At 37.7% G+C, this 57,671-nt stretch carries 51 protein-coding genes and 1 riboswitch (2 of these 52 only partly in view); of the genes, 29 read left to right on the top strand and 22 right to left on the bottom strand.

All coding sequences use genetic code 11. The annotated features are described in order from the left end of the window. Positions 1 to 925 carry the 5' portion of a UDP-N-acetylmuramoyl-tripeptide--D-alanyl-D-alanine ligase gene (locus ACKWCD_RS18865; protein WP_413985523.1) on the bottom strand. 353 nt of this gene lie to the left of the window's left edge, so only the first 925 of its 1,278 coding nucleotides appear in the window; the start codon lies at positions 923 to 925; its stop codon lies off the left edge, out of view. 66 nt (positions 926 to 991) lie between these two features. Continuing rightward, the gene (gene gldJ, locus ACKWCD_RS18860) at positions 992 to 2,659 is read right to left on the bottom strand and encodes a gliding motility lipoprotein GldJ (RefSeq protein ID WP_413985522.1); all 1,668 of its coding nucleotides are present in this window, start codon (positions 2,657 to 2,659) and stop codon (positions 992 to 994) included. Positions 2,660 to 3,106: 447 nt separating this feature from the next. On the opposite strand from gldJ, the gene porV reads away from it, so the two are divergent. The 7 genes from porV (at position 3,107) to ACKWCD_RS18825 (ending at position 9,747) form a co-directional block, all read left to right on the top strand. After that, complete coding sequence (gene porV / locus ACKWCD_RS18855; RefSeq protein WP_413985521.1) at positions 3,107 to 4,258, top strand: type IX secretion system outer membrane channel protein PorV; 1,152 nt, start codon at positions 3,107 to 3,109, stop codon at positions 4,256 to 4,258. Between the two features lie 84 nt (positions 4,259 to 4,342). Continuing rightward, positions 4,343 to 4,828 carry a cytidine deaminase gene (gene cdd / locus ACKWCD_RS18850; RefSeq protein WP_413985520.1) on the top strand — a complete coding sequence of 162 codons (486 nt, stop codon included), beginning with the start codon at positions 4,343 to 4,345 and terminating at the stop codon, positions 4,826 to 4,828. 151 nt (positions 4,829 to 4,979) lie between these two features. After that, the gene (gene pdhA / locus ACKWCD_RS18845) at positions 4,980 to 5,975 is read left to right on the top strand and encodes a pyruvate dehydrogenase (acetyl-transferring) E1 component subunit alpha (RefSeq protein ID WP_138659167.1); all 996 of its coding nucleotides are present in this window, start codon (positions 4,980 to 4,982) and stop codon (positions 5,973 to 5,975) included. 7 nt (positions 5,976 to 5,982) lie between these two features. Beyond that, positions 5,983 to 7,629 (top strand): pyruvate dehydrogenase complex dihydrolipoamide acetyltransferase, encoded by a 1,647-nt coding sequence (locus ACKWCD_RS18840; RefSeq protein WP_413985519.1) that lies wholly within the window; start codon positions 5,983 to 5,985, stop codon positions 7,627 to 7,629. Positions 7,630 to 7,712: 83 nt separating this feature from the next. Then, positions 7,713 to 8,774 (top strand): M28 family metallopeptidase, encoded by a 1,062-nt coding sequence (locus tag ACKWCD_RS18835; RefSeq protein ID WP_413985518.1) that lies wholly within the window; start codon positions 7,713 to 7,715, stop codon positions 8,772 to 8,774. Then, positions 8,775 to 9,452 (top strand): SDR family NAD(P)-dependent oxidoreductase, encoded by a 678-nt coding sequence (locus tag ACKWCD_RS18830; protein ID WP_413985517.1) that lies wholly within the window; start codon positions 8,775 to 8,777, stop codon positions 9,450 to 9,452. Between the two features lie 4 nt (positions 9,453 to 9,456). After that, positions 9,457 to 9,747 carry a hypothetical protein gene (locus ACKWCD_RS18825; protein WP_413985516.1) on the top strand — a complete coding sequence of 97 codons (291 nt, stop codon included), beginning with the start codon at positions 9,457 to 9,459 and terminating at the stop codon, positions 9,745 to 9,747. A gap of 1 nt (position 9,748) precedes the next feature. Here ACKWCD_RS18825 and ACKWCD_RS18820 read toward each other — a convergent pair whose 3' ends face one another. After that, complete coding sequence (locus tag ACKWCD_RS18820) at positions 9,749 to 10,375, bottom strand: peptidylprolyl isomerase (protein ID WP_413985515.1); 627 nt, start codon at positions 10,373 to 10,375, stop codon at positions 9,749 to 9,751. Positions 10,376 to 10,462: 87 nt separating this feature from the next. Between ACKWCD_RS18820 and ACKWCD_RS18815 the strand changes: the two genes are divergently transcribed. Genes ACKWCD_RS18815 through ACKWCD_RS18800 form a run of 4 tightly spaced genes read left to right on the top strand, consistent with a single transcriptional unit; the run spans position 10,463 to position 14,305 of the window. Continuing rightward, the gene (locus ACKWCD_RS18815) at positions 10,463 to 11,113 is read left to right on the top strand and encodes an HAD family hydrolase (protein ID WP_413985514.1); all 651 of its coding nucleotides are present in this window, start codon (positions 10,463 to 10,465) and stop codon (positions 11,111 to 11,113) included. 22 nt (positions 11,114 to 11,135) lie between these two features. After that, on the top strand, positions 11,136 to 11,738 hold the full coding sequence (locus tag ACKWCD_RS18810; RefSeq protein ID WP_413985513.1) for a SprT-like domain-containing protein: 603 nt from the start codon (positions 11,136 to 11,138) through the stop codon (positions 11,736 to 11,738). 15 nt (positions 11,739 to 11,753) lie between these two features. Beyond that, complete coding sequence (locus tag ACKWCD_RS18805; RefSeq protein ID WP_413985512.1) at positions 11,754 to 12,833, top strand: mannose-1-phosphate guanylyltransferase; 1,080 nt, start codon at positions 11,754 to 11,756, stop codon at positions 12,831 to 12,833. A gap of 2 nt (positions 12,834 to 12,835) precedes the next feature. Further along, a complete protein-coding gene (locus ACKWCD_RS18800; protein ID WP_413985511.1) occupies positions 12,836 to 14,305 on the top strand; it encodes a DUF389 domain-containing protein in 1,470 nt (489 codons plus the stop codon). Here the strand turns inward: ACKWCD_RS18800 and ACKWCD_RS18795 are convergent. Continuing rightward, positions 14,302 to 15,069, bottom strand: coding sequence for an ABC transporter ATP-binding protein (locus ACKWCD_RS18795; RefSeq protein ID WP_413985510.1), 768 nt, complete (start codon positions 15,067 to 15,069; stop codon positions 14,302 to 14,304). The two genes, ACKWCD_RS18800 and ACKWCD_RS18795, sit on opposite strands and share 4 nt — an antisense overlap. Next, complete coding sequence (locus ACKWCD_RS18790; protein ID WP_413985509.1) at positions 15,069 to 15,806, bottom strand: MlaE family ABC transporter permease; 738 nt, start codon at positions 15,804 to 15,806, stop codon at positions 15,069 to 15,071. Before ACKWCD_RS18790 ends, ACKWCD_RS18795 begins: the two co-directional genes overlap by 1 nt. 112 nt (positions 15,807 to 15,918) lie before the next feature. Here ACKWCD_RS18790 and pafA point away from each other — a divergent pair, with 112 nt between their 5' ends. Both pafA and murI read left to right on the top strand, forming a co-directional pair. Then, the gene (gene pafA, locus ACKWCD_RS18785; RefSeq protein ID WP_413985508.1) at positions 15,919 to 17,589 is read left to right on the top strand and encodes an alkaline phosphatase PafA; all 1,671 of its coding nucleotides are present in this window, start codon (positions 15,919 to 15,921) and stop codon (positions 17,587 to 17,589) included. A 10-nt stretch (positions 17,590 to 17,599) separates the two neighbouring features. Then, a complete protein-coding gene (gene murI / locus ACKWCD_RS18780) occupies positions 17,600 to 18,388 on the top strand; it encodes a glutamate racemase (RefSeq protein WP_413985507.1) in 789 nt (262 codons plus the stop codon). 15 nt (positions 18,389 to 18,403) lie between these two features. On the opposite strand, the gene ACKWCD_RS18775 is transcribed toward murI, so the two are convergent. Beyond that, on the bottom strand, positions 18,404 to 18,898 hold the full coding sequence (locus ACKWCD_RS18775; protein ID WP_413985506.1) for a dihydrofolate reductase: 495 nt from the start codon (positions 18,896 to 18,898) through the stop codon (positions 18,404 to 18,406). A 123-nt stretch (positions 18,899 to 19,021) separates the two neighbouring features. Here ACKWCD_RS18775 and ACKWCD_RS18770 point away from each other — a divergent pair, with 123 nt between their 5' ends. Both ACKWCD_RS18770 and ACKWCD_RS18765 read left to right on the top strand, forming a co-directional pair. Further along, positions 19,022 to 20,104 carry an aminotransferase class V-fold PLP-dependent enzyme gene (locus ACKWCD_RS18770; RefSeq protein WP_413985505.1) on the top strand — a complete coding sequence of 361 codons (1,083 nt, stop codon included), beginning with the start codon at positions 19,022 to 19,024 and terminating at the stop codon, positions 20,102 to 20,104. A 238-nt stretch (positions 20,105 to 20,342) separates the two neighbouring features. Next, positions 20,343 to 20,642: an isoamylase early set domain-containing protein gene (locus ACKWCD_RS18765; protein WP_413985504.1), complete on the top strand. Its 300-nt coding sequence runs from the start codon at positions 20,343 to 20,345 to the stop codon at positions 20,640 to 20,642. A gap of 67 nt (positions 20,643 to 20,709) precedes the next feature. Here the strand turns inward: ACKWCD_RS18765 and ACKWCD_RS18760 are convergent, their stop codons facing one another. The 8 genes from ACKWCD_RS18760 to ACKWCD_RS18725 all read right to left on the bottom strand — a co-directional run bounded on the left by ACKWCD_RS18760 (position 20,710) and on the right by ACKWCD_RS18725 (position 28,200). After that, positions 20,710 to 20,991, bottom strand: coding sequence for a DUF427 domain-containing protein (locus ACKWCD_RS18760; RefSeq protein ID WP_413985503.1), 282 nt, complete (start codon positions 20,989 to 20,991; stop codon positions 20,710 to 20,712). A gap of 66 nt (positions 20,992 to 21,057) precedes the next feature. After that, the gene (gene egtD / locus ACKWCD_RS18755; RefSeq protein ID WP_413985502.1) at positions 21,058 to 22,029 is read right to left on the bottom strand and encodes an L-histidine N(alpha)-methyltransferase; all 972 of its coding nucleotides are present in this window, start codon (positions 22,027 to 22,029) and stop codon (positions 21,058 to 21,060) included. Positions 22,030 to 22,077: 48 nt separating this feature from the next. Further along, on the bottom strand, positions 22,078 to 23,238 hold the full coding sequence (gene egtB / locus ACKWCD_RS18750) for an ergothioneine biosynthesis protein EgtB (RefSeq protein ID WP_413985501.1): 1,161 nt from the start codon (positions 23,236 to 23,238) through the stop codon (positions 22,078 to 22,080). 74 nt (positions 23,239 to 23,312) lie between these two features. After that, complete coding sequence (locus ACKWCD_RS18745; protein WP_413985500.1) at positions 23,313 to 24,137, bottom strand: thymidylate synthase; 825 nt, start codon at positions 24,135 to 24,137, stop codon at positions 23,313 to 23,315. 82 nt (positions 24,138 to 24,219) lie between these two features. Next, complete coding sequence (locus ACKWCD_RS18740) at positions 24,220 to 25,665, bottom strand: NupC/NupG family nucleoside CNT transporter (protein WP_413985499.1); 1,446 nt, start codon at positions 25,663 to 25,665, stop codon at positions 24,220 to 24,222. Positions 25,666 to 25,687: 22 nt separating this feature from the next. Further along, complete coding sequence (locus ACKWCD_RS18735) at positions 25,688 to 26,317, bottom strand: bifunctional nuclease family protein (RefSeq protein ID WP_413985498.1); 630 nt, start codon at positions 26,315 to 26,317, stop codon at positions 25,688 to 25,690. 90 nt (positions 26,318 to 26,407) lie between these two features. After that, complete coding sequence (locus tag ACKWCD_RS18730; protein ID WP_413985497.1) at positions 26,408 to 27,376, bottom strand: electron transfer flavoprotein subunit alpha/FixB family protein; 969 nt, start codon at positions 27,374 to 27,376, stop codon at positions 26,408 to 26,410. An 83-nt stretch (positions 27,377 to 27,459) separates the two neighbouring features. After that, positions 27,460 to 28,200: an electron transfer flavoprotein subunit beta/FixA family protein gene (locus ACKWCD_RS18725; RefSeq protein ID WP_413985496.1), complete on the bottom strand. Its 741-nt coding sequence runs from the start codon at positions 28,198 to 28,200 to the stop codon at positions 27,460 to 27,462. A 167-nt stretch (positions 28,201 to 28,367) separates the two neighbouring features. Here ACKWCD_RS18725 and ACKWCD_RS18720 point away from each other — a divergent pair, with 167 nt between their 5' ends. From ACKWCD_RS18720 to ACKWCD_RS18705, 4 genes are all read left to right on the top strand, one after another. Beyond that, positions 28,368 to 29,345 carry a pyruvate dehydrogenase complex E1 component subunit beta gene (locus tag ACKWCD_RS18720; RefSeq protein WP_413985495.1) on the top strand — a complete coding sequence of 326 codons (978 nt, stop codon included), beginning with the start codon at positions 28,368 to 28,370 and terminating at the stop codon, positions 29,343 to 29,345. 171 nt (positions 29,346 to 29,516) lie between these two features. After that, positions 29,517 to 32,018, top strand: a complete 2,502-nt coding sequence (locus ACKWCD_RS18715) for a DUF5686 family protein (protein ID WP_413985494.1) — start codon at positions 29,517 to 29,519, stop codon at positions 32,016 to 32,018. 169 nt (positions 32,019 to 32,187) lie between these two features. After that, a complete protein-coding gene (locus tag ACKWCD_RS18710) occupies positions 32,188 to 32,712 on the top strand; it encodes an inorganic diphosphatase (protein ID WP_413985493.1) in 525 nt (174 codons plus the stop codon). A 112-nt stretch (positions 32,713 to 32,824) separates the two neighbouring features. Then, complete coding sequence (locus ACKWCD_RS18705; RefSeq protein ID WP_413985492.1) at positions 32,825 to 35,206, top strand: sodium-translocating pyrophosphatase; 2,382 nt, start codon at positions 32,825 to 32,827, stop codon at positions 35,204 to 35,206. 105 nt (positions 35,207 to 35,311) lie between these two features. Here the strand turns inward: ACKWCD_RS18705 and ACKWCD_RS18700 are convergent, their stop codons facing one another. The 6 genes from ACKWCD_RS18700 to ACKWCD_RS18675 form a co-directional block, all read right to left on the bottom strand. Next, a complete protein-coding gene (locus tag ACKWCD_RS18700) occupies positions 35,312 to 35,488 on the bottom strand; it encodes a hypothetical protein (RefSeq protein ID WP_413985491.1) in 177 nt (58 codons plus the stop codon). A gap of 78 nt (positions 35,489 to 35,566) precedes the next feature. Then, positions 35,567 to 36,274, bottom strand: coding sequence for an energy transducer TonB (locus ACKWCD_RS18695; protein WP_413985536.1), 708 nt, complete (start codon positions 36,272 to 36,274; stop codon positions 35,567 to 35,569). Positions 36,275 to 36,521: 247 nt separating this feature from the next. Beyond that, positions 36,522 to 37,232, bottom strand: a complete 711-nt coding sequence (gene pepE / locus ACKWCD_RS18690; protein WP_413985535.1) for a dipeptidase PepE — start codon at positions 37,230 to 37,232, stop codon at positions 36,522 to 36,524. A 1-nt stretch (position 37,233) separates the two neighbouring features. Then, entirely contained in the window at positions 37,234 to 37,848 is a 615-nt protein-coding gene (locus tag ACKWCD_RS18685) for a deoxynucleoside kinase (RefSeq protein WP_413985490.1), read from the bottom strand. 139 nt (positions 37,849 to 37,987) lie between these two features. Next, a complete protein-coding gene (locus tag ACKWCD_RS18680; RefSeq protein ID WP_413985489.1) occupies positions 37,988 to 38,668 on the bottom strand; it encodes a response regulator transcription factor in 681 nt (226 codons plus the stop codon). Next, entirely contained in the window at positions 38,665 to 40,137 is a 1,473-nt protein-coding gene (locus ACKWCD_RS18675) for a sensor histidine kinase (protein ID WP_413985488.1), read from the bottom strand. The genes ACKWCD_RS18680 and ACKWCD_RS18675 overlap by 4 nt, the downstream gene beginning before the upstream one ends. Positions 40,138 to 40,261: 124 nt before the next feature. Here ACKWCD_RS18675 and ACKWCD_RS18670 point away from each other — a divergent pair, with 124 nt between their 5' ends. The 7 genes from ACKWCD_RS18670 to ACKWCD_RS18640 all read left to right on the top strand — a co-directional run bounded on the left by ACKWCD_RS18670 (position 40,262) and on the right by ACKWCD_RS18640 (position 53,890). Beyond that, entirely contained in the window at positions 40,262 to 41,098 is an 837-nt protein-coding gene (locus ACKWCD_RS18670; protein ID WP_413985487.1) for a GLPGLI family protein, read from the top strand. 48 nt (positions 41,099 to 41,146) lie between these two features. After that, the gene (locus ACKWCD_RS18665; RefSeq protein ID WP_413985486.1) at positions 41,147 to 43,831 is read left to right on the top strand and encodes a carboxypeptidase regulatory-like domain-containing protein; all 2,685 of its coding nucleotides are present in this window, start codon (positions 41,147 to 41,149) and stop codon (positions 43,829 to 43,831) included. A 204-nt stretch (positions 43,832 to 44,035) separates the two neighbouring features. Beyond that, positions 44,036 to 45,292, top strand: coding sequence for a methionine adenosyltransferase (metK, locus tag ACKWCD_RS18660; RefSeq protein WP_413985485.1), 1,257 nt, complete (start codon positions 44,036 to 44,038; stop codon positions 45,290 to 45,292). 105 nt (positions 45,293 to 45,397) lie between these two features. Continuing rightward, positions 45,398 to 47,341 carry a CocE/NonD family hydrolase gene (locus ACKWCD_RS18655; protein ID WP_413985484.1) on the top strand — a complete coding sequence of 648 codons (1,944 nt, stop codon included), beginning with the start codon at positions 45,398 to 45,400 and terminating at the stop codon, positions 47,339 to 47,341. A 94-nt stretch (positions 47,342 to 47,435) separates the two neighbouring features. Beyond that, a riboswitch (SAM riboswitch) is annotated at positions 47,436 to 47,555 on the top strand. Between the two features lie 207 nt (positions 47,556 to 47,762). Continuing rightward, the gene (locus tag ACKWCD_RS18650) at positions 47,763 to 49,055 is read left to right on the top strand and encodes an O-acetylhomoserine aminocarboxypropyltransferase/cysteine synthase family protein (RefSeq protein WP_413985483.1); all 1,293 of its coding nucleotides are present in this window, start codon (positions 47,763 to 47,765) and stop codon (positions 49,053 to 49,055) included. A gap of 106 nt (positions 49,056 to 49,161) precedes the next feature. Then, complete coding sequence (gene thrA, locus ACKWCD_RS18645) at positions 49,162 to 52,548, top strand: bifunctional aspartate kinase/homoserine dehydrogenase I (protein WP_413985482.1); 3,387 nt, start codon at positions 49,162 to 49,164, stop codon at positions 52,546 to 52,548. Between the two features lie 175 nt (positions 52,549 to 52,723). Beyond that, on the top strand, positions 52,724 to 53,890 hold the full coding sequence (locus tag ACKWCD_RS18640) for a trans-sulfuration enzyme family protein (protein WP_413985481.1): 1,167 nt from the start codon (positions 52,724 to 52,726) through the stop codon (positions 53,888 to 53,890). A gap of 6 nt (positions 53,891 to 53,896) precedes the next feature. Here ACKWCD_RS18640 and ACKWCD_RS18635 read toward each other — a convergent pair whose 3' ends face one another. Beyond that, positions 53,897 to 54,754: an AraC family transcriptional regulator gene (locus ACKWCD_RS18635; protein WP_413985480.1), complete on the bottom strand. Its 858-nt coding sequence runs from the start codon at positions 54,752 to 54,754 to the stop codon at positions 53,897 to 53,899. Between the two features lie 102 nt (positions 54,755 to 54,856). On the opposite strand from ACKWCD_RS18635, the gene ACKWCD_RS18630 reads away from it, so the two are divergent. Then, the gene (locus ACKWCD_RS18630) at positions 54,857 to 55,966 is read left to right on the top strand and encodes an alkene reductase (RefSeq protein ID WP_413985479.1); all 1,110 of its coding nucleotides are present in this window, start codon (positions 54,857 to 54,859) and stop codon (positions 55,964 to 55,966) included. A 5-nt stretch (positions 55,967 to 55,971) separates the two neighbouring features. After that, positions 55,972 to 56,349, top strand: coding sequence for a cupin domain-containing protein (locus tag ACKWCD_RS18625; RefSeq protein ID WP_413985478.1), 378 nt, complete (start codon positions 55,972 to 55,974; stop codon positions 56,347 to 56,349). A gap of 15 nt (positions 56,350 to 56,364) precedes the next feature. On the opposite strand, the gene ACKWCD_RS18620 is transcribed toward ACKWCD_RS18625, so the two are convergent. Then, a complete protein-coding gene (locus ACKWCD_RS18620; RefSeq protein ID WP_413985477.1) occupies positions 56,365 to 57,366 on the bottom strand; it encodes an aromatic ring-hydroxylating dioxygenase subunit alpha in 1,002 nt (333 codons plus the stop codon). 107 nt (positions 57,367 to 57,473) lie between these two features. On the opposite strand from ACKWCD_RS18620, the gene ACKWCD_RS18615 reads away from it, so the two are divergent. Continuing rightward, positions 57,474 to 57,671 carry the 5' portion of an RrF2 family transcriptional regulator gene (locus tag ACKWCD_RS18615; RefSeq protein ID WP_413985476.1) on the top strand. 213 nt of this gene lie beyond the right edge of the window, so the window shows 198 of its 411 coding nt (coding positions 1-198); the start codon lies at positions 57,474 to 57,476; its stop codon lies beyond the right edge, outside the window.

Raw genomic sequence — 57,671 nt, 5'->3', positions numbered from 1 at the left:
TGTGTCCATTTTTGTTTAAAATTTGAGAGCGATTATTTGCAGGGGCATATGATTCGATAGCTTCCTTTACAGCTTCCAAAGGAACTCCAAAGTATTTGCCCATAAGAACAGCCGCTGCACAGTTGGTAAAATTATAACTTCCGATGAGTTGCGAATTGATGGTAAGATCTTCAATTTTAATTTGCACAAAAGGATTTGCCTCCAAAAATTCAATCCTATAAAATTCATGATTGTCTTTACTGAAACCAATTTTTTTTATGTGCCTTCCAAGCTTTTCCAATTGAATAGGATCATCTGCATTTAGAAAAACATTTTGGTTGTTGGATAAGAGATAATCATACAATTCACTTTTGCCTTTTATAACTCCTAGCTCACCACCGAAGCCTTCTAGGTGAGCCTTACCAAAATTTGTAATGTATCCAAAATCAGGTTGTGCAATTCCGCATAAAAATTCAATTTCTTTTTGGTGATTAGCGCCCATTTCTACAATTGCAATTTCAGTTTCGGGCTTTATGGATAGGAGCGTCAAGGGAACACCAATATGATTATTCAAATTACCAACGGTGGCGATAGTTTTATATTTTTTTGAAAGTACGCAATTGATTAATTCTTTGGTTGTGGTTTTGCCATTACTCCCCGTCAAGCTAATCACTTTTGCAGAACTTTCATTTCTGTGATGTTTCGCCAATTCTTGAAGTGTTTTTAGAACATCACCAACTAGTAAATAAGAATTAGAATCCGCATATTTTTTTTCATCGATTACTGCGTATTTCGCTCCTTTTTTTAGTGCATCAAAAGCAAACTTATTTCCATTGAAGTTATCACCTTTCAAAGCGAAGAAGATACAGTCTTTGGTTATTTTACGAGTGTCTGTACATACGTTTGGGAACTCTAAAAAAATGGAGTACAATTTGGCTATATTCATAAAACAAAAGTATAAAAAAAGCCCTGACATAAATATCAGGGCTTTCTATCTTTCTCCAGCAATTCCTTACTTTGCTTTTTTACCTCTTGGTGTTTTGTTCTTTGTTTTTGACTTAGAACCAACTCTTGACATGGCACATCTAAAACCAATATAATCTGTTGCCATATATTGCGGTAAGTATCTTCTTTGAGCGGGGTCTAACCAGTATGCTCTATCTCTCCATGAACCTCCCTTGAAAACACGAACCTCATCGTTTATCAAAGTTGTTCTGTTGTTAGACTGGTCATACTGACGTGTTATTTTTCCTGCCGAATCACGCTCAACTTTATGCTTAGGTGAATCGTACATTTTTCTTTGATTTTCCTCGTCTTCTTCATCACTGAATCTATCAAAGAATCTTGATGAACCTGGATCACCATCTCTATATGCTCTATTATCACTAGAGTCAAAATTAGTTCTTAAATAAGTTTCTTCTTCATCAACAGGAACCATCTTGATTTCACCAGGAAGGTTAACGGCTACCACCTTACCATTTGGCAACGTGTCATAAACAACTGAGTCTCTTAGGATATTTACTTTACCATCTTCACCAATTGCGGTTTTCATATAAATGTTACCTCTATAATAGTTGAAATCACTTACCTCATCATCAACAATAGGACGATATACATCAGATACCCATTCAGCTACGTTACCTGCCATATCGTACAGGCCTAAATCATTTGGCTTGTAAGACATAACTTCTGCTGTAATATCAGCACCATCATCAGACCATCCTGCGATTCCACCATAATCACCTTTTCCTTGCTTAAAGTTGGCTAACTGATCACCTCTACCGACACGTTGTCCGTTTCTGGTATAGTCACCTTCCCATGGATATTTTTTTCTACCTCTGTAGTTGTTATACTCACGTGTACCTTGATTCGCCTGAGCAGCATATTCCCATTCTGTTTCTGTTGGTAGTCTGTATTCAGGAGAGATAATTCCAGTACTTCTGTTTGCGAATGTGTTTACACTATCTTTTTTCTGCTTTCCTTGTAAAGAATCAATTTGACCATTATAAACAGATTCAGGTCTATTTAAATATGCTTCAGTACTAAAGGTGCCTTCAACTTCGCCTGATGCAGCTTTGTATTTTGCTTCTGAAGATAGGTAACCCTCTTTCTCTAATAATACTTCATTAACTCTATCAGTTCTCCATTCTGCAAACTGAGTAGCTTGAATCCAATTAACACCAACTACAGGGTATTCAGCATAGGCTGGATGACGCAAATAGTTATTTGTCATAGTTTCGTTAAAGCCTAAACGGTTTCTCCAAACTAAAGTATCAGGTAAAGCACCTTTATAGATATTTGTGTATTTCGGATTTTCTGGAGGATAAACGCTCTTCAAGTAATCTAAATATTCAAGATACATAACATTCGTAACCTCTGTCTCATCCATATAAAAGGATTGAACATGCTGCGAAGTTGGAGTATTGTTCCAATCATGCATTACATCATCTTGTACTTTACCTTTAGTAAAAGTACCACCTTCTACAAACACAAGACCTGGAGCAGTTTCTTGCTCCTTGAAATCGGTGTTAAATTGGAAACCACCTTCTTTGTCATTAATTTTCCAACCTGTAGCTCTTGAAACGCTTTTTGAAGAGGAAGATTTTTTGCAGCTGGTTACTGTAAAACCTCCCGCTATTACTGCGAAAGAAAGTACAACTTTGATAAACTTTTTTTTCATAATTAGGACTTGAGATTCAAATAAGTAAACTGCTATTACAAGTAGTTTTTGATTTGGGTTTTGATTAAATTAAGTATCACTTTCGCCATTTAAAACGACGATTTAGACATAATATTTCATTGCTTTAATTTTTTTTTCAAAAGCTATGACACCACCTTCAGTTAAAAAGATAGTTATGGAAATTACATAACGGTAAAAATTCTCCATTAGTATGGTTCGTCTTCCGTTTTATTTTGCTGTTAAGGATTATGGCTTAAAGGCGACTAAGGGTATTTATTAGGTATTTAGGTTCCTCAATTTTGTTTTATTCGTTTTAAAAATCAGTAAAAATAATGGGGTTCTTACATAAGATATCTTTAAAATGCCCGTTTACGTGTCATACGACCTATTTATTCATAACAATTGGTTCTGTAAAAAAAATACCAATTAAACCTATTCTTGAAAGAAATGAAGAAATTTTCAATACTTGTTTTACTTGCTTTTGTATGTAAATTATCAGCCCAAGATAATGATAGAGTTATTACAACAGCAGTTCCCTTTTTAACCATTGCAGCTGATGCCCGTTCTGCCGGTATGGGCGATGTTGGAGTAGCAACTTCAGCAGATGCTTTTTCGCAACAATGGAATCCCGCAAAATTTGCTTTTGCCGAGAGAAAGATGGGCATAGGGGTTAGTTACACTCCTTATTTAGAAAGTATAATTACTGATATTTCTTTGTTAAACGCTACTTTTCACAATAAGATAGATGATAATAGTGCGTTTGGAATAGGTCTACGTTATTTTACCTTAGGTGAAATCGAATTGAGACAATTTGCTAATGACCCAGGCACAACGGCTAAACCAAACGAATTAGCTTTAGATGCGTCATACGCTCTAAAGTTGAGTCCAACGTTTTCAATGTCTGTAGGCGGACGTTTTATCCGTTCTAATTTAAGACTTCCGCAAGGTGATAACAATGTGGATTCTCAAGCGGCGAGTTCATTTGCTGTTGACGTTTCCGGATACTATAGATCTAGAGAGAAAGCCTACAACAGTTTTGATGGTCGATGGAGAGCTGGATTCAATTTTTCTAACCTTGGAGGAAAAATTCAATATGATGAAGGAGGTCAAGAGAATTTCTTACCAACTAATTTGGCTGCAGGTTTTGGCTTCGATTTTATTCTAGACCAAGATAACGTTATTGGTTTAACTACACAGTTCAATAAGCTTCTAGTACCAACACCTCAAGATTTTAACGGTGATGGGGTTTTAGATAGAGCAGATAATGATGAGTATCAGTCAATCGGATTTTTCGAAGGTATCGGGAAGTCTTTCGGCGATGCGCCTGATGGCTTTGGTGAAGAGTTAAAAGAGTTTACTTGGGCACTTGGTGCTGAGTATACCTATCAAGATTCCTTTATGATTCGTACGGGGTACTTCAATGAAAGTGAAGAGAAAGGTTCACGTAAATACGCCACTTTAGGTGCTGGTTTTGCGTTCAAATCTGCACAGATTGATTTGTCGTATTTGTTCTCCACTTCACAAGTTAGAAACCCTCTGGAAAATACATTGCGCTTTTCACTTACCTTTAATTTAGGTGAAGAGTATTTCAATGACTAAAAGAATAATTGATAACGTATTTAATAAAACCTGCTTTCGAGTGGGTTTTGTTATTTTTTGCATTTAGTTGTCTAAATTCGAACAATGGAAAAGAAAAACATCGCTTTCGAACTTGAGATTTATGAGTCAATCGATGAGCTTCATGAGGTTGACCTAAAGTTGATGATAGCGGCGGTTGAAGCGCGAAAAAATGCTTACGCCCCTTATTCTAATTTTCAGGTTGGAGCGGCTTTACTTTTAGAAAATGGAGAAGTGGTTATCGGTAACAATCAAGAGAATGCATCCTATCCATCAGGATTATGTGCAGAGCGGGTTGCCATCTTTCAAGCAGGCGCCAAGTATCCAAATGTTATAATTAAATCGATTGCGATATCTGCAACCTCAAAAAACTATGAAGTCGATAAACCAGCTGCCCCTTGTGGTAATTGTCGTCAGTCAATATCCGAATACGAAGTGAAGCAAAAACAACCCATTCAACTACTAATGATGGGTGCTGTTGGCGAAGTGTTGAAATGTAATTCTATTGGCGATATTCTTCCACTTGCTTTTACCAATTCCTTCTTGCAATAAAGTCAAAAATCGTATCGAAATCTACAATTTCGTAAACCTTTGTTACAGACGTAATTTTCAATAAAGCTTTTTCTTCAATTTTTTCCCACTATTGATTTAATATGTATTTTTGTTTTTCGTTTTCACCGAAATTCTACAAATACAATAGTTAATGGAAAAAATCACCAAAGAGGTCTACTTAAAGTGGTACGAAGACATGTTGTTTTGGCGAAAGTTTGAAGATAAACTTGCGGCAGTATACATTCAACAAAAAGTTAGAGGGTTCTTACACTTATATAATGGTCAGGAAGCAGTTTTGGCGGGAGCTTTACATGCGATGGACTTGACTAAAGACCGAATGATTACGGCTTATAGAAATCATGTGCAGCCAATAGGTATGGGAGTTGACCCAAAAGCTGTAATGGCTGAATTATATGGTAAGGTAACTGGAACCTCAAAAGGAATGGGAGGCTCTATGCATATCTTTTCAAAAGAACATCGTTTTCACGGTGGCCATGGTATTGTCGGTGGTCAAATTCCATTAGGTGCTGGAATGGCGTTTGGAGATAAATATGCAGGTAGAGATAATGTTACTCTTTGTTATATGGGTGATGGTGCTGTGCGGCAAGGTGCTTTTCACGAAGCCTTAAACCTTGCGATGCTTTGGCAATTGCCAGTAGTTTTTATTTGTGAGAATAACGGCTACGCGATGGGAACATCCGTAGAGCGGACTTCGTATTCAACTGATATCTGGAAATTAGGTCTAGGTTATGAAATGCCTTGTGGACCTGTAGACGGAATGAACCCTGTCACCGTTGCTGAAGAAATGAGCAAAGCAATTGAGCGAGCTCGAAGTGGTGGCGGTCCAACTTTTCTAGAAATGAAAACCTACCGTTATAGAGGTCACTCTATGTCAGATGCACAACATTATAGAACCAAAGCAGAAGTTGAAGAATACAAGAAAATTGACCCAATAACACAGGTTTTGGATATCATCAAAGAGAATGAGTATGCTACGGAAGATGAAATCAAAGCGATTGACAAAGGGGTGAAAGCAAGAGTTGCCGAGTGTGAGAAATTCGCTGAGGAATCAGATTATCCGCCAGTACAACAATTATACGATATGGTATACGAGCAAGAAGATTTTCCATTTGTAGAACATAAATAAGAGATAGATGGCGATAGTAGTAAATATGCCCCGTTTAAGTGATACCATGGAAGAAGGCACTGTTGCCGCTTGGTTGAAAAATGTGGGAGACAAAGTAGAAGAGGGAGATATTTTAGCTGAAATCGAAACGGATAAGGCTACTATGGAATTCGAATCCTTTAACGAAGGAACCTTATTACATATTGGTGTTGCCGAAGGTGATACTGCTCCAGTGGATGTATTATTGGCAATTATCGGTGAAGAAGGAGAAGATATCTCAGGATTATTAAATGGAAGTGCTGCTCCCGTAGAAGTAAAGGAAGAGCATGCTGCCCAAACGGAAGCGGTTTCAGAAGTCACTCCAGCTGCAAGTTCAGAGCCTACTGAAATTCCAGAAGGTGTTGAGGTGATTACCATGCCTCGCTTAAGTGATACCATGGAAGAAGGTACTGTTGCCGCTTGGTTGAAAAAAGTAGGTGATACTGTTGAAGAAGGAGATATTCTTGCTGAAATTGAAACTGACAAGGCGACGATGGAGTTTGAGTCTTTTTACTCGGGTACTCTATTGTACATAGGTATTCAAGAAGGAGAATCTTCTCCTGTAGATGAGGTTTTAGCCGTAATTGGTCCTGCTGGAACTGATGTTGATGCAGTTTTAAAGGGAGGTGCTTCTGGTGCTGCTACAAGTGCTCCATCCGAAGAAAAGAAAACAGGAAAACCGACTGAGACGAAAACGGAAGCTCCAGCAGCGACCGTTTCTGCGAATGACGGACAGCGCATATTTGCTTCTCCATTAGCTAAGAAAATAGCAAAAGAAAAAGGGGTAAACCTAGCTGACGTAAAAGGTTCAGGTGACCACGGAAGAATTGTAAAGAAGGATATTGAGAATTATCAGCCCGCTGTGCAAACTGCAACTCCGGTTGCCGCTACTCCAGAAGTATCTACTAGCAATGCTGTAGCTGCCTCACCAATCATAAACCTTCCTGTGGGTCAAGAAGGTACTGAGGAGGTGAAAAATTCTCAGATGCGTAAAGTGATTGCGAAACGACTTTCGGAATCTAAATTCACAGCACCACATTACTATCTGAATATCGAAGTTGATATGAGTGATGCTATCGCTTCTAGAAAGAAAATTAACAACCTACCAGAGACTAAGGTTTCCTTTAATGATATGGTAGTGAAGGCTTGTGCAATGGCGTTGAAAAAGCATCCGCAAGTAAATACAACTTGGGGCGACGCGGCAATGATTTATAACCAACACGTTCATATCGGTGTAGCAGTTGCGGTACCTGACGGATTGATGGTGCCTGTATTAAAGTTCGCTGACCAAATGTCATTGACACAAATAGGTGCGTCTGTTAAAGATTTGGCAGGCAAGGCCAGAAACAAAAAAATAGCTCCCACCGAAATGGAAGGAAGTACGTTTACAGTTTCTAACTTAGGTATGTTTGGTATTACCGATTTCACATCGATTATCAATCAGCCGAATTCAGCCATTTTATCTGTAGGAGCCATTGTTGAAAAACCGGTCGTTCGCAACGATGAAATCGTGGTTGGTAATACAATGAAAGTAACTTTGGCTTGTGACCACAGAACAGTAGATGGTGCAACTGGGGCTCAATTTTTATTAACACTCCGGTCATATCTAGAGAATCCTGTGACAATGTTAGCATAAGCTAGTTTATGGAAATAATAGTAAAAAGCATCCGTCATTTGGCGGATGCTTTTTTTATCTTTAAAATCTAAATAAAACACAAAATGAAAATAATACCGATTTTAATGATTTCCTTCTTCTTAGCAAACTGCGGCTCAACGAAGATGAAAGAAACGGATGCTTCAAATGTTCAAGCGGCTCCTGCAGCGGCTGAAGAAATTGTGAATGAGGCAGCACAGGCTGCTGATGCCCAAAAAGAGGAAATGTCTGCCGAAACAAAACTAATTGCTCCTGTTCCAGACTTTTCAAACGCTGAGGAAATTGGGGAAATCATGAATTTTCTAGCCTCTGATGAATTGCAAGGAAGAGATTCTGGTAGTGAAGGTATCGCCAAAGCGGCTGATTTCATCGAAGAGATATTTACTGCTAACGGAATCAAGCCGTATTTCGCAAATTTCAGAGATACGCTTTCAAACTTTAACCAACCGGCTTATAACATGGTGGGAATGCTCGAAGGCACCGACCCTGAGTTGAAAAAGGAATTTATCGTTTTAGGGGCGCACTATGACCATATCGGTAGAATACAAGCCAAAGATGGTGATGATATCGCGAATGGAGCAAACGACAATGCATCCGGTACGACTACAGTGTTAGAGTTAGCACGCTATTTTGGAAAAGTAAAAGCAAATAAGCGTAGCATACTATTTACGTTGTTTAGTGCTGAGGAGCAAGGTCTTCTAGGGTCTAAACATTTAGCCAAAAAACTAAAGGCTTCCGGACTCAATCTTTACGCCATGCTTAATTTCGAAATGGTTGGAGTTCCTTTGCAAGGCAAAGATTATTTGATGTATTTAACCGGATATAATCTATCAAATTTAGCTGAAATTAGTAATGCATATTCTGAACAAACCGTGGCTGGGTTTCTTCCCAAAGCGAAAGAATTCAATCTGTTCAATCGTTCTGATAATGCTCCTTTCCATGAGATTTATAATGTGCCTTCTCATACCTACAGCACATTTGATTTTACAAATTTTGACCATTACCACCAAGTAGGTGATGAAGCTGAAGTTATGGACTTTGGTCATATGGCGAATGTTGTGAATGTATTGATTCCTGTAATGGAAGGCATCATCAATTCCCCAGAACAAGAAATCAAATACAATTAAATGGCAAATATTATAATCACTGGTTCCAGCAGAGGTATTGGTTTTGAGCTTGCCAAACTTTTTGCAGATGAAGGGCATCAGGTTTTGGCTTTATCAAGAAATGACAAACCCATTTCCGATTTAAATCATAAGCATATTATTTCTTTTCCCTTTGACCTCTCTAAGGAATCAGATTTGGATAAATTGACGGACTTTCTTGACAGCTGGAAATCCGTGGATATTCTTATCAATAATGCGGGAAAACTATTAAATAAACCTTTTTTGGAAACTAGTGCTTCGGAATTTGAAGAAGTATACAAGGTAAATGTATTCGGAGTTTCAAGTGTCACTCAAGCCGTCTTACCAAAAATGCCTAGAGAAGGTCATGTAGTTACCATAAGTTCTATGGGAGGAGTACAAGGAAGTATGAAATTTCCCGGTCTTTCTGCATATAGCTCAAGTAAAGCTGCGGTAATAACATTAACTGAATTATGGGCAGAGGAGTTCAAAGAAACTGGTCCGTCTTTTAATGTACTGGCTTTAGGAGCCGTTCAGACTGAAATGCTTGAAGAAGCTTTCCCTGGGTATCAAGCGCCAACTACAGCTTTAGAAATGGCAGAGTATATAAAAAGGTTTGCCCTTACCGGAAATAAAATGTACAACGGAAAGTTGTTGCAAGTCTCAAGTAGTACACCATAGCAATATGAATCAGTTTCAAGAAGGACGACAATTTGTAAACCGCTGTACACCATGGCATCACTTGAAATGCGTTTATATTACAGGTATAGAGGTGTTTAAAGATGGTAAACAAGGAAAGGCCACACGTCATTGGTGGCGCATGTCGTATATCGGTAGGGCATGTGTTGACCAATACGGTAAATTCTTAGGAACTATTTACGAAGGGCTTTTTGCGGTGCCGCATTATATGGCCATGGGTATTGGAAATCTCGTTGGTCTATTCGCATACGTATTTAATAAGTCAAAAACTTATTAGTTTATTTCTCATTGATGAAATACACTTTTTGAATCACATCTAATTTTGGAAACTCTTCAAAATACTTTTTTCTATCGGTATATAATACATCTGTTTTTTGCGCCGAACTTCCACCGTAACCAGAATAAATTTCCGTAACTACATCCATCCCTTGAATTACTTTACCAAACGCCGGAAACCCTACCACATCATTATAATTCAGTGTGTCTAATCGTGAGTTGTCCTGTAGATTGATATACAAGTCAGTTGTTCTTGTTTCTTTACCGCCACGGGCAAAGCTTAAGGTACCTTTTTCGTTACCCAAAATTACTTTTTCATCAGGTATTTTAGACTTATTCCAAGCTTTGGTAGTGGTAGTATCACTATTACCAAATTGAGCAACAAACTCAGGAACAACTCTATAAAAAACACCGTTATCAAAATATTTGTACTTCACTAATTGATAGAAGCGGTCCGCTGCTTTGGGGCTCCATTTCCGCTTCACTTCGATATCAAAACTCCCTTTTGTGGTTTCAAAACGGGTAAAGTAAGATTCAGGTGCAATTTCTTTCGTCCATTTTGATTTGAATATAGCTGGGTTGCAACCAATCATTAAAGTTAGTAGTAAGGCAATGCTTAATTTTTTCATTTAGTATTCGGTAATTGACAATTAGTTTTCTAAAACTAAGAAGAGAATAGATATTCTCCTATTTTTATCATTAAATTAAAACGGACCATGAAACAATACAAATGCATAATCTTTGATTGTGATGGAGTTTTAGTAGATAGTGAAGTGCTCGGTAATCAAGTTCTGGTAGACTTGGCTAATGAATATGGAGCAAATATTAATCTCACATATGCACTAGAAAACTTTAAGGGAGGTTTTTTAAAAGACTGTATAAGACAAATTGAATCTATTGTTGGTACCACTATATTACCAAAAGATTTTGAGAGCGAATACCGCAAGCGCTCTTTTGAAGTTTTTAAAAATGATTTGCAACCGGTGAGTGGTGTCGAAGAAGTTTTGAAAGGATTGAATATTCCCTTTTGTGTTGCTTCTAGCGGTCCTCCAAAAAAAATAAGGTTGAACTTAAAGACTACCGAGTTGTTATCCTATTTTGATGAAAATATTTTTAGTTGCTACGATATTGGAAAGTGGAAACCCGACCCGGCCATTTTTCTTCACGCTGCCACGACAATGGGTTACACTCCAAAAGATTGTCTTGTTATTGAGGACACCCCTATTGGTGTAGAAGCTGCAAAGTCTGGTGGGTTTGATGTTTTTGGCTTTTCAGCTCATAATACAAACGAGAATTTTAAAAGTAAGGCAGACAAAATATTCTATTCAATGGATGAACTTTTACCAATGATTTCTGGGAATCGCTAAACTTGAACTACTTTTGTTTCCAATGGACAACATCCTAAAAAAATACTTGCCCGAAAGAGCCGTTTCATCCTGTTTGGAACTAATTCAGGACACACAAGTGCATTTAAAAATAGTAAATGAAAGAGTTACACGCCATGGAGATTACCGCAGACTGACTGATGGTAGGCATCAAATAACAGTTAATGCCACTTTGAACAAATACCGTTTTTTGATTACCCTAGTGCATGAAATTGCGCATTTGTTGGCTTTCGAGAAATACGGAAGACGCATCAAACCGCATGGCTTAGAATGGAAGCATACCTTTCAACATTTGATGCTTCCTTTTATTCGACCTGAGATTTTCCCTCCAAAACTATTGCCTTTGCTTGCAAGACATTTTAAAAACCCAAAGGCTAGTAGTAGTACTGATGCCCAATTGTCGGTAGCTTTGAAAAGTTATGATGAGGTGCAAAGCGATAAATCCTATGTTTTTGAATTACCTTTGGGAAGTGTTTTTCGTCTTTACAATGGCAAGTTATACAAGAAAGGAAATCGTCGCGTAAAGCGTTATGAATGTATTGAGGTAGCATCTGGAAAGGTTTACTTATTTCAACCCAATGCTGAAGTAGAACTTATTTCAAGTTGAATTAAATAGAAATGAATGAATAAGAATTATTATGCAGTTTTAATGGCTGGTGGTGTCGGATCTCGATTTTGGCCTATTAGCACATCGAGTTACCCCAAACAGTTTCACGATATGTTAGGAACAGGGGATACGCTTATTCAAAAGACATTCAAACGCTTGAATAAGTTTGTGCCAACAGAGAATATCTTAATCTTGACCAATGAACGCTACAATGACCTAGTTTTGGAACAATTGCCCCTCGTCAAACAAGAACAAGTAGTGTTGGAGCCGGCGATGCGTAATACGGCCCCATGTATTTTATATGCGGCAATGAAGATTAAAAAGATGAATCCTGATGGGGTGATGATTGTTGCGCCTAGTGATCATTGGATTGAAGATGAAGAGGCTTTTGCAAAAGATGTTACAACTTGCTTCGAAAAATGCGAAAAAGAAGAAGTGCTTTGTACTTTGGGAATCAAACCTTCCTTTCCTAATACGGGCTTTGGATATATAGAGTTTGAGAAAGACAGTGCCTCAGGACTCAAAAAAGTAAACCAATTTAGAGAAAAGCCAGATTATGAAACTGCAAAGGAATTCTTAGCGCAAGGTAATTTTCTATGGAATGCAGGTATCTTTATGTGGAGCGTAAAAACTATTGTAAGTGCATTCGAGAAGTATCAAAAGGTACAATACGATTTGTTTGATTCAGGAATGTCTTGCTATAACACGAATAAGGAATCCGCTTTTATTAAAGAGAACTATCCGAAGGCAGAAAACATTTCAATTGATTATGCTATTTTGGAAAATTCAAAGTCCATTTTTGTGCTTCCAGCTACTTTTGATTGGAATGACTTAGGAACTTGGGGTTCGCTCTATGATAAAATGAACGACGGTACGAATGTAAATGCAGTAGTGGGTGCACAAGTTCTTGCAGAAGATGCATCCGGAAATATGATCCGATCTCCCAAAGGCAAAGTCGTCGTCGTAGATGGATTAAATGATTATATTATTGTGGATAAGGAGGAAGTGCTTCTAATTTATCCCAAATCCAAAGAACAAGATATTAAACAAGTCCTGAATAAGGTAAAGGACACCTTTGGTGACGAATACGCATAAGCATGAGCGAAGATTTAAATCAAGACCAAGTTACCCCAACTGAAGAGCCTGTTGAAAGTAGGGAAGAAGTAAAAAAAGACTTTCAAGGCTTATTAGGAAGCACAAAAAAGTTTCTTTATGAACTGCTAGATATTCGACATAATACGGATAGAGAAGCGGCAAAAGAAGCTATTATTGCTGACATCCCTTTTAAGGGTCATACTTCCTGGATTTTAGTTTGCTCTATTTTTATTGCTTCTATTGGTTTGGCTACAAACTCTATTCCCGTGGTAATTGGTGCGATGTTAATTTCGCCTTTGATGGGTCCGATACTGGGTATTGGTATGTCTCTTGCTATCAATGATATTGATACATTGAGACGTTCTTTAAAGAATTTTGCAGTCATGATTGTACTCAGTGTCTTGACGGCGTTTTTATTTTTTCTTATGCCTTTTTTGCATGAAGAGACTTCTGAGCTAGTAGCACGAACAAAGCCAACTCTGCTTGATGTACTAATTGCATTTTTTGGGGGAATGGCACTAGTAATAGCTCGAACTAAAAAAGGAACTATTGCAAGTGTAATATTCGGAGTTGCTATTGCTACAGCTTTAATTCCACCTCTGTGTACTGTAGGTTTCGGATTAGCAATCGGCAATTGGGATTTTGCTTGGGGCGCCATGTACCTCTTTATTATTAATACAATTTTCATTGCACTGGCGACCTTCTTATTGATTAAGTTACTTCGATTTCCGATGGTGCGTTATGCGAATTCCCAACGAAGACGAAACATTGCAAGAATAGCATCAATAACAGCTTTATTGGTGATGATACCTGCGGGATGGACTTTTCGTCGTGTACTACAAGAAACGTTTTTTGAGAAACAAGCGAAAGAATTTATAGCAAAAGAAATTGATACCTATCAATTTGACGGACAAGTACGTTTTCTTGAGGATTTTACCGATATCGAATTCAATGATGGTGAGAATGCAACTATTGAGCTTGTATTTATGGGTAATGACGTAATACCCGATAATGTCATTACGAATTGGAACAGCAGAAAGAACGAATTCAATAGATTGGTAGATGCAGAACTGCAAGTCATTCAAGGTGCGAAAAATGAGGAAATCGACCAGTTAAAATATATTGATGAGCTCTATGAAAATCAAAAGAGCGAATTGCTAGGTAAGGATGAACAGATTAGAATTTTGGAGTCCGAATTGATACGATTAAGAAAGTATGCTTCTAGACAGATTCCTTTTCAAGAAATAAGCAGTGAAGCAAAGGCGAACTATGAAAACTTAGTTGAACTTGAATATGATAATGCAATTCTTACGGATTTCAAAAAAACAGATACGCTTACTATTTTTCAAGCAAAGTGGGAAAAGAAAGCTAAAAGAGCTCAAGTCCTTAAGGATACAAAAAAGCTGCACAATTGGCTTAAAATACGATTGAAAGATAGTACGATTCAATTAAAGGAAATTGTTCAGGATTAATTCCTTTCCTCAATATACATCTGTCTTACCTTCTTAAAAAGCTCTGAAGAATACACAAAATTGGTTACCGCTTCATTGTCGGTTTTAAAAATTTCGTGTTTGGTGCCCTCCCATTCTTTGAGTCCGTCTTTTAGGAAAAGTATTTTTTCGCCAATCTCCATTACAGAGTTCATATCATGGGTGTTGATGACGGTGGTAATATTATATTCCTCGGTAATCTCTTTGATAAGATTATCAATAACAATAGCAGTTCTAGGGTCTAACCCTGAATTGGGTTCATCACAGAATAGGTACTGCGGATTCATCACAATTGCTCTTGCAATAGCCACCCTTTTCTGCATACCACCGGAGATTTCTGATGGAAATTTATGATGTGCATCTACTAGGTTTACCCTATTCAAAACAATATTCACACGATCTTCCATTTCAGATTTGGCGAGTTTCGTAAACATTTCGAGAGGAAACATAACGTTGCCTGCTACAGTCAAGCCATCAAAAAGCGCGCTGCCTTGAAATACCATGCCCATATCTTCTTTAAGCGCACGTTGTTCTTGGCTTGAAAGTTCTGAAAAGTTTTGACCGTCATAACAGATTTTACCTTCAGTAGGCTCAAATAACCCTAACAAACATTTTAGGAAAACCGTTTTTCCTGAACCACTTTGTCCGATGATAAGATTCGTTTTTCCGGTATCAAAAGTGGTAGTTATTCCTTTTAAGATATGAGCATCATCGAAAGACTTGTGTACGTTTTCTACTTCAATCATCAGGTAAGTAATAGTTGGGTTAAAATATAATTCGTGATAATGATTACCACACTAGTCCAAACAAAAGAGGTTGTGCTTGCTTTTCCTACTTCTAGGGCTCCACCTTTCATATAAAACCCATGATAAGAAGGTATGGTTGCCAATAGAAATGCAAAGACAAAGGTCTTTATAAAGGAATAGGTAACATGAAACGGAATGAAATCTAAAGTAACCCCTTCTACAAAATCTGCGCTGGTGATGAAACCACCAAAAACTCCAGCGAACCATCCGCCAAAAATCCCAACGTACATGGCTACTGAAATGATAAATGGATATAGCATCATGGCTACAATTTTTGGAAAAACAAGATAATTTAAAGCATTTACCCCCATTACTTCGAGCGCATCAATCTGCTCTGTTACACGCATGGTACCAATACTAGAAGTGATGAATGACCCCACTTTTCCTGCCATAATCACGGAACAAAAAGTAGGAGCGAATTCTAGAATGATAGATTGACGTGTTGCAAAACCAATTAAATTTTTTGGAATTAAATCACTGGTCAAATTCATAGCAGTTTGGATAGAAACCACTGCTCCGATGAAAAAGGATATAAAGATGATAATACCTAAAGAGCCAAAGATGAGTTCATCAATTTCTTTAAGAATCAAATTTTTCATGATTCTCCATTTGGTAGGCTTTTTGAACAAATCGAAAATCATTATCGCATAGCCCCCAATATCACTTAAATACTTCATCAAAAGAAATTAGATATCTAGATGTAAAAATAAGAATAAAACATTCTGTTCGCCGAGATTTAGACTTTAAAAGGGTATTTTATTTACTTTTACGCAATCAATAAATAGCAAGATGCAAAAGAAAATTCAACTATTACTCGTAGTGTTAGGTTTCATAATTGTCGGAACACTAAATACCCACGGACAAAAGAAGCAAAAGGATAATGAAGCTGCTGATTTGAAGACTTCTCCTAAGCTAGTAGTAGGTATAGTTGTAGATCAAATGCGCTATGATTATCTCACCCGTTTCTGGAATCACTATGGCGAAGGTGGGTTTAAACGTTTGGTTAAAGATGGGTTCAATTGCAAGAACAATCATTTCAATTATGCGCCGACAAGTACTGGGCCAGGACATACTTCGGTGTACACCGGGTCGACCCCAGCAGCGCATGGCGTGATTGGTAATAATTGGTATGACAAGGATCAAGGTGAGAGTGTCTATTGTGCTTCTGATGATAACTATGCTTCTGTCGGTACTACTTCAGATGCAGGAAAGATGTCACCGCACCGAATGAATGTCACAACAATTACTGATGAGTTGCGATTGCATACACAGATGAGAGGAAAGACCATTGCGGTTGCCCTTAAAGATAGGGGAGCAGTCTTACCCGGAGGTCATACAGCAAATGCAGCCTATTGGTTTCAGGGTGCAGATGAAGGCAATTGGATTACAAGCTCATATTATATGAAACAACTTCCGAAATGGGTTAATGAATTCAATTCTTCTGATGCTGTTGAAAAGTATAAGATACCTTGGAATACAGCAAAACCCATCAATTCGTATATAGAAAGTGGAATCGATAATAATAGCTATGAAGGCTTATTCGAAACTGAAACAACACCAACCTTTCCGCATAGCACGCCAAATATCTTGAATAAGAAGAAAGATTTTGATATTCTAAAGTATACGCCCTACGGCAATACTATTACTACCAATTTTGCTCTTGCTGCCTTAGATGGCGAAAATTTAGGAATGGATTCTGAAACAGATTTTTTAGCAATAAGTTATTCAAGTACGGATTATATTGGGCATAAGTTCGGAGTAAATTCCAAAGAAATTCAAGATACTTATATTCGGTTAGATGCTGATTTACAACTTCTATTAAATACCTTGGATAGAAAGGTAGGAAAAGAAGAGTATATCATTTTTCTAACAGCAGACCATGGTGCCATAGATGTGCCAGCATATTTGAGTAGTCAAAAGATTCCCGCTGGTTATTTTGAGTACGATGAGATCAGCCCAAAGCTTGATGAGTTTCTAAAATATAAATTTGGAACTACCAACATCATAAAAAACTTTTCAAACTATCAGTTTTTCTTAGACCATAAGGTGATTAAGAACTTAGATATAGACCTTGCTCAGGCACAGGAAATCATTGCGAATGAATTGTTGAATTATAAGGGAATTGATAGAGCCTATACAGGGCGTCAAATGATACAGAATAATTATACAGATGGAATACCCTACATTCTCCAAAATGGATACAACCAAAAACGTTCAGGCGATGTTCTTATAGTTCTTAAGCCTGGGGTCATAAGTTACCCTAAAACCGGTTCTACACATGGTTCTCCCCAAATATATGATACACATGTTCCTTTATTGTTTTATGGAAAGGGTATTCCAAAAGGAAGTACTTCGGTACGCACGGAAATACCAGATATTGCCCCGACCATTTCATCACTTTTAGGGATTTCTTTTCCCAACGGAACTACAGGGAAGCCCATTACAGAAGTGTTGGACTAAGGTAATCTTCATGAGTAACAATCCTATAGGCATATTTGATTCGGGTGTTGGAGGAACTTCGATATGGAAGGAAATCAATGCACTACTTCCCTATGAGGATTCTATTTACTTGGCTGACAGTAAGAATGCTCCCTATGGCGAAAAGTCCGAAGAACATATTCTTCAGCTGAGTATCAAGAACACGGAGCTCCTACTTTCAAAGGGCTGTAAATTAATTGTAGTGGCATGCAATACCGCTACTACAAATGCCATAGCGCATTTGCGAAAGAACTATGAAGTTCCTTTTATAGGTATTGAGCCTGCGATAAAGCCGGCAGCGCTTAATTCGCAATCAAAAAAAGTTGGTGTTCTAGCTACAAAAGGAACACTATCAAGTAGTCTTTTTAATAGTACTTCAGAAATGCACGCCAGTGGAATAAAAGTATTAGAACAAGAAGGAACCGGACTTGTTCCGCTAATTGAGCAAGGAAAGGTTGAGAGCAAAGAGACAAAAGAACTTTTGGAAAAATTCTTAACTCCGATGCTAAATGCAGGTGTTGATTATTTGGTTTTGGGCTGTACGCATTACCCGTATCTGATTCCGGTTTTGGAGGAAATACTTCCGGAAAACATCAAAATTATCGATTCAGGAGAAGCAGTAGCACGACAAACAAAGTCCGTTTTGCGGAAAAATAGTTTGGGTAATTCCTCCAAAGAAAAAGGAAAGCATCAGTTTTTTACAAATACTAATGTTGCGGTATTAAAGAGTTTTTTAAAGGATGTTGATGAACATATTGTGGTAGAAAACATGGATTTTTAATTTGCCAACTGCCAACTACTTTCTTACATAGGTTAAATAGGTAAAATCATATTTGTGCTTTTCGTCACGTGGATGATACTCCTCTTCAATTAATTCCCAATCGTTCAAATCGATTTCCGGGAAAAACGTATCTGCCTCAAAGGCCCTGTGCACTCTGGTCAATTCAATTTTCGTTGCAAATTTTTCTGCTTGTCTGTAAATTTCACCACCTCCAATAATATAGGAAATCGCATCGTTTTCAACCAGTTTTAAGGCGGCTTCGATAGAATGAACTACAATGCAATCTTCAAAATCTACCCTATACTCTTTGTCTCGTGTAATGATGATATGGGTGCGTTTTGGTAAAGGCTTTGGAAAACTTTCAAAGGTTTTTCTTCCCATGATGATTTTATGACCTGTAGTCAGTTTTTTAAAACGTTTAAAATCGTCAGGAAGATGCCATAGCAAATCATTGTCTTTTCCTAAGGCATTGTTTTTCGAAGCTGCCGCTATTAGGGTAATGGTATTCACAGTGTTTAAGGTGTTTTGGTTTGTATTAGAGCAAAAAACAGACCAATTTGATTTGCTGGTAAGGCATCCTTTAATTGGCTAACTTTACTTCTCAAATATACCACAAAACACGATTGCTTTTCTATGGAAAAAATTCGCAGCCAATTTCCCATTCTAAAACAATATATCTATGCAAATACTCCGGTTTTTGGTCCCATGTATGAGGATTTAATGGATTGGAGACAAGAACGGGACCTTGATTTATTAATTCACGGTACAGAATTGCCACAAAAACGAGGGCCACTTCTCGAAAAGACACGCTCCAAAATCGCTGAGGTTTTTGCCTGTAAAAAAGAAAATGTTGCTTTGATTAATAACTTTTCTACGGGAATGAATTTTCTTTTAGAAGGTTTGGATTCTTCTTCGAAGGTATTGGTCTTAGACAAAGATTATGCATCAGTGAATTGGCCTTTTGAACGACGAGAATTTGAAATGCATTATGCGGTAATCGACGAAAATATAGAAGATACAATTGCTGAGATTATAGAAAAAGAACAAATAAATGTTTTAGCATTTGCCATGGTGCATTGGCAAAACGGAATAAAGATTGATTTGGAATTCATCAAGCAGTTAAAATCGAAATATCCTAATCTTCTTATTATTTCTGATGGAACCCAATTTATGGGAACGCAGGCTTTCAGTTTCCAGAATTCAGGAATCGATGTTTTAGCGACAAGTGGTTATAAGTGGTTGTTAGGGGGCTACGGTAATGGTTTTATGCTATTTAGTGAATATGCCAAAGAAAGAGTGGCTGTCAAATCAATTGGTGATAATACGGCCAGCGTTACCTTAAAAAGTGAAGGTGCCATTCCCTTTGCAAAATATTTTGAACCAGGTCATTTGTCCGGACACAGTTTTGGTAGTTTGCTCTTTTCACTAAACTTTCTTCAAAAAATTGGCTTTTCAGTAATTGGAAAACAAAATGAAATTTTGAGTAAGAAAGCCAAATCAGTTTTTGGTGCTATGAACTTGTTGGAAACCAAGGTGGTGAATCGAAAATCTTCTAGTACAATTTTTAATATCAAAGGAGATGACGTGCTTTTTCAACATCTTATGAATAACGGAGTTATGTGTGCCAAACGAGGTAGCGGAATTCGATTCGGATTCCATTTTTACAACACCGTGGAAGAGATTAATCAAATAGCCGAACTTATTGAAAAACGATAGGCTTCTTTATTCCAATTTATATGTAATTACACTTTAGATCTAATGTGAGAATCTTAAAAGTAGCACTACAGCATTTACTTACTTCAGAATTTAAACCTTCTTTTTTTATCAAGGAGGTGTTAATTGTTACCCAAATATTACGAAATTGATAAAACTGACTTTAATCATTGTAAATGAGCATTTTAATGCTTTAGATTTGCACTGAATTTAACCGTTTATTGATCTAAAATAAATTATCATGGGAATAGCAAAACAGTATTTAAAAACAAAGCCAGTATGTAAAGTAACTTTTACAGTACCAGCGGAAGAAGCAAAAAAGGTTGCAGTAGTTGGTGATTTCAACAACTGGAAAGCAAACAAAGCAAGCACTTTGAAAAAGTTGAAAAACGGAACTTTCAAAGGTACTTTTGATTTGCCAAAAGAGAATGCTTACGAGTTTAAGTATATAATTGATGGAAACTACGTAAACGAAGCAGAAGCTGATCGTTACCAATGGAACGATTACGCAGGTTCTGAAAATGCAGTTTTAGAATTATAGTCTGAACATTAAAAAAAATGAAGCCGGAATATGTAAATATTCCGGTTTTTTTCGTTCTAAAAAAGGACTATTTCTCCACAGTAACCCCTTTCCAAAAGGCGACTCTTCCTTTAATGCCTTTGGCGAGCTCACTTACTTCAGGGTAATACCATGCTGCATCAGTATTTTCTTTACCATCAACTATTAGAGAATAATAATGTGCTTGCCCTTTCCAAGGGCAAGTAGTGTGCGTTGATGAATCTTTAAAAAACTCTTTTTTAATACTGTCTGCTGGAAAGTAATGGTTGTTTTCTACAACAACGGTATCATCACTTTCTGCTATTACTGTGTTATTCCAAATTGCTTTCATAAATAAGTATTTTATTTTCATTCCCGCGCTTGTGCTGAACTCGTTTCAGTAAAGACGGAAATCTGGTTATGCTTTTTTAAATACGTAATTCTTATACTGATTTTTCGAATCGGTAAATTGGGTTTCTATTTGTAAGCCTGATTTTTCAGCTAGCCATTCCACCGTTTTGTCGTCATATTTTTGGGAAATTTCGGTATGAATAGTTTCCCAAGGTGCGAAATCAGCTATTAAATCTAGCTTTTCTATGGTAACGGATTGTTGCTCTTTGGAGACCAAATAGCTTTTAGCAGTTCCCGTTTCGGGGTTATATACTTCCCAATGCAGAAACTTATCCAAATCAAAGTTTCCACCCAACTCGGAATTTATTCTTGCTAAAATATTTTTATTAAAGGCCGCCGTAATTCCGGTTTGGTCATTATAAGCATCTAATATGGTTTGGGGATTTTTCTTTTGGTCGAATCCTACAAAAAACAAATCACCTTCACGCATCAGCTTTTGAACTTGCGTTAAAAATTCAATAGCCTGTGGATGCAAAAGATTCCCAATATTGGACCCTAGAAAAAGAATAACCTTTTTCGCTTCTGTTAGGGCTGCAATCTTTTCTAATGCTTCGAAGTAAGTGCCTTGTTGTGGCTTAACTGGTACTTCAGGAATTTCATTTTTAAGAGAATTTGACAATTGGTCTAAAACATTCTGACTGATATCGATGGGCAGATAATCGAAATCAACTTTATTGTCAATCAGATTTTGCAATAGAATTTTCGTTTTCATTCCGTCGCCAGCTCCGAGTTCAATGAGATTAAAGCTCTCGGAATCCTTCGCAAAAAGTTGAGTTATTTTCTCTGTTTGCGTTGAAAAGATATCAAACTCCGCATTAGTAAGATAATATTCAGGCATATTCATGATATCCTGAAAAAGCTTGTCTCCCTTTTCGTCGTAAAAGTATTTTGAGGAAAGATGTTTGGGGTAATCGGTGAGTCCTGTATGGACTTCTTCTTCAAATTGAGTTTCAAAAAGCGTTTCTGTTTGTTTTTGCATAAAAAGTATGTCGTTCTTTGGGGTAAAACTATACGTTAGGACATTGAATTATTTTACCAATCTTAAACCAGTGAATTGCCACCGCAGATTGGTTTGGAAAAAATTTCGATAGGTAGGTCTAGTATGTTTTATCGGTGTTGCTACTGAACCACCTCGAAGGACTTTCTGATTCACCATAAACTTACCATTGTATTCGCCTAAGGCACCATCGGCTTTTTTGTAGTTGTGATAGGGTAGGTAGGCGCTTTCCGTCCATTCCCAGCGTTTTCCCCATGGGAAGTATTGTTCCGCAGCTTCCCATTCGAATTCAGTAGGTAATCTGCAACCTTTCCATTGGGCAAAAGCAAATGCTTCGAAATAGGAAATGTGCGTTATAGGGGCATCTACATCTACTTTCTGTAATCCCTTGAGGGAATAATAATGCCATTCTCCGTCAATACTATACCAGTATAAAGGGGCTTCAATTTTGTTCGTTAAAACCCAATCCCATCCCTCAGCATGCCAGAGGTCAAATTTTTGGTATCCGCCTGCGGATATGAATTCGATATACTCTTGATTGGTAATTAGTTTATTGGATATTTCATAGGAATGTAAATAGACCTTGTGCCTTCCTAATTCATTGTCATAACAGAAGTCTTCTGAATTGTGTCCTATTTCATAGATACCTTCCTCTACGGAAACCCATTCTTGTTGATGCTCTTCTATGGGATGTTCTATAAAATCATTTGAGTATTCCGGAAGCAAGGGATTATTACCCAGAATATATTTGATATCTGTCAACAGTAATTCTTGATGCTGCTTTTCATGATGAATTCCGATTTCCAACAAATCAAGAAGTCCCTGATTTTGGTTTTTCGAAAACAATTCTTTCATTGCTGAAGTAACATAATGGCGATAATCATAAACTTTCTGAACAGAGGGTCTAGAGAGATTTCCGCGGTCAGAACGTACAACACGCTTTCCTACGGTTTCGTAGTAACTATTAAAAACAAAGGAAAAGTCTTCATCAAAAATTTGATAATCTTTTACATGTGCCTTGAGAATGAATTCCTCAAAAAACCAAGTGGTATGCCCTAAATGCCATTTGGGCGGAGAAACATCGACTACGGGTTGTACCACATAATCTTCAATTTCTAAGGGAGCACAAAGCTGTTCAGTGTATTTTCGAGTTTTCAGAAAGAAATCGAGTAGGGAATCGGTAAGAATCATAGCAAGTTTTTCTTACTATAAAGATACGGATTCTAAAAAAGAAGTAGTTCACGATTTTGAGACTTTAAATACTACTATACCGCAACAACCCCTTTAATATGCGGATGCGGGTCATAATCAACCAAAGAAAAATCTTCAAATTTAAAATCAAAGATATCTTTCACTTCAGGGTTGAGAATCATTTTAGGAAGCGCACGTGGCTTACGACTCAGTTGCAATTCCACTTGCTCCATATGATTATTGTAGATATGGGCATCACCAAAGGTATGAATGAAATCCCCTGCTTCATAACCACAGACTTGTGCCATCATCATCGTAAATAAGGCATAAGAAGCAATATTAAAAGGAACGCCTAAAAAGATATCTGCGCTACGCTGATACAATTGACAAGACAATTTTCCGTCCGCTACATAAAACTGAAAGAAAGCATGGCAAGGTGGTAGTGCTACTTTTCCGTTTGAGATGTTTTCAGCGAATGATTTTGAAGTGTCTGGCAGTACACTTGGATTCCACGCAGAGACCATAATACGCCTGCTATTCGGGTTGTTTTTCAAAGCATGAATGACCTCTTTAATTTGGTCAATTTCGTCATCGTTCCAATTGCGCCATTGGTGTCCGTACACAGGGCCTAAATCTCCATTTTCGTCCGCCCATTCATTCCAAATACGTACGCCGTTTTCTTGAAGATACTTTACATTGGTATCTCCTTTGAGAAACCATAATAATTCATAAACGATGGACTTCAAATGCAACTTCTTGGTTGTCACCATTGGAAAGCCTTCACTAAGGTCAAAACGCATTTGATGTCCGAAAACGCTAACGGTCCCTGTTCCAGTACGGTCGCCTTTTTGATTTCCGTTGGCTAATACGTGTTTGAGAAGGTCATGATACTGCTGCATTGTAGTCTTTTTTGTGGACGACTAAAGTAGAAAATTGGAGATTTAAAACAGGAGTTTTGAGCTTGATTTTATTAAGAGGTTATTAACCAAGTATCATACCTGCAATAGTTGCGGAAAGTAAGGATGCTAATGAACCTCCAAGTACGGCTTTCATACCGAACTGAGATAATACTTTACGTTGACCTGGAGCAAGTGAGCCAATACCACCAATTTGGATTCCGATGGAGGCGAAGTTCGCGAATCCGCATAGCATGTATGTTGCCATGATGATTGATTTGTTGAAAGTGAAATGGGTTGTGCTTGACATATTCTTAAGTTCAGCCAACTGAGTATATCCTACAAATTCACTGGAAGCCAGTTTAATACCCAAAAGTTGTCCCATGAGCATGATATCTTCCTTGGCTACACCAATAAGCCACATTAAGGGGGCAAAAATTGTACCTAGAATAGCTTCTAGCGAAAGTTTTTCATATGAAGAATTGTTGGCTACCCATTCATTGATAGATGTAATATCTCCAAACCAACCGAAAATTCCATTTAGCATTGCAATAAAGGCCACAAATACAAGAAGCATAGCACCTACATTTACAGCCAGTTTTAAACCTTCTGTGGTACCGTTAGAGATGGCATCCAAAAGATTGGTGCCAATCTTTTCATTTGAGACACTAACATCAGTGTTAATTGATTCTGTTTGGGGGTATAGTATTTTTGAAATTACAATCGCTCCAGGAGCGGCCATTACTGATGCCGCAATTAAATGTCTTGCAAATTCTAACCGTAGTTGTTCATCGTTACCGCCTAGAAAACCAATATAAGCTGCTAGTACTCCGCCAGCAACAGTTGCCATTCCGCCAATCATAACCAGAAGAATCTCTGACTTATTCATCTTTTCTAGATAGGCTTTAATCATTAGTGGCGCCTCGGTTTGTCCAAGAAAAATGTTGCCCGCTACTGAAAGACCTTCAGCTCCTGAAATACCCAAAGATTTGGTTAATAACCAAGCAAGGCCTTTAACAACCTTTTGAATAATCCCCAAATAAAAAAGTACTGAAGTCAGTGCAGAAAAGAATATAATGGTCGGGAGTATTTGGAAAGCAAAAATATATCCAATATTTGGGTTGTCGAGATTAAGAAGATTTCCCAATAAAAATTCACTTCCGGCAATAGTAAAATTCAAAATTTCATTGAATATTTTACCAAGGAATGAAAAAATATCCCTGACAAATGGGACTTTTAAAATGCTGATTGCTAGTAATAGCTGTATTCCTAAACCAATAATAGCTGTTTTCCAGTTTATCGCTTTTCTATTCGAACTGAATACAATAGCAATCAATAATAGAACGACCATTCCCAGAATACCGCGCCACAAACTGTTTATCGAAAACCCCTCATTCGGAATTACCTCGTCAACATCATTTATAATAGTGTTTTCAATTTGCGGTATTGCTTCGATAGGAATACTATCCTGGGCAATTGCTGGAAAGCAAACAAATAATGCAAGCAGAAGAATCCATAGTCGGGTTTTCATAAATACTTGCTTGTTGGTTGGTTTAGTTGCGTTTGGAAATTTCGTCCCTTAGTTTGGCTGCTTTTTCGTAGTCTTCATTGGCAACGGCCTTGTCAAGTTCTTTGTTAAGGTCATCGATGGTGAGTTCTGTGTAGCCATCAGTTGCGCCTTGTTCGATTTCTACGGTTTCACCCTCTTGTAGAATTTCGTCTACCATAATACTGTCGTCATTGCCTTCTTTGTCTTTATCCTTAGAAGAAAATTTCAAGAAGATTCCGGCTTTATCCAAAATCGTTTTATAGGTAAAAATAGGAGCGCTAAAACGTAAGGCCAAAGCTATGGCGTCGCTGGTACGAGCATCAATGATTTCTTCAATCTTATCACGCTCGCAAATGATACTTGAATAGAAAACTCCATCAACCAATTTGTGAATAATGACTTGTTTGATAACAATATCAAAGCGGTCAGAGAAGTTTTTAAACAAATCGTGAGTCAAAGGGCGTGGAGGCTTGATTTCCTTTTCCAAGGCAATTGCAATGGATTGGGCCTCAAAAGCACCAATTACAATAGGAAGTTTTCTATCACCGTCAACTTCATTCAAAATCAGCGCATAAGCGCCATTTTGGGTTTGACTGTAGGATATTCCTTTTATTTTTAATCGTACTAGACTCATAGATCTTTTAAACTAAAAAAGGCTGTTCAAACAAAAAGGGATGACCAATTAGTTTGAACAGCCCTTCTTTATAGGGCAAATTAACAAAATTTAAGCGTTTTGCGCTTTAAAATCTTTTAATTTTTCGATGAGCTGTGGGATAACTTCGAAGGCATCACCAACAATACCATAATCAGCTGCCTTAAAGAAGGGAGCTTCAGGGTCTGTATTGATGACCACTTTTGTTTTTGAAGAACTTACTCCGGCTAAATGTTGTATTGCACCAGAGATTCCGATGGCAATGTATAGATTACTGGCTACGGGTTTCCCTGTTTGACCTACGTGCTCTCCGTGAGGTCTCCAACCTAAGTCAGAAACTGGTTTTGAACATGCAGTAGCCGCACCTAGAACATCAGCTAACTCTTCAATCATTCCCCAGTTTTCAGGACCTTTTAGGCCTCTTCCTGCAGAAACAACGATATCAGCATCCGCTATAGTAGCTTTTCCAACAACTTTATCGACTTCTATCGATTTTGTTGAAAAATCTGCATCATTTAATGATGGACTAAAATCTTCAACGGTAGCAGTACCTCCATTCTCATGAGCTCCGAATGAGTTATTCGAAACACCAATTATTTTAATATCTGAACTGATTTCGGTGTGAGCGAAACCTTTATTACTAAACGCGGTTCGCTTCACCATAAACGGACTAGTACTTTCTGGCGCGGCAACTACATTAGGAACATAGCCAGCTTGCAATTTTCCGGCTACTAAAGGAGCAAGAAACTTAGTGTCTGTGCTTGAGCTAACAATTATTGTAGTCGCATTTTCTTTTGCAACGGCTTGACCAATCGCACTAGCAAATGCTTTGGCATTAAAAGTTTTCAAATTATCATTGGAAACATTCAAAACCTTTGAAACTCCGTAAGCTCCAAGGCTATCATTATCTGACGTATTGAAAGAAATCGCTGTTACTGAGGTGCCTAGCTGATCTGCAACTGCTTTAGCATAAGAAGCAACTTCAAAAGCATTCTTTTTGAATTTTCCGTTTTCTGATTCTGTATAAACTAATACTGACATAATATTATCAAATTTCAATTCTCAAAATCCAAATTCCAAAAATGATTTTGTTGGAATTTGTTATTTGGAATTTGTTATTTATTTCAAATAGCTTTTGCTTCGTTATGAAGAAGGTTAACTAAATCGTCTACATTATCTACTAATTTGACAGCTCCTTTCGCAGCTGGTTTTTCAAACTTGGTATCTTGAGTTGTTTTTGCTGCATCAACGGGCTCAACTACATTTAAAGCTTTTTTTCTTGCCATCATAATACCTCTCATATTTGGTATTCTCAAGTCACTTTCTTCAACCAAGCCTTTTTGTCCTCCAATAACTAAAGGAAGACTAGTTGAAATTGTTTCTTTTCCTCCGTCTATTTCGCGCATTGCCGTGGCATTACTTCCGTCAACCTCAAGGCTGATACAAGTATTGACAAAATTCATATCTAATAAAGTTGCTAATATTCCAGGGACCATTCCTCCATTATAGTCAATTGACTCACGACCTGCGATAACCAAATCATAGCCTCCGTTTTTTACAACTTCAGCTAGCTGCTGAGCAACAAAAAAACCATCTGTTGGTTCCGCGTTTACGCGAATTGCTTCATCGGCACCAATTGCCAATGCTTTTCTGATGGTGGGCTCAGTGGTCGGTCCTCCGACATTTGCCACATGAACTGTAGCACCTTGCTTCTCTTTGAACCACATGGCTCTTGTAAGTCCAAATTCATCATTCGGATTGATTACAAACTGTACCCCGTTGGTATCAAACTTTGTGTCACCATCGGTAAAATTTATTTTGGATGTGGTATCCGGTACGTTACTTATACAAACTAATATTTTCATTCGTTTTCCATCTTTTAAATGACCGTGCGAAGATAGGTATTAATTTCTGAATTTACTATGCATGCATAGTAAATTTTGTAACTTTTTTTGAATTGAAGCAACAGTTTTTTGATATATAATTTCCTATTTTTGCGTGTGTTTTTAGTTCAAACAAGAAACCTATTTATATGAAGACATTACAGTTCCGAGAGGCCATATGTGAGGCCATGTCAGAAGAAATGAGAAGAGACGAGTCCATTTATTTGATGGGTGAAGAAGTTGCTGAGTACAATGGCGCTTACAAAGCTTCTAAAGGAATGTTAGACGAATTCGGTGCCAAGCGAGTAATAGACACTCCAATCTCTGAGCTAGGTTTTGCTGGAATCGGTGTTGGTTCTACTATGACCGGTAACAGACCGATTATAGAATTCATGACGTTCAATTTTGCATTGGTCGGTATTGATCAAATTATCAATAATGCTGCGAAGATTCGTCAAATGTCTGGAGGGCAATTTCCTTGTCCTATTGTATTTAGGGGTCCTACTGGCTCCGCGGGACAATTGGCAGCAACGCACTCACAAGCTTTTGAAAGCTGGTATGCAAATTGTCCAGGTTTAAAAGTTGTAGTTCCATCAAATCCAGCGGATGCTAAAGGTTTATTGAAAGCAGCAATTCGCGATGATGATCCGGTAATTTTTATGGAGTCTGAGCAGATGTATGGTGATAAGGGGGAAGTTCCTGAAGGGGAATATACAATTCCGTTAGGTGTTGCAGATATCCGAAGAGCAGGAACAGATGTTACTATTGTTTCTTTTGGAAAAATTATTAAGGAGGCTGATAAGGCAGCTGATGAATTGGAAAAAGAAGGCATCAGTTGTGAAATCATCGATTTACGCACCGTAAAACCATTGGACTATGAAGCTATCTTAACATCCGTAAAGAAAACAAATAGATTGGTAATCTTAGAAGAAGCTTGGCCTTTTGGTAATGTGGCTACAGAAATTACTTTTCATGTTCAAAACCATGCTTTTGACTATTTAGATGCTCCTATTCAAAAAATAAACACAGCAGATACGCCTGCGCCATATTCTCCGGTTTTATTGGCAGAATGGTTGCCTAATCATACCGATGTGGTAAGCGCTGTTAAGAAAGTGTTATATAAGTAAGACAACAATTTTTGTAACGATACCTTTGCTTCGCCGACTTAGTGTTGGCGAAGCATTTTAATTTTAAGTAAGAAGGTGTTTTTTGCAACCTTTATTCAAGTTTCCTGTATTTGTATAGTGGACATTGGTACGTTATTTGTTAAAGCAGTATCGAGAACATTAAAAAACTAAATGAAGTATTTTCTTTTTAGCCTAGTCATATTTTTTTCGATAGTCGTTCATGCCCAAACTAAGGTAAGCGGCATGGTTATCGATGAATCTGGTGAACCTGTTGCTTTTGCTAATGTTATTTTCAAAGACTCCAATGAGGGAACGATTACCAATGATAATGGCCGTTTCTATATGGAATCTGATAATACTTATCAGACACTTTTGATTTCTTTTATCGGATATGAAGATAAAGTAATCGCGCTGACTTCGAAGGTGACTTATGATATGAAGATAACCATGATTGAGTCAACTGAGAAACTCGATGAGGTTGTACTTATCTCAGGAAAACAATCAAAAAAGAATAATCCTGCAGTTGATATTTTAAAGAAGATTTGGGCAAAGAAACGTATTAACGGGCTTCGGCAATTCAAACAATACAACTACGACAAGTATGAAAAGGTTGAGTTTGATTTAAACACAATCGACAGCGCCTTAATGAAGAGAAAGATTTTTAAAGGACTTGAATTTGTATTTCAAGACTTGGATACTTCTCGAATTACGGGTAAAACTTACCTTCCCATCTTCCTGAACGAAACCTTTTCAGAAGTTCATGGTGATAATATTTTGAAGGAGGAGAAAGAGAATATCCTAGGAAATAAAAATTCTGGATTTGACAACAATCAGGCAATTATTGCTTTTGTTGCCGATTTATACCAAGAATATGACATCTATGATAACTATTTGAAATTCTTTGATAAGAGTTTTACGAGTCCGTTATCTCGAACCGGAGTTGACACCTATAATTACGCTTTACGTGATAGCGCTTATATAGATAACAAATGGTGTTACAACATTATTTATTATCCGCGCCGTAAAAATGAACTTACTTTTAAAGGTGATTTTTGGGTAAACGACTCTACCTATGCAATTAAGAACATCAATTTAGAAGTAACCAAAAGTGCCAATATCAACTGGGTTAAGGAAATCTATATCGAGCAGGAATTTGACGTAGTTAACGATTCCGTTTTTCTCTTGAAGCGTGATTATATGTTGAGTGATTTTAGTTTTCAGAAAAAAGAAAAATCGCGAGGGGTTTATGGTAAACGAACTACTGTTTTTGATAATTACAAATTTGATGAAGAAAAGCCCAAGGATTTCTATAAAGCCGATAAAAACCCTTTTGACCCAAATGCTATTGTTCAAGACGATTCCTTTTGGGAAAAGAATCGATTGGAAGGTTTAAATAAGGACGAAGCCGGAATTTATAAATTGCTGGATACGTTAAAAACCGTTCCAAAATTCAAATCATACTATAACATAGTTAGTATTCTGGGCTCTGGTTATGTCGAAATAGATAAATGGGATTTAGATCTAGGATCTGTTTATGACGTCTACGGATTTAACCAAGCAGAAGGTCATCGCATTCGATTAGGAGCCAGAACATATCGCGGACAAAATGATCTATGGCGAATAGAAGGATATGGAGCCTACGGATTTAAAGACCACAAATTCAAACATGGTCTTGCAGGAAAATTTCTTTTGGATAGGAAAAGTAGGCTTATACTTTCTGGTGGTAATCGAAGGGATATTGAACAGCTAGGTGTCAGCTTAACAGCAACAAATGATGTTTTAGGAAGAAGTATAGCCTCGTCATCTGTATTGACCGTTGGTGCTAATAATAGGTTAACTAATATTAATCTTAGCGCCGCCAGTCTAGAAATAGAGCCTATTACCAATTTAAGAATTGGAGTAGGAAGCACTTTTAGGACTTTAAGTTCGGCGTTACCTAATGACTTTAGTCTAGAATATGTGGATGCTGATTCCCCAACTGGAATTTCTTCTGAAATTCGACAATTCGATTTTAATGCTCTAATGATTTACACTCCGGGAAAAAAAACCATAGGTTATGGTGTAGAGAGAAATGACATTAATGATAACTATAGTACCTTATTATTAAAGTATACAAAGGGAATAGAAGGTGTATTTGATAGTGATTTTAATTATAGCAAATTACAATTCGCTTACACTCAGCCATGGCAGATAGGAGGTTTTGGAAGACTTTTTAGTACAGTAGAGGTTGGTAAGACTTTTGGAGAGGTTCCATTGGGTCTTTTAAACGTAATCCCTGGTAACCAAACTATTTTCTCTAACTACGGAACTTTTACAAATCTTGATTTTTACGAGTTTGTTAGTGATACTTATGCATCACTTCATTTGCAGCACAATTTTAATGGGAGACTTTTTTCAAGAATTCCCTTTTTACGAAAATTGAATCTTCGCGAGATTGTTGCCCTTCGCGGGGTTTGGGGCGAATTATCAGATGCCAATATCGCACTTAGTGCTCCTGCCTCTATAAATACTCCATTACAAGCACCAACCGATAGAATTTATTATGAATATTCCGTAGGTGTTGGGAACATTTTTAAAGTACTACGGATTGATTTTAATTTTCGAGGAAATTATTTAGACAGTCCTGATGCGAGACCTTTCGGCATAACAGGAACCTTCGGATTTAGTTTTTAATTTCTAAAGTCTCCCCTCCCGGGAGGGGATTAAGGGGTGGGTCCACTCAGTTCCGAAATAGCTACCCAACGAGCCAAAAAACCACTCATCTATTTAACCTACATTTAATACAGATACTAATGCTCGAAACGGGTCGTTAGCGTATCTTTGCACCCCTAAAATAATAGCTATGCCTAAAAAAGAAATCACCTTTGATGTACTTATTGAAATCCCAAAGGGAAGTAGAAATAAATACGAATATGATTTTACCTTAAATAAAATCAGGTTTGACAGAACACTTTTTTCATCTATGATGTACCCTGGTGATTATGGGTTTATTCCAGAGACCTTGGCATTAGATAAGGACCCTTTAGATGTTTTGGTGATGTGTACGGAGCCAACTTATCCAATGGTTGTTGTTGAGGTAAAGCCAATAGGAGTATTTCATATGGCCGATGAAAAAGGACCGGATGAGAAGATTATCTGTGTCCCCGTTTCCGATCCTATATGGAATCAAAAAAATGACTTAGCAGATTTAAACCCCCATAGAAAAAAAGAAATCGAACATTTCTTTCAAGTATATAAGGACTTAGAAAAGAAGAAAGTTGATGTAGGTGGTTGGGGTAATGCTGACGAGGCTAGAAAGATTTATCATGAATGTGTAAAACGTTATGATGAAAGCGAACACAAAAAGAAACGTACGTTTACGATATAGATAATTTTTACAAGTTAAAAAGCCACTTTTACGAATAAAAGTGGCTTTTTTTATTCTATTTGATTTTAGTACTTTAGCAGCCGTTAAAAAAAACTTAAAACAACTAAACAAAATGGAATTAGTAATTCAATTATTACCAGTATTTGGAGTAGTGGCTCTGCTTTTTGTGTTTGTAAAGAACATGTGGGTTTCCAAGCAAGAAGTGGGCGACGATAAAATGGCTAGAATAGCAAAAAACATCGCAGATGGCGCGATGTCATTTTTGAAGGCGGAGTATAAGATTCTTTCAATTTTTGTTATAGCAGTAGCTATTCTGCTGTATTTCAAAGGAAGCAATGAAGTAGGGTCAAATGGTATGGTAGCCTTATCATTTGTAGTAGGTGCTATTTGTTCGGCTCTAGCTGGATTTATCGGAATGAAAGTCGCTACAAAAGCAAACGTTAGAACAACGCAAGCCGCTAAAACTTCTTTAGGGAAAGCACTTGAAGTTGCCTTTGCAGGAGGAGCGGTTATGGGATTAGGTGTAGTAGGTCTTGGTGTTTTAGGACTAAGCGGCTTATTTATGGCTTATCAGTCAATTTGGCCAGGTGCTGAAAACTTAGGTTTGGTATTAAATGTGCTTTCCGGATTTTCTTTAGGAGCATCTTCTATTGCACTTTTCGCAAGAGTTGGTGGTGGTATTTATACGAAAGCTGCTGATGTTGGTGCAGATTTAGTAGGAAAGGTTGAAGCAGGTATTCCTGAAGATCACCCTTTAAACCCTGCTACGATTGCTGATAATGTAGGGGATAATGTTGGTGATGTTGCTGGTATGGGTGCTGATTTATTTGAATCTTATGTGGGTTCTATTATCGGTACAATGGTATTGGGTGCATTTATCATCACTCCTGATTTTGCAGGTTTAGGTGCGGTTTATCTTCCATTGGTATTAGCTGCAGTAGGTATTTTGATGTCTATCATTGGAACATTCTTTGTAAGAGTTAAAGATGGTGGAAATCCGCAAACAGCATTGAATATAGGTGAATTTGGTTCTGCTGGATTAATGGTAGTAGCTTCATACTTTATTATTCATGCCTTAATTCCTGAAAGCGTTGAAGGTCTACCTGCTGGTGCAAATGGAATTTTCTTCGCTACATTGGCTGGTCTTGTTGCCGGTTTGGGTGTTGGAAAAATTACAGAATATTATACAGGTACGGGTACAAAACCTGTAAACTCAATTGTACGTCAATCCGAAACAGGTGCTGCTACTAATATTATTGCTGGTTTGGGTGTGGGTATGATGTCTACTATGATTCCTATCTTATTAATTGCAGCTGCTATTTTAATATCACATCATTTCGCTGGTTTATACGGAATTGCAATTGCTGCGGTAGGTATGTTGGCAAATACAGGTATTCAATTAGCTGTTGATGCATACGGACCAATTTCTGATAATGCAGGTGGTATCGCTGAGATGGCTGAATTAGATCCAGAGGTACGTGAGCGTACAGATAAATTAGATGCTGTTGGTAATACGACTGCAGCTATTGGAAAAGGTTTTGCAATTGCTTCTGCTGCTTTGACAGCTTTAGCTTTGTTCTCAGCCTTTATGAAAGTTGCGAATGTTAGTTCTATTGATGTTTCAAAACCTACGGTAATGGCAGGACTTCTTGTTGGAGCAATGTTACCTTTCGTATTCTCTGCACTTTCAATGAACGCCGTTGGTCGTGCGGCTATGGCAATGATTGAAGAAGTACGTCGTCAGTTTAGGGATATTCCACAATTAAAAGCAGCCTTAGAAGTGATGAGAGCTGTTGATTCAGATATGTCAAAAGCAACTCCTGATCAGCGAGCGATTTTTGATGCGGCTGATGGTTATGCGGAATACGATAAATGTGTTGATATTTCAACCAAAGCTTCTATTAAAGAAATGGTATTGCCAGGTTTATTGGCTATCGCTGTTCCTGTTGCTGTTGGTTTTATCGGTGGAGCTGAAATGTTAGGTGGACTTTTAGCAGGAGTTACTTCTGCTGGTGTTCTAATGGCAATTTTCCAATCCAACGCAGGTGGTGCTTGGGATAACGCTAAAAAGATGATTGAGTCTGACGGACGTAAAGGTTCTGATGCACATAAGGCTGCTGTTGTTGGTGATACGGTTGGAGACCCATTTAAAGATACATCAGGTCCTTCTTTGAACATCCTTTTAAAGTTGATGTCTGTTGTAGCTTTAGTAATCGCGCCGAGTATTGCAATTAATGCTACTGGAGTTGCCGACTATGTTAATGACAAAGAAAAATCAACTGTTGAAATTACCATGAATGTTGAAAGTGCTGATATGGCAGAAGCTACTATCGTTACTACTTCAACTGTAAATGGCAAAGAAGTTTCTGAAAAGAAAATTTTAAAGGGAAGCGAAGCTGAGGTAAAGGCGAAGCTAGAAACTTTAGAAAATGCTACCGTAAAAACAAACGGTGACGAAACTGAAATCACTATTGAAAAGGAAGTCAATAAATAAACTTCTTTTTTTAGGATATATCTAAAAACCATCAGCCTAGCTGTTGGTTTTTTGTTTTCATAACAGTTTCCCTCCTAACAAAGAGGGATTAAGGGAGGTGTTGTTTTAACTTAAAAGGTCACTACTGGTTAACATATAACCAATATCATATCCTCCATTATTATCGATAGATTTCCATTCTAAAGCGATATAAATCAAAAGTAAGACTAACAATAATCCTATTACGAAATACATTCCTCTCTTTAAATTCAAATCTTTCTTTGGATTCTTTTTAAGTTTCATAACTACGGATTTACACGATATTAAAAAACCACCCCTCGGATAGCGGGGATGGATTTTATGTCTCAACGATTATGCCAATTAATTACTTAGTTTGAAGGTAATAGGAATTGCAAATGGAACCCTAACAGGATTACCTCTTTGCTTTCCTGGTGTCATTTTTGGCAACTTACTAATGATACGTGCTGCTTCTTTTTCCAAATTTTTGTTTGGACCTCTCATTCTAATATTTCCAATACTACCATCTTTTTGAATCTCAAACATGACACTGACCTTTCCCTGTATTCCCATCTCTTGCTCTAACTCAGGATATCGAAATGTCTTGCCAATATGTTTTTGAATCATGGAGTTAAAACAAGCTCTTTTGTCCGTTTCACTCTCACATCCAGGGAAAACAGGAACATCTTCAATAACGGAAAAGGGGACCGCTACATCCACAGGTTCTTCAATAAAGTCTACGTCTTCAACTTCAATAACCTCAGTATCTTGATTAGGCTCTGGTACATCAATGACTGATTCTACAATTGGCTCATCATCCTCAACAACTTCAATTACATCAGGAGCCACTGGAGGTGGCGGAGGCGGAGGTGGTGGTGCCAATTGAACCAAGTCTACTTCCTCAATTAACTCGTCATCTACTGTCATTGCTGTCCTCTCATACGTGTCACCATAAAACGTTTTCCATTCTAAGGCAACATAAGCTAGTGATAATACCATTGCTAGTCCAGCGACAAAGTACATACCACTGTTTCGTTTCAAATCTTTTTTTGGATTCTTTTTTAATTCCATCATTTAAGGTTTTTATCCGCCTTATGGCGGAATGGTTTAACATTTACCCTGAATTCAGTTCAGGGTTTCAAGTCCACTATATCAGTTATCCGGAATTGATATAGCTAGTTTTTAGGCTTGTTTAATGTTTCCAATAAATCTAGTACAAGAAAAGTGCCGATAAAACGAGGAATGAGGGAGAGCAGCTTTTCAGTGAGGGAAAAGCGTTTGTCATAAAGGGAAATATTTTGTGATAGTTGAAAGTAGTCTACTTCAAGTACTCCAATGATGTATTAGCTTCAATTTCATAAGGTATTTTGTCTTTTTCGAAAATACGGGCTGTCAGTCCGTCACCCATTAAAGTAGTTTGTTGGTTCTGAACGAGAATCCAACTACCTTCTCGTAAACCAACAACTGGAATGTCATTGAATTGATGAAACTCTTTGATTCTGGTTTCGCGAGTTTCTCCTTTATGTTTTGAAGTGGGATCTGGATCTAAGTAATGCGGATTGATATTAAAAGGAACAATACCCAAAGTATCAAAACTAGGCGGATATACAATAGGCATATCGTTTGAGGTTCGTATACTTGGTCCGGCTATATTGCTTCCGGCGCTTGTTCCTAAATAGGGAGTGCCTTTTTTTAAAACTTCCTGCAATGGTTGAATTAGATTTTGTTGGTAAAGTTCAGAAACCAATACAAAAGAATTCCCTCCCCCAGTAAAAATACCTTGGGCATTTTGAACTGCTTTACTAGGGTTTTGAAAAGTATGAATTCCAAGAAGGTGCTTTCCTAGTTTTTGAAATGCTTTAGCTGCAATTTCGGTATAGTCATCATAAGAAATCCCGCTAGGTCGAGCATATGGAATAAAGAGAATTTCCTCGGTATGCAGAAATAATTCCTCAAGCGAAGGGAAAAGATAATCTAAATAAGTACCCCTGTATATTGTTGAGGTGCTAGCAAGAATACAATTGATCATTTTAGAACAAACCGTTGATTTCGGCATCAATTTTATTGATAATCTGACCTAAATCTTCAGGCTTGTCAACAAAATCCAAATCATCAACATCAATTACCAAAAGATTCCCTTTTTCGTAACCGTGCACCCAAGCTTCATAGCGTTCATTCAATCGACTTAAATAATCAATTGAAATGGTGTTTTCATATTCGCGGCCTCGCTTGTGAATCTGCTTCACCAAATTAGGAATAGAACTGCGTAAATAAATTAACAAATCAGGCGGTTGAACCAAACTCTCCATCAATTCAAACAAGCTTGAATAGTTGTTGAAGTCACGATTAGTCATTAAACCCATCGCATGTAAATTAGGCGCAAAAATATAAGCATCTTCATAAATCGTGCGATCTTGAATAATACTTTTGCCCGATTCACGTATTTTGAGAATTTGGCGGTAACGATGATTTAGAAAATAAATCTGTAAGTTGAAACTCCATCGCTCCATTTGCGTGTAAAAATCATCCAAATACGGATTGTCCACAACATCTTCGAAATGGGCTTCCCACTTATAGTGTTTTGAAAGTAATCTTGTCAAAGTGGTTTTTCCGGCTCCGATGTTTCCCGCAACTGCAATGTGCATACCTATAATTTAAAGGGTTGGTTGGTTTGTCTCAACAACAAATGTTGGGCATACAATATACGAATGATCTTGGGTTGGCGAAAGAAATCAGTGTTGAAATACAAAGAAATAAGATAACTCGATTTTTAGTCAAAAATGCTTAGCATACTAGCTTGTACCCGTAGCCGCGAACATTGATAATTTGTACATTTTTATCTTTGCTGAGCTTTTTACGGAGTTTGGTTATGAAGACATCCATGCTACGGGCATTGAAGAAATCGTCATCACCCCATATTTTTTTTAAGATTAACGAACGATCTAAGATATCATTTTGTTTTTCGTACAGGTGAAAGAGCAATTCTGCTTCTCTGTGAGTGAGTAGAATTTCTTCTTCATAGATGACCAGCTTTTGTTTGGTGTAATTGAAACTATAATTGCCAATCGAAAGATTTTGATTTGATGATTTTAACTTTGTCCTATCTAAAAGGGCATGAATGCGAACTATAAGTTCTTCCATGCTAAAAGGCTTTTTTAAATAGTCGTTACCGCCGTGTTCGAAACCTTCTAATACATCTTTTGTTTGAGATTTTGCGGTTAGGAAAATAATAGGGATGTGCTTGTCTTGTTCCCGAACCTCTTTGGCCAAGGTAAATCCATCTTTCTTAGGCATCATTACATCTAAGACCAGTAGCTCTGGTTTCTCCTTCAGATATGTGTTATAAGCTGTTTCACCATTCTGGCAAAAGAGCACTTCAAAGTTTCGTGTTTCTAAACTTTCTTTTATGATTTGCCCTAATGCGGGCTCATCTTCTGCTAGAAGTATTTTTATGGTATCGCTCATAAAGTTATTTTGAAAATAGTATTATGAGGATCTGGCACTAAAACAAGTTGTCCGTCATGTTTATCAATTATCTTCTTAGAATAAAAGAGTCCTATTCCAAAGCCTTTTACATCATGTCGATTCCCAGTGGGCACCCTATAGAACTTATCGAAGATTTTGACTCTTTGACTTTTATCAATTTTTCCACCGTTATCGGCAATTGTAATTTCAACGGAATTCAACATAGAATTTAAATTCACCGCGATAGATTCTCCGCCATATTTTACAGCGTTGTCAATGATGTTTGCAATCGCATTTTCAAAATGAAAAGGGTCCACTTTGAGATTGAGGCTATCCTCGTTAGATTTGAAAAGAATTTTTTTATCCCCTGCTAACATTTGATACTTGTTTACCAAACCTCGAAGCATTAAAACGACATCAACCTCTTCCTTTTGTATAATAAGCTTGTCACTATCTAAAGTGGCAGTTTCTAATAATTTTTCCACCATTAGATTGAGCTTTTTCATTTGTTGCTCTGAAATATCCAAATAAGTACTTGTCTTAGCCTTGTCATTATTCACATTGAAATTCTTGATGCCTTCAATGGCAGTTGAGACTGTCGCGATAGGGGTTTTAAACTCATGAGTGATATTGCTGATGAGGTCGTTTTTGATCTCTGCAAGTTCCTTCTGCTGCTTTATGATATGAAGTAAGTACAAAAGACATGCAATGATACAAGCAGAGAGCAGAAGGGATAGGATGATACCTGTTAAACTTCTTTTTAGGATTGCAATTGTGGGATTGGAAAAAAAGAGTTGCAGTTTCTGAGATTCAGGTAAATAAGTCGATTTTGAAAAAGTAGTCAAATTAAAAGTTCTCTTTTCATCACCTTTAAATCCAATAACAACCGAATCGTTGTCAAAATGCTTGAGATTGTATGAAATAGCTATTCCCTTACGAATCAGTTCCTTATTGAACAAGGTATCGAGTTTATCGAAATCTATAGTATCACGTGTAATAGAAACAATAATTCTACTGGTAAGCTCGGTTAGCCCTTGAATACTGTCAATAGCTTCTTTCCCCTGAAAAACGGACATCATAGATATCTGATTTGGTTTCATAGCCGTTACGGCCTTGCCCGAATCGATTATCTGGGTAAAACCCTTTATTCCTGTAAATACACGAAGAGAATCTTGTTTTTTTTCAATCTCAAGAAAAGTCGAATCTCCTAATATTCGATTCCAGAAATTCTTTTCATGCTGGGGTTCCAAACTATCTGAACCATTATTTACGAAGGCGAAGAAATCAGTTTTTGCCAAATCTGAGTAGTAGGCCTCTACTCCATTGTCTAAACTAATCTGAACTTCGTTAATTAATCGCTGCTTGTTAGTTTCATAATTTTGGATATTCCAATACAGCTGAATGGTAATAGTAGCTACAATAGTAGCTGCGATAAAATAAACTATCGATTTATAATTATTTTGCTTCACTTTCCAAATGTAATGACTATAAATTATCAACTGACAATCGGTTAACACTCGTTAACACTGGTTAACCTTTTTTTCAATTCTACTGGAGCAAATTTGTGATATTACTAATCGCAAAACTAGAATCATGAAAAAATTTGGAATGGTAGTTATTTTGTTCATTACGGTGCATATGACTGCACAAGACTTTGCTGGCCTTGCAATTTATAAGACGGACATGAAAATGGAAATCAAATTAGACAGTGCAAGTACAAGTGCCGATCAGATGGACTTGGTACAACAGCAGTTAAGGTTCGCTATGCAAAAGGAATTCCAACTTTCCTTTACAAAATCAGAATCAAATTGGAAAGAGCAAGAAAGTCTTGACAAACCAGCATCAGGCGGGGCGGGAGTTCAAATTCAAGTTGTTGGAATGGGTGGTGGCAGCGATGGACTGTTATACAAAAACACCAAAAACAAGAAAACCAAAGAGAGCTCTGATGCTTTTGGAAAACTATTTCTTATATCTGGGGAATTAGAACCTTTTGAATGGGAAATGACATCTGAAACAAAACAAATCGGCAGGTACACCTGTTATAAGGCAATAGCCAAAAGAGAAATTACACAGACCAAAATTTCAGAAGTCAATGGCGAGATGGAAGAAAAAGAAGAAAAGAAAATACAAACGACAACTGCTTGGTACACCACTGAAATTCCAGTCAATCATGGGCCAGATATGTACTGGGGACTTCCAGGACTTATTTTAGAAGTAAATGACGGAAGTAGAATTATGATTTGTACTAAAGTGGTTTTAAACCCTGATAAAGAAGTTGTTATTGAAGTTCCATCCAAAGGTAAAAAGGTCACTGAGGAAGAATATGAGGAAATCATGAGAGAACAATCTGAAAAGATGCACAAGATGTACGGTGGGGGTAAGAAAAAAGGAAAAAACTCATCTTCGTTTAGCATATCGATAGAGAATTAAAGGTAATAGAATACTAGTCTACAAACGCCAAAAATCATCAATCAAAAAATGAACAGAGTCAGCATATCCCTTTTGGTAGGGCTGGTATTCTTTTGCTATAATTTAACTGCGCAAAAGGTAGTATTAGAAGGTCAGGTATTGGATTCATTGAATGTTCCATTAGAATTAGCAAATGTAATCGCAATCAACAAGAATACTGAAGCAATAGCATCATATGGAATTACCGATGCCCAAGGTAGGTTTCGTTTGAACCTGAAGAAAGACAGTTTATACACACTGAAGGCGAGTTATTTAGGATTTGAAACTTGGGAGGAAGGTTTTCAAGCATTAACAAACGAGAATAAAACAATCACGTTAAAAGCATCGCCTAACCAACTGGATGGAGTAACCGTGACCGAAGATTTTCCAGTGACCATTTCAGGAGACACAATTACTTATAAAACGGATGCTTTCACCACGGGTAAGGAAAAAAAGTTGGAAAACGTCTTAGAACAATTGCCTGGATTTCAAATTGACGATGAGGGACAAATAAAGGTTCAAGGAAAAGATGTTAGCAAGGTGCTAGTGGAAGGGAAAGAATTTTTCGATGGAGATACGAAAATGGCAACCAAAAACATCCCTGCAAATGCCGTGGATAAAGTACAAGTACTTCGCGACTTTAACGAGGTGGGACCTTTAGGAGCTGTAAATGATAGTGATGCATTGGCCTTGAATATTAAATTGAAAGAAGGAAAAAAGAACCTTTGGTTTGGCGATATTTCAGCAACGGCGGGCCCTAAAGAACGTTATTTGGCTCATCCAAATATATTTTATTATTCCCCCAAATTCAATATCAATTTTATTGGGGATATGAACAACATTGGCAAACAGGCTTTCTCATTACAAGACTATTTTAGGTTCAATGGGGGGCTAAGCACCTTGGGAAAAAGATCAGGTTCATCCCTTAATCTTTCCGGAGATGATATCGGCTTATCGTTGATGCAAAATAATCGAGCTCGAAATATTGACTCTAAATTGGCGGCACTGAATTTTAACTACAATCCTAATAAAAAAATCAGTTTTTCCGGCTTTGGTATTTTGTCAGGGGTGGATACAGATTTGTCAAGTATATCGCAACGTACTTATATAAGGGATGAAGGCAATAATGAAGAAACGTTAGAATCGAACACTTTGCAAAAGAATATTTCAACACTTTTGAAAATTTCGACTACTTATACACCAAATTCAAAATGGTATATTAACTATGATGGTTTTCTAAAACGATCTGAAGTTCGAGATGAAAATCAGCTCAACTCATTGTTTTCTAATTTTAGCAATGATATTCGCTCCTTAAATGGTAGAGACCCCTTTTCGGTACAACAATCCCTAAGTGCTTTTTATGCAAAAAATGATAATAATATTTTTTCTTGGGAATCAAACTATCTATATAAGAAACAGCTCCCTACTTACAATTTAATAAGTACGCAGCAACCCTTTCTCGGTAGTGTTCCGTTGGAAGGTGAAACACCTTTCAATATATCTCAAAATACCCAAGTTCAAACAAATACTTTTGACACCGAATTCAATTATTATAGGGTTTTGAACAAGACCAATCACATTAGTTTTAAGTTGGGACTAAGTACAAATGGTCAGCGCCTTCACTCTGAAGTATCAGAAATTATAAATGGTAATTCGAGACCAGTTGGTTTAGGCAATCAGTTTATCAATGATACGGAGTTTGATTTTCTTGATGTTTACTTTGGAATAGGCTATCGAGTAAAATGGAAGAAATTGACCATTGGTCCTCGGATTAACTTCCATATTTATGATATAAAAAACAGAAATTTCACCGACGAGGTAGCGCTAAATAAAACCTTGTTACTACCTAGTCTTAACGCTAAGTATGCTTTTAATAGCTCAAAATCTTTGCAGCTGAACTATAGTCTGGAGGCTGAATTCGCTGATGTTCAAAATTTAACCTCGGCCATCCAATTAAGAGGATATAACAGTCTTTTTCAAGGAAACCCGAATTTGAGAAATGCCTGGTACCATAATGCAACCTTGAACTTTATGAATTTCAACATGTTCAATTTTGCGAATATCTATGGGGGAATGACCTATCAAAAAAAGTTTGACGGTATCAGTTCAAATGTGAATTTTGTTGGGTTAGACAGAGTTTCTTCCCCTATCAATATTGATGCTCCAAATGAGATTGTCACCTTTTTTGGCAACTATGAAAGACGATTCCCATATTGGAAAGGAAAACTTGAAGCTCGAATTACCTATAATAAGTTCAATAACATAATCAATACTAATGAAGATTTTAATCGTTCTTTCAACCAGCAGTACAAACTAGCTTTTGAAACTAAGTTTAAAGAGGCTCCTAATGTAGAATTGGGTTTTGAAAAAATATGGAATGATTACTCGAGTTCAAACATTGAAAGCAGGTTTATTACCAATATTCCTTTTGTTAATATCGAGGCCTACTTTTTAAATGGATTCGCTCTTACAGCTGATTATCAATATAACGAATACAGGAATAGAGATGGTGGAATTCGGAGCACCTATGACTTCCTAAACGCTACACTGTTTTATCAAAAAGAAGACAGTAAGTGGGAATTCAAGATAACAGGCCTAAATCTTTTGAATACGACTTCAATTCGGCAGGATGCTTTCTCAAATAATTTAATTAGTACTCTGGAGTACAACGTTCAGCCAAGGTATTTCGTAGCTGGAATAAAGTATGAATTGTAAGCTCATAGCTCTTTCCAAGCAACTTTAAAATCTTGATATATTTTCTTTGGCAACGAAACTATTTTCATACTTTTGTTCTTGTAATAAGAGGAAGGATTTGACTGATTGCAACCTCGTGAAAAATGCTAAAGCAGTTAATTATGTTATCATAATTATACTTCTCTAGACCACCTGTCAAATTCTCGCCGTATTAAAATAGAATCTATGTCATATTTGTTTACTTCTGAATCTGTTAGTGAAGGACACCCAGATAAAGTCTCTGACCAGATTAGTGATGCCTTGCTAGATAATTTTTTAGCCTTTGACCCCGAAAGTAAAGTGGCTTGTGAAACCTTGGTTACCACAGGTCAAGTTGTTCTCGCTGGAGAGGTAAAAAGTAATACCTATCTAGATGTTCAAAATATTGCTAGAAATGTTATTAATAAAATTGGGTATACGAAAGGAGAGTATCAGTTTAGCGGAGATTCGTGTGGCGTGATTTCCTTGATTCATGAACAATCTCAAGATATCAACCAAGGTGTTGATAGAGGTTCTAAGGAGGAGCAGGGTGCCGGTGACCAAGGAATGATGTTTGGCTATGCGACCAAGGAAACGGATAACTATATGCCTTTAGCATTGGATATTTCGCATAAAATCCTTCAAGTATTGGCTGAATTGCGAAGAGAAGGAAGCGAAATCGATTACCTTAGACCAGATGCTAAGTCACAAGTTACCATTGAGTATTCTGATGATAATGTGCCTCAGCGAATTGAGGCGATTGTGGTATCCACACAGCATGATGCTTTTGATTCGGATGATGAAAAAATGTTAGCGAAAATCAAATCCGATATTGTTTCCATTTTAATTCCGAGAGTGAAGGCACAATTGCCAGAGGGAATTCAAGCTTTGTTCGATGACCAAATTGTATATCATATCAATCCGACAGGAAAGTTTGTAATTGGTGGCCCTCATGGTGATACCGGTTTAACAGGAAGAAAAATCATCGTAGATACCTACGGAGGAAAAGGCGCCCACGGCGGTGGAGCTTTTAGTGGAAAAGACCCAAGTAAGGTAGATAGAAGTGCTGCTTACGCGTCTCGGCATGTAGCGAAGAATTTGGTTGCGGCAGGAATTTCTGATGAGATTTTGGTACAGGTAAGTTATGCTATCGGAGTTGTCGAACCAACTTCCATTTTTGTGGACACCTATGGTACTTCAAATGTGGATTTAACTGATGGTCAAATCGCTGATAAAGTGGCAGAACTTTTTGATATGCGTCCTTTTGCAATTGAAGAAAGATTAAAGCTGCGTAATCCAATTTATTTGGAAACCGCGGCTTATGGGCATATGGGGAAAGAACCAAAAATGGTCACTAAGATATTTGAGTCTCCGTATAACGGAAGAGTAGAAAAACAAGTTGAGCTTTTCACTTGGGAAAAACTAGATATGGTTGATTCCGTAAAGTCAGCATTCAGTTTATAAGGAAATTTCAAAACGGTTTAAAAAGGGAATCCAAATTGGGTTCCCTTTTTTATTTTCGAGACTTACTAATCTTTAGTAGCTTTAGTGTCTAACTAATTTTCAATTATGTATAGATTTTTTAGAATTCTTTCAATCATATTTCTTTCGTTGACTTTTATGCTTACCTCATGCACAAAAACCACGAAGCCTGAAAAGGTTGAGGTTTCAGATACGTACGTTGCGGATAATTATACCAAACAAGAAGTAGATATCGAAATGCGAGACGGAGTGAAATTGCATACTACGATATATTCTCCAAAGGATACTTCAAAAAAATACCCAATCATTATGCAACGTACTCCTTACAGTTCTAGACCCTATGGAGAAGGTGAATTTAAGAAGCAAATCTCACCCAATATTCATATGATGAAAGAGGGTTACATTGTGGTTTATCAAGATGTTCGTGGGCGCTGGTTGAGTGAAGGGCATTATGAAAATATGCGTGCCTATATCCCAAATAAAACTTCGGAAAAAGATGTAGACGAAAGCTCAGATACCTATGATACGATTGAATGGTTGGTGAACAACGTGGAGAATAATAATGGAAATGCCGGAATTTGGGGTATATCCTATCCCGGATTTTATTCGACCTACGCCACGGTAGATGCACATCCTGCGTTAAAAGCTGCTTCTCCACAAGCGAGTATTGGTGATTTCTTCTTTGACGATTTTCATCATAATGGAGCTTATTTGTTGAGCTATTTTAGAGCAACCTCGCTTTTCGGAACGCCAAGACCAAATGGTGATATGCCCATTGATACGGCTTGGTATAGCTTGCCAGATTTACAAACCGAAGACCAATATCAGTTCTTTTTGGATAAAGGACCACTCAAAAATTTAAATTCCTTTTTCGAATATGACCTAAAAGATGAAATCTCCATCGCTCCGGACGAGGAGACTGATGATTTCTTCTGGAATGAACTCAAAGAGCATCCAAACTACGATGAACTTTGGCAGAGCCGAGGACTCATTCAACACTTAAAAAATGTAAAATCTCATGTGGCAACTATGGTCGTTGGCGGATGGTTTGATGCAGAGGATTTGTACGGACCTTTGGAAACCTATAAGAATATTGAAAAGTACAATGAAGGAAATTACAATACGATGGTTTTTGGTCCCTGGGACCATGGTAGATGGGCAAGAAGAAATGGTCGTACCGTAGTCGGAAATTATTATTTCGGAGATGGAATCTCAGAGTTTTTTCAGGAAAATATTGAGACAAAATTCTTCAATCATTTCTTAAAAGGAAGTGGCGATAAAAATAGCGGACTTCCGGAAGCCTATGTCTTTGATTCCGGCAGAAAAGAATGGAAGCAATACGATTCTTGGCCTCCAGAAGGAGTAGAAAAACAAGATATGTTCTTATCCGAAAATCAAGAACTGACTTCTGAATTAAAAAGTACAGAAGGCATTCAATTTATTAGTAATATCAAAAAACCAGTCCCATATTCTGAAGATGTAAAATCCGTTTTTACCCCTAGAAAATACATGACCGACGACCAACGTTTTGCAGCGCGTCGCTCTGATGTTTTGGTATTTGAAACTGAAGTTATGGAAGAAGACTTAACCTTGGCAGGAGATATTCTAGCCAAACTAAAAGTAGCAACCACAGGCACTGCCGCTGATTGGATTGTTAAGGTAATCGATGTACATCCTGCCAAATCGGAAACGAACGAAGAAATGCAAGACCATTTGAAAATGAGCAATTACCATTTAATGGTACGAAGCGAAGTTTTGAGAGGGCGGTTTAGAAATAGTTTTTCAACCCCCGAGCCATTTGTGCCGAATAAAAAGACCGAAGTGAATATCAAGCTTCAAGATGTTTTTCATACGATTCAAAAAGGGCATAAGCTACAGATTCAAGTCCAAAGTACTTGGTTTCCGTTGATTGATTTGAATCCGCAAACCTACGTGGAGAATATTTTTAAAGCAGGCGAAGAAGATTTCAAAACACAAACCCATACGGTTTTTGCAGACTCGAGTATAGAGTTTAGTATTTTATCCCAGTAAAATGCTAGGATTTTGTGAAATTTTTCAAAATTATTAGGTTTTAAAACAATTCTGACTTTTATTTGTGCTTTACAAAGTTCAAACACGTATTGAATAGTTATCAAGAAAGGTGGAGGGATTAGACCCTTTGAAGCCTTAGCAACCCTTGACTCCTATAGTCGAGAAGGTGCTAAATTCTACCCTGTCCTGAACTCGTTTCAGGATATGTTGAATTCATTTCGACAGTATGGGCAGATAACGCAAAACAGATTGTAAAACAATCTATTCGCTTTCTTATAACTTTTTGATTTTACCTGGCTGCAATGTCGGCAGTAAGGGTTTGGCTTTTAATAAAACTATTTTTTGTCACTCCCGCGTAGGCGGGAATCTATTAAGAACTAGTATTCTCTAAAAAGAAACGGAATACACAAAAACAAAAATCATGAGTAATCCAAAATTAGCTACGAACGCCCTTCATGCTGGGCACGACACAACACAAACAAGTGGTACAAGAGCAGTGCCAATTTTCCAGTCTACGTCTTATGTATTCAATGACACAGATCATGCAGCGAATTTATTTTCGCTAGCGGAATTAGGCTTTATTTACACAAGGTTAAATAACCCAACTAATCAGATTTTACAAGACCGATTGGCGGCCATAGAAGGAGGAGTAGGAGCGGTTGTTTTTGCTTCAGGAACAGCAGCTATTGCAACAGGTTTAATGACTTTGCTAAAAGCTGGTGACCATATCGTGGCATCGAGCAGTTTGTATGGCGGAACTTTCAACTTATTAAATGTTACCTTGCCTAGATTAGGTATTACAACCACTTTCGTAGACCCAGCTGACCCAACCAATTTTGGCAAAGCGATACAGGAAAATACAAGAGCCATCTTTGTGGAGTCTTTAGGGAATCCAAAATTAGATGTACTGGACTTGAAAGCAATTTCGAAAGAAGCCCAAGCTGCTAAAGTTCCTTTTATTGTAGATAACACAGTAGCTACACCAGGACTTTTAAATCCTATTGAGCACGGAGCTAACTTGGTGATTCACTCGTTGACGAAATATATCAATGGGAATGGTACAGCCCTTGGAGGTGCTATTATAGATGCAGGAACTTTTGATTGGACAAATGGTAAGTTCCCAGAATTCACAGAGCCATCTGCCGGATATCACGGCTTGGTGTATAGCGAAGCTTTAGGTGCCGCCGCATTTACTTTCAAATTAATTTTAGAAGGTCTACGTGATTTCGGAGGAGCATTGAGTCCATTTAATGCTTTTCAAATTATACAAGGCTTGGAAACACTTTCTGTTAGAATAAAACAACATAGTGCCAACGCTTTAGAATTGGCAACTTGGTTAGAAGGAAGAGAAGAAGTAGCATGGGTAAATTACCCAGGATTAAAGAGCAGCAAATACTTCGATTTAGCCCAAGAATATTTGCCAAAAGGACAAAGTGGTCTGGTGACTTTCGGAGTTAAAGGTGGTTTTGAAGCTGCCAAAAAGCTAACCGATGCGACCAAGGTATTTTCTTTGTTAGCGAATATAGGTGATACCAAATCATTGATTATTCATCCAGCAAGTACAACGCATCAGCAGCTTACAGTGGAACAACAAGAAGCCGCTGGCGTAGGTCAAGATTTGATTCGTCTATCCGTAGGTTTAGAGGATATTGATGACTTAAAAACAGATTTAGAAAATGCTTTTACAACAATTGATAAGTCCGTTTTGGCTTAATATCTAGATTTATCTAAACTGTCAGTTCGAGCGGAGTCGAGAACAAGTACTTGTTGTATCTCTACTCCGCTTGATATGGAAGAATAAAACTACTAATAGCTATTCAATGCTCCACCACCTAAAAATAAAAAACTACAAAACCATAAGTGGCGTAGTGCAAGATATTGATTTGTCGTACCAACTTTTTGGTAAAGAGCTCTATTCGGCTCCCATCGTTCTGGTGAATCATGCCTTGACGGGCAATTCCAATGTTACCGGAAAAGACGGCTGGTGGTCTGCTTTAATTGGCGACGGAAAGTGTATCGATACAAAGAAATATACCATCCTATCTTTTAATATTCCGGGTAACGGACATGATAAATTTGTTATTGACAATTACAAGGACTTTGTAGCAGGAGACATAGCCCATATTTTTCTAAAGGGTCTGAAGCAACTTGAAATAGAAAGGCTATTCGCTATCATCGGCGGTTCTTTAGGGGGAGGTATAGCTTGGGAGATGGCGTCTTTAAATCCGAAGTTAACGGAGCATTTAATTCCGGTTGCTTCCGATTGGAAGTCTACGGATTGGTTGATTGCCAATTGCCAGATTCAAGAGCAATTCTTGGTGAATTCCAAACAACCTGTGCATGATGCGAGAATGCATGCGATGTTGTGTTATCGTACCCCGGAGTCTTTTAAAGAGCGCTTCAAGAGGAGTACAAATCAAGAACTTCAGGTTTTTAACGTGGAGAGTTGGTTGATGCATCATGGGGAAAAGTTGCAGGAACGTTTTCAGCTTTCCGCCTATAAACTTATGAATCAGTTACTTAAAACTATCGATGTTACAAGAGATGGCGATGCCAATTTCAAGAAGCTCGAAAATAGTGATACCAATATTCATATCATTGGAGTTGATTCTGATTTGTTCTTTACCGCCAAAGAAAATAAAGAAACCTTCAAACAAATTGCTCAAGCCAATAGTAATGTCACCTACGGAGAAATACAATCCCTCCATGGTCATGATGCATTTTTGATAGAATTTGAACAATTGCAAAAACTGCTTGATGGAATTTTCAATACAAATGGAAAATCTGAAAAGGTTAAGGTCTTGAAGTTTGGTGGAAAGTCGTTGAGCAATGGTGAAGGAATAGGTCGAGTTTTAGAGATCATTACCTCTAAGGTAAATGAAGGAGAGAATGTTGCAGTGGTACTTTCCGCTCGTGAAAAAGGTACTGACCAGTTAGAAGCAATGCTCGAAAAAGCTTCAAAAGGGAAGAATTATATCAAAGATTTTGAAGCTTTCGAAAAATATCAGCAACATACTTTCGGTAACGTCAATCTTTCAAAAGAATTTAAAGATTTGGCAAAACTCTTTGAAGGTGTTTCTTTATTGGGGGATTACAGTCCTAAAATTAAGGATGAGGTCTTGGCTTATGGCGAGTTAATCTCAGGAAAATTGCTCACCAAATTGCTAATAGGTAAAGGGGTCAAGGCAAATTTTATTGATTCAAGAACGGTCCTGAAAACAGATGATACTTTTGGAGATGCTAAATTGATCGAAGGCACATCTAAAGAAAATGTATTATTGAAATACAATGCTCTTCCAGTTGATGCTGTTCCAGTTTTTACGGGATTCATAGCTTCTACTTTGGACGGAGAAACAACAACCTTGGGAAGAAACGGGAGCAATTATTCCGCCGCCCTATTGGCAAACTTCCTGGATGCTGAGGAGTTACAGAATTATACCCATGTAGATGGAATTTTTACAGCTAACCCTGATTTCGTTCAAGAGGCGAAAAGACTATCGAATTTGTCCTATGCCGAGGCCAATGAATTGGCGAATTTCGGAGCGACCATTCTTCACGCAAAAACGATTATTCCGTTAATTGAAAAAAATATTCCACTCCGTATTCTCAATACCTTCAATGATGACAGCAAAGGTACTTTGATAAGTGCGAAGTCTAGTAAAGAAGGCATCAAATCACTTTCGATTATTGAAGATGTTGCTTTGGTAAATCTTGAGGGTAGGGGACTTCTAGGAAAAGTCGGAATAGATGCTCGTATTTTTAAAGCTCTTGAAGAGCGAAACATTAATGTAAGTATCATATCGCAAGGTTCTTCAGAGCGCGGAATTGGTCTAGTGGTCAATGAGCACAATGCACAAAAGGCCAAACAGGCCCTGGAAAAGGAGTTCTCCAGAGACTTCAAATCCAAGGATATTAATATGATTACAGTAGTCAATGATGTTTCCGTGGTATCTATTGTGGGTCAAGATTTGAGTACGTTTCATAAACCTTATAATGCACTGATTAAGAATCAAATTATTCCATTACTCTTTAATAATACGATATCTGGAAAGAACGTGAGTTTGGTTTTGAAAAAGTCGGATTTACACAAGGCACTCAACGTAATGCATGGTCAAATTTTCGGAATTAGTAGGAAAGTGAACCTCGCCATATTCGGCCATGGAAATGTAGGCGGAACACTAATTGACCAGATTTTAAAATCATCTGAAACTATTGCCAAACGGAAAGGAATAGATTTGAATGTATTTGCGGTTGCTAATTCCCGGAAGCTATTAATTAACAAAAAAGGCATTCCGAAGTCATGGAAATCATCTATTGAAACCAAAGGAATTGCATATAAAGTAGAAGACCTTTTCGAGTATGCAAATGAGCACCATTTAGAAAATTTAATAGTAGTAGACAATACCGCGAGTGAGGATTTTGTAGCCAACTATTTTGATTTCGTAGAGAATGGTTTTGACTTGGTTTCCTCAAACAAAATAGCCAATACACTTGGGTTCGATTATTACCAATTGCTACGAGAAGAATTGGTGAAAAATCAAAAGCAATATTTATATGAAACCAATGTCGGTGCAGGTTTGCCACTTATTGATACCATTAAGTTATTGCATCTTTCAGGAGAGAATATCACAAGAATTAAAGGTGTTTTCTCGGGAAGTCTAAGTTATATTTTCAATACATTCTCTGAGGTCAATGCACCCTTTTCGCAAATTCTAAAGGATGCCATGCATCAAGGTTTTACTGAACCGGACCCACGAGAGGATTTATCAGGAAATGATGTTGGAAGGAAACTCTTGATTTTAGCGAGGGAGTTAGATTTAAGCAATGAATTCTCCGATATCAAGATTCAAAATTTAATTCCTGAGCAATTGCGAAAAGGAAAACCTGACCATTTTCTTAAGAATTTAGGAATGCTAGACGATAAGTTCAACGAAATCAAGAAGAACCAAAAGGAAGGTCATGTGTTACGATATGTAGGAGACCTCCATGGAAACCTTCAAAAAGAAAAAGGATTGTTAGATGTAAAACTAATATCGGTCCCCAAAGAAAGCGCACTAGGACAAGTAAAAGGCTCGGACTCGATAATCGAAATATACACAGAATCATATGGAGAAAACCCCTTGGTAATTCAAGGTGCGGGAGCTGGAGCAGCTGTAACCGCCAGAGGTGTTTTTGGTGATATCCTAAGAATAGCAGAAAAAGGGTGATAAGAAATTTCCCCTCTTGAGAGGGGTGGCGCACCTGCCTGCCGGCATGCAGGGCCAGGGCGTGTACTTAGGAACAAGAAGAATTAACCCTCGATAAGCATTTGAGAAAAACTACAAACAGATTCCTGTCTTTACTGAAATGAATTCAGCACAGGCACAGGAATGAAAATAAAAGATGAGCAAAAACAAATTCGAAACCAACGCCATAAGAACCCAACTAGAACGTTCGCAAAACTTAGAACATTCAGTACCATTATATCTTACTTCGAGCTTCGTCTTCGAAGATGCCGAAGACATGCGGGCCTCTTTTGCAGAGGAGAAAGAACGAAATATCTATTCCAGGTACTCAAATCCAAATTCCAATGAATTTGTAGATAAAGTATGTCAAATGGAAGGTGCAGAGGCCGGATTCGCTTTTGCCTCTGGAATGGCAGCGGTCTTCTCAACTTTTGCCGCTTTGTTGGAAAGCGGAGACCATATTCTTTCTGCAAGAAGTATTTTTGGCTCTACACATTCCCTATTCAACAATTTTTTTCCAAAATGGAATATCTCGCATACCTATTTCAAGATTGATGAGCTGGATTCCATAGAGCGTTTAATTACACCTCAAACAAAAATTATTTATGCAGAGTCGCCAACCAATCCGGGAGTTGATGTTTTGGATTTGGGAGCTTTGGGAGCTATTGCTAAAAAGCACAATCTAATTTTGGTGATTGACAACTGCTTTGCTTCTCCCTATTTGCAACAACCCATAAAATTTGGAGCCGATTTGGTCATCCATTCCGGAACCAAATTAATGGATGGACAAGGCAGGGTTTTAGCTGGAGTAACCGTTGGGAGTGCAGATTTAATTGATAAAATATATCGATTTTCGAGGATAACAGGTCCGGCCTTATCACCATTCAATGCTTGGGTGCTCTCCAAAAGTTTGGAGACTTTGGCTGTTCGTGTAGATAGGCATTGTGAGAATGCATTGAAGTTGGCAGAATTTTTAGAAGGTCATGAAAAAGTAAATTGGGTCAGATATCCATTTTTAAAATCACATCCGAAATATGAAATTGCCAAAAAGCAAATGAAAGCAGGTGGGTGCGTAGTCGCTTTTGAAGTCAAAGGTGGACTGGAAGCAGGTCAGAAATTCTTCGATTCCATCAAATTGTTATCACTTTCCGCCAATTTAGGTGATTCTAGAAGTATTGTTACCCATCCTGCGTCAACAACACATAGTAAGCTATCCATAGAAGAAAGAGCCGAAACGGGAATTACCGATGGAATGGTTAGAGTTTCAGTTGGGCTTGAGCATGTTGATGATATTATTCGTGATATTCATCAGGCTTTGGGGTAAAATCAACTATCCATTAATCTCTTTCCGAAACACTTTAGGTGTTTTATTTCGATATTTTTTAAAAGTCTTGGTAAAATGACTAGAGTCGGTAAATTGAAGTCTGTTAGCAATTTCCGAAATCGTCAACTTGGAGCTAGCAAGTAATCGTTCGGCAGTTTTTAGTTTTGTCTCCATAACAACCTGCTGAATAGACATTCCCGTATGTTTTTTAATAAAAATACCCACGTAATTCGGAGACATAAAGAATTCATCTGCAATAGCATTAATACTCAATTTTTCTTTTTCAAGAATGTGCTGCCTTATATAAGTTAACACTGAACTCACTCGGTCAGTGTCGGCGGTTTCTTTGTAGGTAAGCGTTTTATTTCGTTCATTCAAACAACGTGCGATAACCGTTATCATAGCATCGAACAGGTCGAGCACCAGATGACGGCTAAAAACATCTTTCATTTCATACTCGACCTTTAATAAGGCTAAAAGTTTTAAAATTTTGCTTTTTTCCTCTTCTGAGGAAATAATCGGTCCTGGGAGCGTATTGGGGTTGAAGAGGATGGTATCAATTTTCTTTTGCCAAGCATTGCTCGAATTTCCCTCGTTCTTTTCTGTGAAAATCTGTTCCGTAAATTTTACGAAAGTGAACCGTGTTTTTTCCTCTATTTCAAAGTAATGTTCGTCATTGGGAGTCAGTAGAAAGATGTCTCCCTTTTTATAGGGAAAGCTAACATCGTTCATTACCTGTATCCCGTTTCCAGATTCTATGACTATCAATTCATAGAAGTTGTGCCCATGAATGGGAAACCCCCATTCAGTTCGTTCCAACGAAAAGATATTGAGCGAATGTCTACTAAAGTAACGTTTCGTCATTTAAACAATGGATAATTACAAAAATACAATGTAAATATACCAGTTACATACTTGAGTTGTGCTATAGATTTGCACTATCAATAATACCTAAAAAACAATACAATGAGTTATTCAAAATTATATGAGCCTTACAATATGAACGGTATTTCACTTGAAAATCGTTTCCTGATGGCGCCCATGACACGTTCTCGAGCAGATGAATATGGAGAAGTGCCCAATGCGCTAATGGCAAAATACTACGGACAAAGAACATCAGCTGGCATCATTATTACCGAGGCTACTCAAGTATCAAAACAGGGGATGGGGTATGCCAGAACACCTGGTATTTTTACGAAGGAGCAAATCGAGGGCTGGAAGCTTACAACCGATGAAGTGCATAAAAAAGGGAGCAAAATATTTCTCCAATTATGGCATGTTGGTAGGGTAGGTTCATCCAAAGTAAATGGATTGCAACCCATTGCGCCATCAGCTAAAATCGCAAAGGATACCCAAGTATATATTTTCGACGGTGCGTCTAACGGAGATGCCACTTTTGTTCCGGTTGAAGAACCTAGGGCAATGACGCAAACGGATATTGACCAAGCTATCGAAGAATTTAGAATAGGCGCTAAAAATGCAATCGAAGCTGGTTTTGAAGGCGTTGAGATTCACGGTGGAAATGGTTATCTCATCGACGAATTCTTAAGAAGCAATTCAAACATCAGAACAGATAAATACGGGGGAAGCAAAGAAAATAGAACCCGTTTTCTATTGGAAGTTACCGAGGCCGTTGCCAATGAAATTGGAGCAGAACGCACCGGAGTACGAATTGCACCCTTTATCAAATTCAAGGATATGGACGACCCCGAGATTTTGGACACCATAATGATGGCCGCTCGGGAATTGAATAAAATCGGAATTACATATCTACACCTATCTGAAGCAGATTGGGACGATTCCCCACAGATTCCGACAGATTTTAGAGTTGAGCTACGTAAAACCTTCAAGCATACAATTATCGCAACAGGAAATAAAACTCCGGAGGAAGCAGAACGATTATTGGGAGATAACTTGGTAGACCTTATCGGTTTTGGAAGGAACTTTTTGACCAATCCAGATTATCCGCAACGATTAAAAATGGGCGCTCCCTTAAATGAAATAAGTGACACCCATACACTTTTCGGCGGTGGTGATGCAAGAGGTTATACGGATTATCCATTTCTAAAAAACTAAAGAATATGGATTCTAAAATCATTAATCCAGAAGGGCAGTTCGAAAATTGGGAATCAAATCTTTTACATGAATTGATAAAAGATGAAATATCCGATGCACTAGGTCAGACCATAGTTTTTGAAAATGAACAGTTAAGAGTTTGGAGCACCCACCTGCAACCTGGTGGATGCATCCCTTTTCATAGGCACACCACAAATTATAGTTGGGTCTGTCTTACCGATGGCAAGGCAATCTCAAGATATGAAAATGGAAAAATATGTGAGATTACTTACCAACGGGGAGACCTGTCTTATTACGACCATAACGTGAAAAAGGATTTAGTGCATGATTTAGAAAATGTTGGGGAAACGGTGTTGGAGTTTGTGACTACGGAATATAAATAGTATTGTCATTGTTAATCAATAACTCAGTTTCTGCTTTTTCATAGCCCTTCTATAATTCATAGCCACCGCATCAAATTTTAAATGTAATTCTTCAGTAAAATCAAAAGGCACTTGCTCCGGCCGCTGCGATTCAACAATACGTTTGTCTTGGTCGAAAATCACTTGTTCAAATTCTTGCAATACGGTGTCCGGTTCATCATGGTCGTAATTGCGCCCTATGATGCAGAACCCCCGACATTTATTATTTGAGATAGGTTGTGAGGTAAAAAAGTACACCATGCCCTTTTCGCCACCCCAGCCTAAACGCAACACAATCGTATAGGGTAGATGTAATTCATAATTACTTCTTCGCTCTGGTTTTACGACATCATCATTGGCAAAAATGGGAAAGTCATCGCTGTTGGTTGCTTCTGGTCGTACTACGGAATAATGTAAAACAGAACCTTTTACGGTCACTTTACATTCAGGAACTTTAGGTCTCTCAGGGTCTCCTAGCAGTCCGGGGTGTACCCAAGGGAAATGTCCGAAATCAGTAAAATTTTCTACTTGTCTTGAACTGTCGCTTTTCCAATCAAACGGACCGGTATTGACTAATTTCCAATCCGAATTTTCATATTCGGGTATATCAGGAAGGTCATATTCTGGAGCCTTTAGAGCAACCCAAACCAATCCAAATTTTTCTTGACAATGATATTTTGGTGTTTTTGCTTTTGGCGGAATGGCTACATCTGGGTCCTGTGGAATCTTTACGCAATTCCCTGCCTTATTGAATTGCCAAGCGTGATACGGGCAAACGAGACAATCATCCTTTATCCATCCTAGCGACAAAGCCGTACCTCTGTGAATACAAACATCGCGCATGGCGTGAACTTCTCCATCGGAAGTCCGCCAAACAACTACAGGTTCATCCAACAGAAAAGTGCCAAAGGGTTTGTTAGCTTCGATTTCATAGCTGTACCCAACAGGATGCCAACAGGCGAAAAGTTTTTCGGGAAAAATATCGTGATTGAAATCCATTTGAATAAAAATAGGAATGAATAATGATTCTGGTAAATATATGAGAATGTTAGCGAACTTAAGATGATGCCGGAAACGATTTAATTCTCTTTCCCTATCTTAGCCCTATGCTCTCCAAAAAGACAAAATACGGACTAAAAGCACTCGCTTTTTTGGCCTCCCAAAAAGGGAAAGAACCCGTTCAGATTGCTGAAATAGCCAAACAGGAGAACATCTCACAAAAGTTTTTAGAAAGCATTTTGTTGTCTTTGAGGAAGACCGGTTTTTTAGGTTCCAAAAAAGGAAAGGGTGGGGGATACTATCTC

This window comes from Maribacter taeanensis (assembly GCF_047345145.1).
GTDB lineage: Bacteria > Bacteroidota > Bacteroidia > Flavobacteriales > Flavobacteriaceae > Maribacter_C.
This window is presented reverse-complemented; position numbering and strand designations above follow the sequence as displayed.

Coding starts and splice junctions, on each gene's coding strand:
- gldJ (WP_413985522.1), bottom strand. CDS start 2,659: ATGAAAAAAAAGTTTATCAAAGTTGTACTTTCTTTCGCAGTAATAGCG.
- porV (WP_413985521.1), top strand. CDS start 3,107: ATGAAGAAATTTTCAATACTTGTTTTACTTGCTTTTGTATGTAAATTA.
- cdd (WP_413985520.1), top strand. CDS start 4,343: ATGGAAAAGAAAAACATCGCTTTCGAACTTGAGATTTATGAGTCAATC.
- pdhA (WP_138659167.1), top strand. CDS start 4,980: ATGGAAAAAATCACCAAAGAGGTCTACTTAAAGTGGTACGAAGACATG.
- ACKWCD_RS18840 (WP_413985519.1), top strand. CDS start 5,983: ATGGCGATAGTAGTAAATATGCCCCGTTTAAGTGATACCATGGAAGAA.
- ACKWCD_RS18835 (WP_413985518.1), top strand. CDS start 7,713: ATGAAAATAATACCGATTTTAATGATTTCCTTCTTCTTAGCAAACTGC.
- ACKWCD_RS18830 (WP_413985517.1), top strand. CDS start 8,775: ATGGCAAATATTATAATCACTGGTTCCAGCAGAGGTATTGGTTTTGAG.
- ACKWCD_RS18825 (WP_413985516.1), top strand. CDS start 9,457: ATGAATCAGTTTCAAGAAGGACGACAATTTGTAAACCGCTGTACACCA.
- ACKWCD_RS18820 (WP_413985515.1), bottom strand. CDS start 10,375: ATGAAAAAATTAAGCATTGCCTTACTACTAACTTTAATGATTGGTTGC.
- ACKWCD_RS18815 (WP_413985514.1), top strand. CDS start 10,463: ATGAAACAATACAAATGCATAATCTTTGATTGTGATGGAGTTTTAGTA.
- ACKWCD_RS18810 (WP_413985513.1), top strand. CDS start 11,136: ATGGACAACATCCTAAAAAAATACTTGCCCGAAAGAGCCGTTTCATCC.
- ACKWCD_RS18805 (WP_413985512.1), top strand. CDS start 11,754: ATGAATAAGAATTATTATGCAGTTTTAATGGCTGGTGGTGTCGGATCT.
- ACKWCD_RS18800 (WP_413985511.1), top strand. CDS start 12,836: ATGAGCGAAGATTTAAATCAAGACCAAGTTACCCCAACTGAAGAGCCT.
- ACKWCD_RS18795 (WP_413985510.1), bottom strand. CDS start 15,069: ATGATTGAAGTAGAAAACGTACACAAGTCTTTCGATGATGCTCATATC.
- ACKWCD_RS18790 (WP_413985509.1), bottom strand. CDS start 15,806: ATGAAGTATTTAAGTGATATTGGGGGCTATGCGATAATGATTTTCGAT.
- pafA (WP_413985508.1), top strand. CDS start 15,919: ATGCAAAAGAAAATTCAACTATTACTCGTAGTGTTAGGTTTCATAATT.
- murI (WP_413985507.1), top strand. CDS start 17,600: ATGAGTAACAATCCTATAGGCATATTTGATTCGGGTGTTGGAGGAACT.
- ACKWCD_RS18770 (WP_413985505.1), top strand. CDS start 19,022: ATGGAAAAAATTCGCAGCCAATTTCCCATTCTAAAACAATATATCTAT.
- ACKWCD_RS18765 (WP_413985504.1), top strand. CDS start 20,343: ATGGGAATAGCAAAACAGTATTTAAAAACAAAGCCAGTATGTAAAGTA.
- ACKWCD_RS18760 (WP_413985503.1), bottom strand. CDS start 20,991: ATGAAAGCAATTTGGAATAACACAGTAATAGCAGAAAGTGATGATACC.
- egtD (WP_413985502.1), bottom strand. CDS start 22,029: ATGCAAAAACAAACAGAAACGCTTTTTGAAACTCAATTTGAAGAAGAA.
- egtB (WP_413985501.1), bottom strand. CDS start 23,238: ATGATTCTTACCGATTCCCTACTCGATTTCTTTCTGAAAACTCGAAAA.
- ACKWCD_RS18745 (WP_413985500.1), bottom strand. CDS start 24,137: ATGCAGCAGTATCATGACCTTCTCAAACACGTATTAGCCAACGGAAAT.
- ACKWCD_RS18740 (WP_413985499.1), bottom strand. CDS start 25,665: ATGAAAACCCGACTATGGATTCTTCTGCTTGCATTATTTGTTTGCTTT.
- ACKWCD_RS18735 (WP_413985498.1), bottom strand. CDS start 26,317: ATGAGTCTAGTACGATTAAAAATAAAAGGAATATCCTACAGTCAAACC.
- ACKWCD_RS18730 (WP_413985497.1), bottom strand. CDS start 27,376: ATGTCAGTATTAGTTTATACAGAATCAGAAAACGGAAAATTCAAAAAG.
- ACKWCD_RS18725 (WP_413985496.1), bottom strand. CDS start 28,200: ATGAAAATATTAGTTTGTATAAGTAACGTACCGGATACCACATCCAAA.
- ACKWCD_RS18720 (WP_413985495.1), top strand. CDS start 28,368: ATGAAGACATTACAGTTCCGAGAGGCCATATGTGAGGCCATGTCAGAA.
- ACKWCD_RS18715 (WP_413985494.1), top strand. CDS start 29,517: ATGAAGTATTTTCTTTTTAGCCTAGTCATATTTTTTTCGATAGTCGTT.
- ACKWCD_RS18710 (WP_413985493.1), top strand. CDS start 32,188: ATGCCTAAAAAAGAAATCACCTTTGATGTACTTATTGAAATCCCAAAG.
- ACKWCD_RS18705 (WP_413985492.1), top strand. CDS start 32,825: ATGGAATTAGTAATTCAATTATTACCAGTATTTGGAGTAGTGGCTCTG.
- ACKWCD_RS18700 (WP_413985491.1), bottom strand. CDS start 35,488: ATGAAACTTAAAAAGAATCCAAAGAAAGATTTGAATTTAAAGAGAGGA.
- ACKWCD_RS18695 (WP_413985536.1), bottom strand. CDS start 36,274: ATGGAATTAAAAAAGAATCCAAAAAAAGATTTGAAACGAAACAGTGGT.
- pepE (WP_413985535.1), bottom strand. CDS start 37,232: ATGATCAATTGTATTCTTGCTAGCACCTCAACAATATACAGGGGTACT.
- ACKWCD_RS18685 (WP_413985490.1), bottom strand. CDS start 37,848: ATGCACATTGCAGTTGCGGGAAACATCGGAGCCGGAAAAACCACTTTG.
- ACKWCD_RS18680 (WP_413985489.1), bottom strand. CDS start 38,668: ATGAGCGATACCATAAAAATACTTCTAGCAGAAGATGAGCCCGCATTA.
- ACKWCD_RS18670 (WP_413985487.1), top strand. CDS start 40,262: ATGAAAAAATTTGGAATGGTAGTTATTTTGTTCATTACGGTGCATATG.
- ACKWCD_RS18665 (WP_413985486.1), top strand. CDS start 41,147: ATGAACAGAGTCAGCATATCCCTTTTGGTAGGGCTGGTATTCTTTTGC.
- metK (WP_413985485.1), top strand. CDS start 44,036: ATGTCATATTTGTTTACTTCTGAATCTGTTAGTGAAGGACACCCAGAT.
- ACKWCD_RS18655 (WP_413985484.1), top strand. CDS start 45,398: ATGTATAGATTTTTTAGAATTCTTTCAATCATATTTCTTTCGTTGACT.
- ACKWCD_RS18650 (WP_413985483.1), top strand. CDS start 47,763: ATGAGTAATCCAAAATTAGCTACGAACGCCCTTCATGCTGGGCACGAC.
- thrA (WP_413985482.1), top strand. CDS start 49,162: ATGCTCCACCACCTAAAAATAAAAAACTACAAAACCATAAGTGGCGTA.
- ACKWCD_RS18640 (WP_413985481.1), top strand. CDS start 52,724: ATGAGCAAAAACAAATTCGAAACCAACGCCATAAGAACCCAACTAGAA.
- ACKWCD_RS18635 (WP_413985480.1), bottom strand. CDS start 54,754: ATGACGAAACGTTACTTTAGTAGACATTCGCTCAATATCTTTTCGTTG.
- ACKWCD_RS18630 (WP_413985479.1), top strand. CDS start 54,857: ATGAGTTATTCAAAATTATATGAGCCTTACAATATGAACGGTATTTCA.
- ACKWCD_RS18625 (WP_413985478.1), top strand. CDS start 55,972: ATGGATTCTAAAATCATTAATCCAGAAGGGCAGTTCGAAAATTGGGAA.
- ACKWCD_RS18620 (WP_413985477.1), bottom strand. CDS start 57,366: ATGGATTTCAATCACGATATTTTTCCCGAAAAACTTTTCGCCTGTTGG.